This window comes from Bacillus sp. SIMBA_005, assembly GCF_046535585.1.
Taxonomy (GTDB): domain Bacteria; phylum Bacillota; class Bacilli; order Bacillales; family Bacillaceae; genus Bacillus; species Bacillus pumilus.
The window spans coordinates 56,262-113,932 of sequence record NZ_JAWRWI010000001.1; the positions used below are offsets into that span (position 1 = coordinate 56,262).

Consider the following 57,671-nt stretch of genomic DNA (forward strand, 5'->3'; position numbering starts at 1 on the left):
TGACCAAAGTTCGGGTGCTTTAATCTCCTGAATACTTTCCGGCGTCTCTTTCGCTTCCATCACATTGGCTTTTACTTCATACGGAATTAAGCGAATTTCACCTTTCATAAGAAAGCCCTCCTTATTTTGTTTTCAAAGTAGATTCAGGCTGCGTAATGTTATTGTATAAAAGAAACTTTTGATCGGAAAGGGTCAATTGTAATAATTTTTCAAATAATCAATCTATTATCAAAAGTGCAGTTCTTCTCACATCTTGACGAAAGAACTCATCTTTTGAGGAAAACTCTTGATATCATATGAAAAAGAGGGAAATGCTGCATAGTGAGCTTGCACCTGTTTAGAGGAAAATGGGTGAAAAGGACTAAAAGAGGCAAACTACATAACAATGAGATCAAGCAATAAATGCGATGTGAAAAGGATGTGTAATGTTTTTGTTGAAAAATAAATGTTTCCTTCATAAAAAAATAGACGTGAAGATTGTGTCTGTTCCAAATGCAAAAGGCAACATATAATAATGGAAAGACAAGCTTGCCGTTTAGATAGGAGAGATAGAGATGAACAAAGGGAAGATACTCGTAGTTGAAGATGAAAAGAAAATTGCAAGGGTGCTGTCACTAGAGCTTGAGTATGAAGGGTATGAGGTGACGGTCAAAGAGACAGGAATGGATGGACTACAGGCTCTTGAAGAAGAAAGCTTCGATCTGGTGCTGCTTGACGTCATGCTGCCGGAATTAAGCGGTCTTGAGGTGCTGAGAAGAGTTAGAAAGACAAATACAGCGACACCTATTATGTTGATTACAGCAAGAGATAGTGTGCCTGATAAGGTAAGCGGACTTGATCTTGGAGCGAATGATTATATTACAAAGCCTTTTGACATAGAAGAATTATTAGCGCGAATTCGTGCGCAACTCAGATTGAATATAAACGAGCAAGAAGAGAAGGAGACAGAGCTCAGCATAGCAGATTTGACTGTCAACGAGAAAACAAGAGACATACAAAGAGCAGGCCAAATGCTTGAACTCACGCCGAGAGAATATGACCTGCTCGTCCACCTGCTGAAGCATCAGCAGCAAGTGCTCACAAGAGATCAGCTTTTAACAGCTGTTTGGGGTTTTGATTATTTCGGTGATACGAACGTGGTGGATGTCTATATTCGTTATTTAAGGAAAAAAGTCGATTACCCATTCGAAAAACAGCTGATTCACACAGTGAGAGGTGTGGGTTATGTGATGAAAGGATAAAGAATGAGATTAAAAAATAAGATCCAGCTTTATACGTCGTTGTCATTGTTTTTAATGGTGCTCTTATTCCATACAGCCATTTATTTTATTTTTTCAATCACCTTGACGCAAAAAGATATGTCCCGGCTGTCTGAGGTGGCTGAAAATATCGCCATTGCTTTAAAAAAATCAGAAGAAGAAGGTCTTCCATCATCAGAGCTGCTGAAAGCCTACCTGCCCCAAAATGGCATGATCCGTGTCGTGACAGAAACGGGTGAATCAAAGCTGACTGTCACAAAGGAGTCAACGTTTAGTTCACTGCCTTTTACATATGAATCTGGGCAGACAGCAGAAATCAAAGAATACAACAAGCATATGGTTGCGTTCGCTGCGATTCCGGTTATTTGGACAAATGGCGAGATTGTGTCGCTCCAAGTCTATGAAGAAATCGAAAATACGGAAGAGAACTTAGCGTTATTAAAAATGATTTTAGTTGCTGCGGGTGTTTTAATTATTGTGCTTTCTTATTTTGCAGGCCATATTTTAACAAAACAAATCGTTCGGCCGATTAGTCGAATGACGAGTACCATGAAGGCGAGTATGAGGGAGAAGGCGTTTAAACGAATCGAATTAACAGGCGATTCTAAGGATGAATTGTATCAAATGGGCCAAACCTTTAATGAAATGTCAGAAATCCTCGAGAAGCATTATGAAAAAGAGCAGCAATTTCTGCATGATGCCTCACACGAGTTGAAGACGCCGATTACGGTCATTATGAGCTACAGCAATTTACTCAAGCGCTGGGGGCAAACACGTCCAGAGGTTATAGAAGAATCCTCCCAAGCGATACATGATGAAGCGAAAAAAATGAAAAGACTGACAGATCAATTGCTGACACTGGCGAAAAATGGTCAGCCGCTATATGTGGATATGAAGCCAGTTGATCTTGGTCATTTGTGCAAGCAGCTTTGCCATACACTTGAAGTGGCCACTAATCGAACGATTCAATCTCGTGTGCAAACAGATCAGCCGCTTATTGCGGAAGGAGACGAAGAGAAAATCAAACAGCTTTTGACCATCTTGATTGATAATGCGGTCAAATATAGTACAGAGCCAGTTGATGTGACCTGCGGATGGAGAGGAGAGACGCCGTTTATTTCAGTCATTGACCATGGGATTGGCATAAAAGAAGAGGATCTCCCAAAAATCTTTGACCGCTTTTTCCGTGTAGATGAAGCAAGAAACAGTGAGACCGGCGGAACAGGTCTTGGTCTTTCAATTGCGAAGCAAATTGCAGAAGAGCATGGAGCTGAGCTGAAGGTAGACAGCCGAATCGGCAAAGGGACAACCATGACCATTCTTTTTCCAAAATAAATGGGTCTTTTCTCATCAATTTCTCATTTCCTCCTTATAAAATAGGAAATAGGAAGGAGGCGCTGCATGTCTAGAAAAACGAAAATGGTGCTTGCGCTCGCAGGATGTCTCGTCGTTCTTGCGGCCTTTGCAATGCTCATGATTCAAACCATTGATCAAAAAATATTAAGTGAAGCAGAAATCAAAAAAATGATTGCAAAAGACTACAATGGAAACATTACACAGATTGATTTAATCAATCATAAACAGGACTATACATTGACGCTGGAAAATGCAAATGGCATTTATCAAATCATTGCATCTTCTGCAAGCGGTCAAATGAAAGAGATTAGACAAATAAAGAGCTATCAAAAACCAAATGAAAAAAATGCTGAGCTTCAAGCAGAAGAAGCGGCTGTTAAAAAGGTGAGCGGTACGGTCATTCAAAAGAAAGAAAAGTCCGATCGTTATATCTTTACAATCCAATCAAAAAAAGAATTATATCAAGTCGATGTTGACAAGCAAACGTTTAAAGTGCTTGAAGCAGAAAAGAAAAACCCGACCTCTAAAGAAAAGAAAATGACAAAAATCACGGTCGAAGAAGCCATCCGAATTGCAGTAAAAGAAGTCGGAGGGACAGTGGATGATGCTGATCTTGAAACATTTAGCGGTATGCTCGTATTTGAGGTGGAGCTGGATTTGCCTGACGGGCGGGAGGCAGAGGTGCTTGTAAACGCATATACAGGAGATATTGAAGGAATTACGTACGAAAACTAATCCTTTTCTCATGATTTTCTCATGTTTCTTTCCTTCCTTTATCATCTTGTTTCTTTAAGATAAAGGAGAAATCAAATAGAGGAGGATATGAATATGATGAAAAAAGTACTAGTAGCTACAGCATTAACAGGAACTCTTGTCGCAGGTGGTTTCACACTTCAAGCGCAAAATACAAATCAAACAGCACACGCGGAGCAAGTGGTGCAAAAGAAATCTTCGTTTGTCTCTAAGAAACAAGCAGAAAAAGCTGCCCTAAAAGTGGTGAAAGGGTATGTGGACGATGTGGATCTTGAGCGTAAAAAAGGAAAATGGGTGTATGAGGTTGAGATTAAAAAAGGCGGTTTTGAATATAAAGTATATGTCGATGCCAAAACAGGAAAAGCGCTGAACGATCCAGTCAAAGAAAAGAAACAGAATGTGAAAATTACTAAAAAGCAGGCTGAACAAATTGCTCTTGCAAAAGTAAAAGGAACAGTCACAGATTCTGATTTAGATAAAGAAAATGGTGTGTACTTATATGAAGTCGAAATCACCACACCAAAAGGCGAGGAAGTTGATTTTGAGATTTCCGCTAAAACAGGCAAAATCCTAAAGCAAGAATGGGATGATTAAGCCATCACGAAACCTTACACTTTCATGTGTAAGGTTTTTGCATTGGGACAAACTACGGGAAAGGAGGCGAGAGAATATGAAGAAAAAAGAAGAAGAGCAAACAATGGACCATGCGGAATATGTTCCGCATCCTGACGGAGAAGGATATGCTTTGTTTTTGCATGATTCCTTTCATCTCCTCTCCCAAGAGGATATGAATCAGCCAGAAGAGGAATAAAGACATGAAAGGGCGATGGTCTACTTTGTCTATCGCTCTTTTTTTCAAATGTAAGCGAATACATAAGGAAACTTGGCATCTTGCTTATTGACATCACTGCGCTTTTTCTGTAATCTCAGTGTGTCAACAATATGAGACTTCGTTAGGTGAGGCTCCTGTATGGAGATACGCTGCTGCCCAAAAATGTCCAAAGACGCCAATGGGTCAACAGAAATCATCGACATAAGGTGATTTTTAATGCAGCTGGATTTTTCCTATGCCATACAGTGCTAAAGCTCTACGATTGAAGGAGCAAGTGTTTATTTGTCATGCTTACAAAGCGCCTTCATTCGGTTGAAGGTGTTTTTTTATGGGAAAAGGAGGTGTGGGGATGGATCATCCCGATTCGAGACACATAGAGAATATGTCAAAAGATCAGATTGAGACATCAGATAGAGGAGATCCTGACCCCCGCACATTCTAAGGGATTCGGGTATCTCCTGACTTTGGGGAGGTAACAGCGATGATACAAAATATAACGTACGATGAACTCATTTTACGCATCATTATTTTACTAAGGGATGGAAAACGAAAAGAATTTAAAAACATTATGGAAGAACTTCAGCCATATGATATGGCCTACTTATTTAAAGAACTTCCAGAGAAACACCGCAGCCGCTTCCTCAGCTTTTTACCAGTCGATGACGTGACAGAAATGATGGGTGAGCTGGAGCGGGAATATCAAGAAATCGTTCTTGAAAAAGTAGGGAAAGACAAAGCGACCTTCGTCACAAACAAAATGGATAACGATGATCTAGCCAACTTGTTTGATGAGATGGAGGATGAGCTAAAGGATCAGCTATTATCTAACATGGAAGCAGAGGAATCCAAGGCCGTCCAGCTTCTTATGAATTACCCTGCTGAGACAGCGGGACGGATCATGACCAACCGTTACGTTTGGATTCCTCAGCATTTTACAGTACAGGATGCAGTTGTGAAGCTGAAAAGCTTTGCTGAAATCGCGGAATCAATCAACTATTTATATGTGATTAATGACCAAAAACAGCTTGTAGGCGTTCTCTCATACCGGGATCTCATTTTAGGTGAACCGGATGAAAAGGTACAGGATCTCATGTTTACAAGAGTCATTGCCGTTGGAGCCTTTCAGGATCAGGAGGAAATCGCAAAGCTGATTGAACGATATGATTTCCTTGCGATTCCTGTTGTGGAAGAGAACAATGTCCTAGTCGGAATTGTTACAGTTGATGATATCATTGATGTTGTGATTCAAGAGGCAGGCGAAGACTATGAAAAGTTTGCTGCCTCTGGTAAAGATATCACGTTCGACACACCGGCATTTGTGGCGGCATACCGCCGTCTTCCGTGGCTCATTTTGCTCTTGTTCATTGGGCTGATTTCAGGCAGTATTTTAAATTATTTTGAAGATACCCTTCAGCAAGTTGTTGCTTTAGCGTTCTTTATGCCGATGATTGCCGGAATGACAGGTAATACAGGGACACAGTCTCTTGCCGTCGTCATTAGAGGGCTCTCAAAAGAAGAATTAACGAAAAAAACCATTATGCGCCTTATTTTTAGAGAGCTGAGAACGAGTATTTACATTGGGATTGTTTGTTCCATTATTATTACAGTTGTCGCAATGGTGTGGCAGGGCAATATGATTTTAGGTTTTGTTGTCGGTTCCTCGCTGCTTGCAACACTGATTATTGGGACAATGGCAGGTACGGTCGTGCCGATTATTTTACACAGATTAAATGTGGACCCGGCCATTGCATCTGGGCCGCTGATCACAACATTGAATGATATTTTATCCTTACTGATCTATTTTGGAATTGCAACAGCATTCCTTCATACACTGACGTAGCATGAAGACTGTAAAACGTGACGTTTTACAGTCTTTTTTGAATAAAGATTGCATATAGCGCTTCCATCCTTTACATTTTAAGGAGAAGGTGGGAGAGAAAAATGAAGAAGTTTTTATTCATTTTCATGTGCATTGTTTTGCTAGGTGCATGTTCAAGAGAAGACGAGGGGAAAGACAGAAGACTGGTGGCAGCAGAGCATATGATTGAAGCTATTAGCGAAGGAAATAAACGAAAAATAGAAAATATCTATGTTGAAGGCGCTGTCCCAAGTCCGAATGACATTCTAAAAATGAAAAAAGAATGGGGCATAGAGACACTTTCTTATGATGATTTTCAATTGGAAGAAGCCAGCATTCATGTCTTTCATGCGAATTACGAAGATGAAAAAACAGGGGAGAAAAAGGCACTGGCCATGCGGGTCATAGAAGATCCTGAAAAAGGCGGTGTACGGATTGACTTTGTAGGGATCGTTGAAGGAACTGACGCTTCCTCTCAATGAAAGCTAAAATGATTTTATTGAAAAGGATAGAAGAGCTGAAAGAATGTCGCTCTATCTATCCTCTTTTTTACCATAAATGACCCGATCACATATGAGTTATGCCCAATAATTCCATAAACCGTGAGAGGGCACTAGTCATGTACGAATCGCGACGCCTTATAAACACAGTGGGCACGATTCTATGTGGTTCCGGTAAAGGATGACAGGTAAATCTGCCTTGCATCCGAGATTCAACCATAGATTTTGGTAATACGGTAACCCCTAGCCCGTTTTCAACGCATTTAAGCACGCCCTCTAAAGTGCCATATTCCATTACCTTCATCGGAGCAAAGCCATTGCTCTCTAACCATCGTTGCCAACGCCCCAAATAGATGCAATGCGCAAATGACGAAAGCAATGGTTCATGTAAAATTGATTCTACCTGGAATTCCTCCTCAGAGTAGCTTGTAATGAGAACAAGGGATTCTTCTAATACCGGATATTCAATAATGTCGGGATGAAGAATGGGCCCATCAACCAATGCACCGTCTACCTTGTAGTTGAGAATAGCATGAACCTGATCTACAGTAGGTGCCATATACATGCTTAATTCTACTTGTGAAAATGTCTTGTGATATGCTGCGAAAATGCTGGGCAATCTTGTCGAAGCGGTAGACTCTATAGATCCAATGTGCAAAGTTCCTCGCGGAGTAGAGGAAAGCTTTACGGCCTCTATCGCTTCTTCAAAATTGTAGAGTAATTTGTTTGCATATGGCAGCAGTTCTCGCCCTGCAGGCGTTAAGGATATCTTTTTGTGATATCGATAGAAAAGAGGAACACCTAATTCTTGTTCAAGACGCTGGATTCGTGCAGTGACATTCGACTGCACATAATTTAATTTCTCGGCAGCTTTTGTAATGCTTTGTTCAATAGCGACTGCTTTAAATATCTCCAAAGATGTAATATCCAAAATAATGCTCCTTTTTGCATCACAATTTGTGATGAATGATACACTATTTTTTGATTTTACGTGATCCAATAGAATAAGTAAACTTAATCATACAAGAGGTTGATGCTTATTGTGTCCCTTGGTGTCTGATGATAAGGAGGAGAATTACAAGGTAGGGAGTTTTAGTTTAGAAAAGGTAAAAAAGACGTTTCCAAGTAAATGAGGAGGGAATTTATTGATTTCAAAGGTGAATATCCAAGAGAAATTTTCGCAAATAAATGATTATTGGAATCCTAGAATAAGTGGAGAGTTGAACGACTCATACATGAAAATGGTAAAAATTAAGGGTGAATTCATTTGGCATCATCATGATGACGAGGATGAAATGTTCTTTGTATGGAAAGGAAATCTAGTCATCCGTTTTAGGGATAGAGAAATAGCGCTTCATGAAGGGGAGTTTCTTGTGATTCCAAAAGGAATTGAACATCAGCCATTTGCTGAAGAAGAAGTTCATTTGCTCTTGATTGAACCAAAAACGACGCTAAACACGGGGAATGTGGTCAATGAACGAACTGTTTCGATTCCTGAACGAATGGATGAACGCTAGATCGACTGCACTTAACAATATACTAAACGTTATTTGATAGAGTGTTGGTTCTTAGAATGAAATGTTATTGAACGCCGCCTGAAAAAAGTAAATTTAAACTGATTCCTTGCTTATATAGCTAATTTCACTTAATAGGATTTGGCATTGTGCTCAAATTAAGATAATGTTGAAAGTTTGTTGGAATAAGTAATAAATAAGGGGATAAAGCAGTGAATGAATTTTATAACGCGTTAACATATGTCAATAAAATGTTTTATGAACCTAATCGTCTGTCTTTGAAAGCTGTCCGAGAAGAAGTCCAAAATTCGGATTATGGAGCTTGTGTGTTTCAGCTAAATTCAAAGTCGATTCGATTTAGAGTGGCAAAAATAACGCCTACTAAGATAGGACAGTTTGTTGCTTTTTGGGAAAAGGATGAGGAAAATAAAAACCAGCCTTTTTCATATGAAAAAGCTACGGATTTATTGGTGATCAATACCTTTACTAGTGAAAATGATTTTGGTCAATTCGTTTTTCCAAAAGAAGTTCTTGTAAAACAACATATTCTTAAAACAGATACGACAAAAGGAAAAATGGCCATGAGAGTTTACCCTAGCTGGGATAAGCCTGCTAGCAAACAAGCTATCGAAATGCAGAAATGGCAATTAGAATATTTTGTTGGCATGAACAATACAAATAGTTTGCCAGCACAAGAACTATTAAAGCTATACTCTAACTAAAATAGCTCTAAGCCGTAAATGGAACGGAGACAGCAAAAAAGCTGTCTCTTTTTCATGAAGCCATGACCAAAAAGCCTAAAAGAGTCAGCGATACTTTATTTGTTTATCGATTTTTGTAACGGAAGTGTGCGTTAATTTGCCCTTCCAGCATCTTTTTCTTATATTGTCCGCTTTTTAATGCCTGTTCTTTTTTCTTCATGTCTTTCAAAATCTCCGCTGTTTGCACACCGTCTTCTCGTTTGTTGGCGATATCCATTAATCGTTCTACATCAGAAAAAGAATATTTACGCGTGCCTCTTGTAGAGCGCTGGGGGTAGATGAGTCTGCGTTCCTCATAATATCGGATTTGCCTGACGGATAGCCCTGTTAATTCACTGACAATCCCGATTGAAATGACTTTTTTATCTTTATAAGATACATCTTCCTGCGTCATATACTCACCCCTGCAAGTCTTTTCTTCATATTATACAGAATGACAACGAAAAACACCTATCATTTGTTAGAAAATATAACACAAAAACTCAAGAATGAAAAAATGATGGAAGGAAAGTTCACAACATATGTGAAGTGATTGCTGCGCATGCATATAATAATGATGAGTTGAATGAGAAGGAGGAGCATATGATGGAGCAAACACAGATCATCTGTATGGCAAAAGAAATCATCGCATTAGATATAAAGAGGGATGAATTACTGGAGCGATTCATGCAGGCGGCAGGTCAGAATGCACATGCTCTTCTAAGAGCCGTACAAAATGATTTGTATAAAAGGTCTTCATAAGCACCTGGTCCATATCATATTGATAGGAGGGGATAATCGGTGCGGCGTATCTTAACAGAAGCTTTAGCAAAGGAAAGGCATTATTATACGAAACAGCTCTGTTCATTGGGCGTGTACAGTCCTAGTGCGGCCAAGAACATGACAATTAGTGACTTAAAAAAAGAGTATCACTTCTTTTTCAACAAAACAGAGCGTGATTTGTGAAAATCCCTTGAAGTGTGCGCATGTCACATTAAGGGTTCTTTTTTTGTTTAATATTATAGCAATATTGAATTTTGTAGAAATTTGACGAATGCAGTGTAAGAAAACATAGAGTCTTTACAGATTATGTTAAACCTTGTCGTATCTTGATGGTTTGCTAAAAAACCTTTTTTTCGAGATGGTTATGAAAAATAAGAAGGATTTTAAAAGTTTATATCGAAATCTTATACATAACACGAATGGAGTCACTTATGTGGTTGAAAGGGTTTTCAAAAACGTACTTCTATTTTTTACGAAAGGCTCCAACTGCACCGCAAGAAAGCCTTGAAGTTAAAAAAATATTATAAGAGGTAGATATGTGATGAGACTATCGTTTAATGAAGAAGAAGTAGAACGTGCAATGACACTTTACAAGGTATTTGCAAGAGCATTTAAAAGCGTTTCAGAACACAGCATTAGAGACAGCAAAGAGCATGGATTTAATCCAACTGAATTTGCGGTTCTTGAATTGCTGTATACAAGAGGTGCTCAAAAACTTCAGCAAATCGGCTCAAGACTCCTGCTTGTCAGCGGGAATGTGACGTACGTAATTGACAAATTAGAACGAAATGGTTTTATTGAAAGAGAGCAGGACCCAAAGGATAAACGGTCGGTTTATGCCCATTTAACAGATAAAGGGCGCAGTTATCTTGATAAGATTTACCCGATTCATTCTCTGCGGATTGCGCGTGCCTTCTCAGGCCTCTCGCGAGAAGAACAAGAACAATTGATTAGTCTATTGAAAAAAGCAGGTATTCACAGTCAACATTTATTATTTAGATAGAACGAAAAGGTGCCATGATTGGCACCTTTTTTATGTGTCCAGCTGATGCGCTGGATAGGCAATGAATTTTTCGATATCTTTTGCTGGAAGGGGCTTTGCATAATAAAAGCCTTGCAGGTCGTCACATCCTTGCGCAGATAAAAGCTGCGCCTGCGCAAAGGTTTCAACACCTTCTGCTATGACTTCGAGAGAAAGTTGATGTCCCATCGCGATAATGGCACCTGTAATCTGTTCAGATTTCGAATCATGTAAAATATCTTCAATGAAGGATTTGTCGATTTTCAGTCGATGAATGGGCAAATCCTTTAAATAGCTTAAGGAGCTATGTCCTGTACCAAAATCATCAATACTAATGCGGACGCCCAGGTGTTTCAGTGACGTCAGCACCTGTTTTGATTGCTTAATATTGTCCATTGTCATACTTTCTGTGACTTCAAGCTCGAGCAGTGAGGGTGTCAGATCGTATTTTTTTAATGTCAGCTTAATCAAATCAATTAAGTCTTCAGAATTAAATTGTTTCGCAGATAAATTGACAGCCACAGGAATTTTCAGCCCGTTATCATACCACGTCTTAGCCTGCCTGCACGCGGTATCAATGACCCATCTGCCAATATCAATGATCAGCCCTGATTCCTCTGCCAGCTCAATAAAAGCCTCAGGTGATTTTAACGACCCATCTGGTGCTTTCATTCTTAGAAGAGCTTCTACGCCAGTCATCTGTCTTGTTTTCGCACTGACTTGCGGCTGGTAATGAAGCACAAACTGTTCTCTTTGAATGGCATCCCGTAACTCAAGCTCTCGGTTCAACCTGTCTTCACTTGATCTTTCCATTGATTCGGTGAAAAACTCATAACGGCTTTGCTTATGTTTTTTGGATAAATACATCGCCATATCGGCTTTCCTCATTAATTCCATCCCATCTTTGCCATTCTGAGGTGAGATAGCGATTCCAATGCTGATAGATGTAATGAGCTGATGATTCTGGATGAAAAAAGGACGCTCAAATTGACGAATGATATTTTGAGAAAGCTGTTCAATTTTCTGTGTGTCATGCCCCATGTCAGGAAAGATCATTAAAAATTCATCTCCGCCTAGTCTTGCTATAAAGCCGTTGTCTGGTAAACATTGTGTCAGTCTGTTTGCAGCTGCTTTAAGAAGTAAGTCCCCTATGTTATGACCAAGTGCATCATTAATAATTTTAAAACGATTCAAATCAAGAAACAGAACAGCCGTCGATGTTCCTGTCTCTTCTTGAGCCGAGAGAACATCACTTAAATGGTTGATGGCATGGCGCCGATTAGGAAGCTCAGTTAATGCATCATAATGTGCCATGACATGAATTTCTTTTTCTGCAATCCGCTGCTGCGTTAAATCTTTTAAGACAAGATAAATACTGTCAAGCGTATTGTTGACATGAACAGGTATGTAAGTGACATGATAATAATAAAAGCGATCTGCTGCTTTTAGTTCTGCTTCACGTGTGATGGCTTTTTTTGACTCGTAAATAAATTCTTCCCACATGTCAGTTGGCATGACGTATTGGCTGACATCGTCACCAATCCAAGAATTGCACATTTTCAGGATTTGTTTACCTGAGTCGTTCGCAGAAAGCACCTTTCGATTGACCGATAACACGATAATGCCATCGATATTATGTTTGATGAGCGATTGGAACCGCTGTTCATTTTCCTTTAGCTTATCTGCCTGCTTCATGATTCGGTGATCGATATAGGCACCAAAAATCATCAGTGTTTGGACAATCAGTGTCATAAGGCCGATGAAAATCGACAGACTGAATGGTGATAATTCAAGAGAACCACCCCCAGAAGACTGTCCGTCTGAATGAAAAAACATAGTAGAGGCAGCCATACCGGTATAATGCATCCCAGAAACAGCCCCGCCCATCACGAGTGCACCAGCTATTTTTAACAGATGATCCTCCTGTTTTTTCCCGGATCGATGAAGCCGAAAAAAGAGATGAAGCGAAAAGAAAGACGCTATCGCAGCAATGAAAAACGAAAGAAAAAAGAGGACTGGATCATAGCTGATGGAGACATTGGCCATTGATTCCATTCCAAGATAATGCATACTGCAAATAGCTGAGCCCATGGTGATTGAACTAATGAGCAGCCGTCTTGTGGAGAGCTGCTCTTGAATGCATATTGTGAATGCGATCAAGGACCCGGCAAAAGATGCCAAAATCGATAAAATGAGCAAGGGTGTTTCATATGTGATGCCAGCATGCATGTGAAATGCCATCATGCCGATAAAATGCATCGACCATATCCCCATTCCCATGATCATGGCACCAGCGATCAGCCATACCTTTTTCTTTGCACCGCTTGACTGTGCCACTCGGCTGGCTAAACGAAGAGCTGAGTAGGAGGCGACAGCGGCGACAGCGATTGACAGAAAGACAAGCCATCCATTGTAGCTTCCTGTTAAATGGGTCATGTAAGAAAACCTCCAGTATTTTAAAACAGACGTATACTTAATATATCGGATCGAATGGCTTCTGTGTTCACTTTTCCTTCACTTAAATACCACAATCAACGTTTTCTTCACTTTGTCTTTTATAGTAAAATCAAATTTAATGTAAAAAAACGACGAAAAGTGAATCGTTTCTTCGGTTTTATTCGTTTAATATATGTGCGATTCTAAAAGAGATAGAATCAGTTAAACGATTATGTGTGAAAGGGATTGATAAACATCGAAGATTTTATTATTTCTTTAGCTGATGCCTTTAAGAACTTGTCGTACTTTGGCATCTTCCTTGCATTATGTATTGAATTTGTTCCTGCTGAAGTGGTTCTGCCTCTTGCGGGTTACTGGGTCTCAGAAGGGGACATGGCCTTCATCGGTGTTGTGGCAGCCGGCTCTATTGGCGGCGTGGCTGGCCCTTTGACCTTGTACTGGTTAGGACGTTATGGCGGCAGACCTTTTTTAAATAAATATGGGAAGTACTTTTTTGTTAAACCGGAGTCGCTTGATAAATCGGATGCCTTCTTTGAAAAGCATGGTGGATTCGTCGCATTTAGCGGCCGGTTTATTCCAGGGGTCAGAACGCTTATTTCCATCCCGTGCGGTATTGCCAAGATGAATGTGTGGGTCTTTTGCCTGTACACGTTTTTAGCAATTACGCCTATTACATTTGTATATGTGTATCTTGGATTTGTGCTCGGGGAGAACTGGAAAGAGGTTGGCGCAATGTTAGATCCATATCTTCTGCCGATTGGGATCGGGATTGTGTTGCTTTTCGCGATGTATATATGGATGAAACGTAGAAAAAGAAAAGCAGAAACACCAACTGCCTAATCACTGGACCCGAGGTGAAAGTCACCTGTTGACAATACAGTGTCTATTGATTAAAATATAAGTAATCTAAATATTCTTAAATCCCACCAAAGGGGAGTAGCGTCCGGTTTTTACCGGAAACAAAGTCGTCATTACATGGACTTAAGTTCCATCGGCTTTGTTGGCATGATTCTACATATCACATGTCTAGCAAGACCTTTGCCATTACAGGCAAAGGTCTTTTTTGCATTCATAAGCCTTTGTCTGTTGTGGGACAATAGATAAAAACAAGGAGGAATGATGATGGATGCAGCAATTATTTTAGAGTACGGGTGGGTTCTTCTCGTACTGATTGGATTAGAAGGGATTTTAGCCGCTGATAATGCGCTGGTCATGGCTGTGATGGTGAAGCACCTTCCAGAAAAGCAAAGAAAAAAGGCGCTGTTTTACGGACTTGCGGGTGCGTTTGTTATGCGATTTGGCTCCCTGTTTCTTATTTCGTTTTTAGTGGATGTGTGGCAAGTTCAAGCCATTGGTGCAATTTATCTTCTTTATATTTCCATTCACCATATTTTAAAATCGCACGTATTTAAGAAAAAGGAATCAGACACAAACATGAAGCAAAGCGGCTTCTGGGCAACAGTCGTAAAAGTCGAGCTTGCTGACATCGCCTTTGCTGTCGATTCCATCTTAGCGGCGGTCGCATTAGCCGTAACATTGCCGAAAACAAGTCTTCCGCAAATCGGTGGACTTGATGGCGGTCAATTTATTGTCATTCTTTTAGGTGGTATCATCGGTTTGATCATCATGAGATTTGCAGCGACTGTCTTTGTGAAACTGCTTAAAACAAGACCGAGCCTAGAAACAGCAACCTTTGTCATTGTCGGATGGGTTGGTGTGAAGCTCACGCTTTATACACTGTCACATCCAGCCATTGGTATCGTGTCCTCTCATTTTATTCATTCAACATTATGGAAAGTGATTTTCTGGACAGTGCTTCTCGCAATTGCAGCATTTGGCTGGTTTTTATCAAGTCCATCAAGAAAAGGCGGGCAGCAAAACAAGGAAAAACAAGAGGGGCGCCTAGAAGAGTAGATTTTTTGAAAGAAATATCATTTCATTTTCATAACACATATATTACAAATAAGGGGGAGATACCCCCTTATTTCTTTGCTTTTAGACGAAACATTGTAAAGTAGATGATGATATTCATGTCACAATTGAGTAACAGGAAATGAATTCCTCATTTCTTCCTTTGCGCTTCCCTCATAAATTAGCTATCATAAATGAGTAATATAGGGAGAACTGAGGTGAAACCATTGCTTAGCCTTTTGTTTAAAAAAGGAAAGAAAAAGCAAACATTAGAGCAGTCGGCTATTAGTATTCAACAAGGTGATATCGAGCTGCAAAATGCATTAATAGAGCAATACAAACCATTTGTCGCTAAGACGGTTTCATCCGTTTGTAAACGATATATAGATGAAAAAGATGATGAATTCAGCATAGGCTTAATTGCCTTTAATGAAGCGATAGAAAAATACTCTGCCGAAAAAGGAAACTCACTCCTTGCTTTCGCAGAATTAATTATTAAAAGAAAAGTGATCGACTATATTCGAAAAGAAGCGAGAAATGCGCCAACGGTTCAAATGGACCTGCAAGAAAGTGAAAATGGCGAGTACTCTCAAAGCATGATTGAAGCAGAGCTGTCTACAAACGAATATAGACGTTTAATTGAACAAGAACACAGAAGAGAAGAAATTGAACATTTTAAAGAACGATTAAAAGTATACGGTCTCACGTTTCAAGAGCTGCTTGAACATTCACCAAAGCATGCAGATGCCAGGCAAAATGCCATTAAAGTAGCTCACACACTCGTTGAACACGATGAGCTCCGAACCATTTTATTTCAGAAAAAACAATTGCCAGTCAAACAGCTTGAAAAGCTAGTGGAAGTCAGCCGCAAAACGATTGAGAGAAATAGAAAATATATCATTGCGATGGCGATCATTATGACGGGTGATTATGTGTATTTGAAAGATTACCTTAAAGGGGTGCTTAATTCATGAGAAGAGGCATTATAGTAGAGAAAAACAAAAAATATGTCACGCTGCTGACCCCTGATGGACAATTTCTGCGGACAAAATATGAACAGCAAGATTATGAAATCGGTCAAGAAGTGACATTTCCGAATGAATCACGTCTCGAAAGAAAAAAAGCCGGTTTTTTTGACTTGCTTCGTTTACGTCCATTAAATGCAGGAATCCTATCAATCGCAGCGATTATTGTCGTGATTTTTACTATGATGCCATCGTTCTCAAGTCAAAAAGCATATGCATATATGACGATTGACATTAATCCAAGCTTTGAACTAAAGCTTGATCACAATTATCAAGTGATCGGTGTCACGCCACTGAATAAAGATGCGAAACAAGTACTGGCCAGTATGAAGGGGTTAGAAAAAAACGACATGACCAAAGTCGTGCAGGAAATCATAGATGACTGTGACAAAAAAGGTTACGTGAACCACTCTAAGAGCATTTATATTTCAACGGTTTATGAAAATAAGCAGGACCATACATATAAAACCAACGTCAAAAGTAAAATTAACACCATCTCTGGTGAATATCAAAAGCGCGATTACAAGCTAGAAACTGTAGAAAGTGACCTGGAAACAAGAGAAAAAGCTCAAAAGGCAGGCATTTCAACAGGCACATATATCAGAAATCAAGAAATGCAAGACAAAGAACAAGAAGACATTCAACAGGATGAAGACGCAGCAGAGAGTGATGCTGTCAAAGAAGAAGAGCCTAAAAAAGATGATGAAGATCAAGCAGACAAAGACAAACAAGAAGACGTCAAGACAGACGATAGCGAAGAGTTGAAGCCAGATCAAGAGGCTCCTGAAGCTGAAGGCGAAGAGCAGAAGGATCAAGAGAGGGAAGAGCAAGGATCTATTCAAAAGCCTCACCAAGCAAAACCTGATGATAAAAGCAAAGACAATCAAATAAAGGAAGAAAAGGATCGTTCTATCGATAAAGAACAAAAAAAAAATCACTCAACGGAACCTGATGACAAAAGGAATCCAAATGGCGCATCACGTGGTGGTGCTGAAAAGCACGTAAAAAAAAACGACAGGGATCAGAAACAGCCGTCCGCTGAACGAAAAAAAGAACATGTGAAGAAGCAAGGAAAAGGTGCACCGTCTCCGTATCGTGAGAACCGGTATGAGCACACATATGAGCAATAAAAAAACGCCAGAATAGCTCCGGCGTATTTCACTATGTTTTTATTTAGATTGATTGCCCATTTGTGATTGAGCCTGTTGAACGAGTCTTTTTGTAATTTCGCCGCCAACAGAACCGTTTGCACGTGCGACTGTATCTGAACCGAGAGTCACGCCAAATTCTTGAGCGATCTCGTATTTAAATTGATCTAATGCTTGTTCTACTCCAGGAACAAGAAGTTGATTTCGATTTGCCATGTCCGTATTCCTCCTTTCACCTTATGTTTGTTGCGCCTTCTTATTTTGAAGAAAACGACATGTAATTATGCTGGCAATTGCTGTACAAAAAAACCGAGGTGATGATTCACCTCGGTTCTTTTTTAATCCTGATGCTGCAGTGTATGAAACATCATTTCTTGTGCCGTACTTTGCAAGTGTGAAGTAAAGACAGAAAAAACGGTTGAACTGATAATACCTTTGATCAAACGCCATTGGTGCTGCGTTAATTCAGCAAATTCTTCACGGAGCTTATCTGTCTGTTCCTCTGTGATTTCCCGTAAGTTTGTTTCTTTTAACGGAAAAGGAGTATGATGATAAATAAAATCAAGGACATGCGCATATGCTTCATAAAAACGCAGTGGACTAATAATATCATCAGTTCGATCCGTAATCGTGTTAAATAAGGCAGATAAGATGGTGCGGATGGCATCAAAGTCAAAAACTGATTTTAAATCTCTCACAATTAATAAAATAACGACCTGATCAATTGAGTACTTCTTTCCAAGCTCAGGGTGGCCAATCATATCTTTAATATCACGCTTGATCCAGTTTTGAATCGCTGTCGATTTAAGAGAAGTCAGTTCGCATAGATTTCCTAATTCTACAATTTCATTTGTGGAGAGTCCATGCTCTGATTTTTGTTTCCGCCGTTCAAGCCTCTCAAAAAAAGAAGGGATGATGAGCTCGTCAAGTTCGTGATGTTTGTCTTTTTTTACAGATAAATTTAATAGCTGAAGCGGAGTTAGATCTCCCTCTCCTTTTAGAGAATAAAGAAGACTTGTCATGTCAATTCTCGTTAATTTAAAAGCACCCATTGTTCCACCTCGTTTTGTGTGTCAAAAACGTCATATTTGATCTAATTCAACATCATAATCTCTTTTTGATAAAAATGCAAAATAAACTAAAATCCAGAAAGCGGCGTCACAGTTTATTCACTTTTCAGCTGTGGCATATGTCATAAATATTGAAGTGACGGGGCTTAAGACGTTATGATAAATAGAGGAAATAATCCCTTTTTCCTTGCAATTTGAGACGTTTATTTTTATAATTTTATTAATAAGTTCAAATGAACTTAATATGACAGCGGAGGTTATGTATGGGTAAAAGAATATTTCTGTTTATATTAACGAACATTCTTGTTATCACTACGATTGGTATTGTACTATCGGTTATTAGTGCAGCAACTGGTGTTGGTTCTTATATAGGAGCAGACGGTAGAATTAATTTGGTGGCACTGTTAGTATTCAGTGCAGTTGTTGGTTTTGTTGGCTCGTTCATGTCACTTGCGATGTCTCGCTGGATGGCAAAAATGATGATGGGTGTACGTGTGTTAAACCCTGAAAAGGATTCATTAACATATGATGAGCAGCAGCTTGTTGACCGCGTACACAGATTATCAAGAGCAGCAGGTCTTACTAAAATGCCTGAGGTTGGTATTTATCAATCATCTGAAGTAAATGCTTTTGCGACAGGTCCTTCTAAGAGAAGATCACTTGTTGCGGTTTCCACTGGATTACTTCATGAAATGGATGATGCAGCAGTTGAAGGTGTCATCGCTCACGAAGTGGCTCACGTTGCGAACGGAGACATGGTGACAATGACCCTGCTTCAAGGGATTGTCAACACGTTCGTTGTCTTCCTTTCAAGAATTGCGGCATGGATCGCAAGCCGCTTTGTTTCGCGTGAAGAGCTTGTGCCGATTGTTCATTTTATTGCAGTGATTGTTTTCCAAATCATTTTCTCTGTCCTAGGAAGCCTTGTCGTGTTTGCATATTCTAGACACCGTGAATTTCATGCAGACCGCGGCGGAGCTGACCTTGCTGGTAAAGATAAAATGGTTCATGCGCTTCGCTCGCTTGAGGCGTATACGTCAAGAATCAAAGATGATGATCAAACAGCAGTTGCTACGCTTAAAATCAGTGGTAAACGAAAAGCTTCTCTTTTCTCAACACACCCTGATTTAAACGAAAGAATTAGAAGACTAGAAGCAAAATAAGAGAGACGAAAAGACATTCTGTTACAGGATGTCTTTTCTTTTTTGATGAAAAAGTAAATAAAGCATAAAATATCTTTAAAATCATGTCTCTTTTCATTAAAATGATAAGTATTGAAAAATGAAAGTTAAAAGAAGGAATGACAATGAACCCAATTAAAAAGCTAATTGACCGGCTATCGGCTTTCCAGCTGATTGCCCTTTATTATTTTCTCGCTGTAACCGTCTCATTTATTCTTCTCAGTCTGCCAGTCGCTCATCAAGATGGGGTGAAGTGGACATTTATCGATGCTTTATTTACGGCGGTGAGTGCGGTAAGTGTCACAGGACTCACGGTTGTTGATACTTCGCAAACATTTAGTGTCGCAGGTATGTGGATCCTTGCGTTTGTCCTCCAAATCGGAGGTATTGGCATTATGACGCTCGGTACCTTTGTGTGGATTGTTATGCGAAAAAGGATTGGGATTAAAGAAAGAAAGCTCATTATGGCAGATCAAAACCAGAGCAATTTATCAGGAATTGTGAAATTAATGAAGCAGGTCTTATATTTAATTTTGCTCATTGAGTTTGTAGGCGGTCTGATTTTAAGTATGTATTTTCTCAAATATTACGATGTACAGACAGCATTCTTACATGGCTTCTTCTCAAGTATTAGTGCGACCACCAATGGTGGCTTCGATATTACAGGGAACTCGCTCATCCCATACAAAGATGATTATTTCGTCCAATTTATTACGATGCTGCTGATCATCTTTGGAGCTATTGGCTTTCCTGTGCTCGTGGAAGTAAAGGATTACTTATTTAATCAGGACCGAAAGCACGCATCGTTCTCGTTGTTTACAAAAATCACTACGATTACGTTTGGCGGCTTAGTCATTGTTGGCGCTATTGGAATTTATGCTCTTGAAGCCCGGTTTACGTTTTTAGGGAAGAGCTGGCACGAAGTTTTGTTTTATTCATTGTTCCAATCGACGGCCACAAGAAGTGGGGGACTTTCCACATTAGATATTACTCAATTGACAGAACCAACGCTGTTATTTTTATGTCTGCTTATGTTTATCGGGGCATCTCCAAGCTCTGTCGGGGGCGGAATTCGAACAACCACGTTTGCCCTAAATTTACTCGCACTGTTTCATTTTGCCCGGGGAAATAAGTCCATTAAAATTTTCAAAAGAGAGCTGCATCAAGCAGATATTAACAAATCTCTGATGGTGACGATGATGGCCTTTATATTGGTGTTTGGTGCTACATTCTTATTAACCTTATCTGAGCATAATACGCTTCTTCAAAATTTATTTGAAGTCTGTTCTGCTTTCGGAACAACAGGTTTATCACTAGGGATTACCTCTGAGCTCTCTGTTTTCGGAAAGTGCATCATTATGGTGGTCATGTTTATTGGGCGAATCGGCATTCCAAGCTTCTTATATTTAATTGGCCGAAGAGAAAGCGAAGCGAATTATCATTATCCGAAAGAGCGTGTCATCATCGGCTAAACAGCATTCCGAGCGAATGCTGTTTTTTTATTTCCATTATCTAACTGGCTAAATCACATGGGATGTTCGCAATCTATAGGTAAGAGGTGAACGAGACGTGCTGGATGTGTTATGGAAAGCGATTGTTATGCTGCTAGTTGGTACCTTACTGCTGAGAATAGCAGGGCCTAAATCCATTAGTCAATTAACTGTTCAACAAACAGTGATTATGATTTCAATCGGATCGATTATTATCCAACCCTTTATAGAACACAATTTACTTGAAACCATTTATGCAGCCGCTATCTTTATTGTGGCGCTTGTCATAATGGAGAAGCTGTCGATTCAATCTGATTTCTTTGAAAAATTAGTTTCAGGGAAATCGGTGGTGATTCTACAAGACGGAGAACTGCTTGATCACAAGCTGAAGAAAACGAGGCTTACAAGAGATCAATTTAAAATGCGGTTAAAGCAGCAAGGCATTACAGAGATCAGCAGTCTCAAAAAAGCCACCCTAGAAGCCAATGGACAAATCGGCTATGAGTTAAAGCCAGAGGAAAAGCCTGTGACGGTCAAACAAATGAAGGAACTTCTAGACCAATTAAGAGAAGAACTAAATATGTTAAAAAAGGACTGATTTCAGATGAAAAGAAAAGCAGCGAAAAACGAAGCACTGACAAATAATATGACACCGACAGAGAGCATGACACATGATCAAGGACAAACCCAATTTGATGAACAATCAAGAGACCGTCAGGCAAACCGAAATTCTCATAAAGGGAAACAAGGGGGAGGATCTCGTGACTAAGAAACATGTAAAAAGCAAGGACATGAAAGACCATAAAAAGCCAATGGACCCAGATATCTTAGAAGAAGAATTTGGCAGTGAGCTTGGAGATATCAACAGCAGCAAATGGATTGATACTCTTGTAAAACCTAAGAAAGATGATGAATGCCACAATGGACATATGAATGAAAAATAGAAAAAACGATCCGCTCAGGATCGTTTTTTATTTGCTATAACTGCCTTGTCTGCCGGTGATTGTACGCATGAGACTGGTCATTTTGAGCTCAATCACTGGCTGTGCAACGGTTTTAACAAATGTGCTAGACAGGGTGAAGGTAAGCAGAATGGTCAGCAGCAATAACATGAGCACACTTGCTGCATTCAGGGCCCAGTCATCAAACCAAGTCGTTCTAAGAAGCTTGATAACAAAGCCATGTAATAAATACACATATAACGTTCTTGTGCCCCATTTTGTAAAGAAGAAACGGCGTGTTGGCACTAAAGCAAAGAAGCTGAATGTAGCGCCGAATGCAAGCAGATACCATGCCATTCGTTTTATTGCCGCAATCACTCCCTCATCACCAAGAGAAGCATATGACTGTGATCCAAATAAGAAGGAATAATCAAATTCATAAAAATAGCAAAACAAGAATACAGCCATTAATACAAGGAGTGCTGCCAGCTTTCCTTTGCTTGTACGGATGAATTCAAAATGCTGCTTTTTTAAATAGAAGCCAGCTAAAAACATCGGCAAAAAGACAAACGTACGTGATAAGCTCAGCGTATTGCTAATACTGTCCACGTAACCGACAAGTAACGCAATCGACAAACTGACGATCATCGCCCAGTGAAATGGCAGTTTAGAAAAAGGAATGAGCAGCAAATTCCAAAAGAATAAACTAATTAAAAACCATAAAGACCATTGCGGATCAATTGGATTTAAATTGGCCATGCTTTGATCCTGTAAGAGATAATAGTAAACGGAATAGATCACCTGAAAAATGAAATATGGGATGATCAGCTTAACAGCAACTTTTTTCATAAAACCTGGCTTTCTAAACCCTTTTGCAAAGAAGCCGGAAACCAAAATAAAGGCAGGCATGTGAAAAGTATAAATAAACTTGTATAAATAAAGTATCCAATCATTATCATGAATGAATGATCGTAACAAATGACCAAAAACAACTAGAAAAATCAGAAGAAATTTCGCATTATCAAAATAACTATCTCGTGAAGATGCCATAACATCACCTTTCCTGCTTGATTTTAACCATAAATGTTCTAAGTGCACTGTTCCCGTATTTGCCCCATTTTAAAATACATTTTGGCTCATTTCGCTATTTGATGTGAAATTGTAGAACGGTTGTAAAAGAAGCGTAAGAAAAGAGAATCGCGGTTCAATCCTGTCATCCAAATGAAACAAAAGAGACAGTCTTCGTGTAAAAAGTTATCTTTTTTTATGAGTCGAATGAAGGAACAATGAAAATATTGTAGAAATATTGTAGAGGAATGAGGCTGGAAAAGGAGTGTAAGAGAATGACTGAAACGCTCGATGGTGCAGAAGATATCAGAAAATTAGAAAAAGAGAACGAATATTTGCGAACAGAGTTGATGCAGCAAAAAATGCTGTTAAATAAGACGTTAGATGCCATTTTCATATTTGATCAACACCTCAATATTATCCAAGCCAATGAAGCGACATGCAGGCTTGTACAGACATCGAAAGAAGACCTCCTCAATAAATCCGTTCTAGATTTCCTATACGGCATCCCGAAAGACAAAATTGAATGCTCCCTTGATTTATTTTTTCGTAAAGGAACATTAAGAAGAGAAATTTCCATTCAGCTTGAAAACGGTGAAACAAAATACATTGAATTTGTCGCAGAGCATGATGTCTTGAATCAGCAATATATTGTGGTCATGCGAGATATTTCCTCAAAGAAAATATTAGAACGAGAACGATCCATGAATGAGCAGCTGTTCAAAGATTTGTTTGACCGAGCCATTGACGGCATGGTCATTTTTGATCAGGATGGCTGCATAATCGACGCCAATCACTCTTTTTGTCAGAGCTTTGAACTGCAAAAGACGGATTTAACCGATCGTTATTTAAAAGAATTTGTCGAAGATGAAAATCTTCCAGCCTTGCAGCACCTTTTAACGTCACTGAAAGAAACAGGGAAAGCCAAGGGAGAACTTCCCGTTACCCTTCAATCTGGCCAGTACAAATTATTCGAGCTCACCATCACATCAAATGTGATGAGCGGTTTTTATATGTCCATCATGCGGGATATTACAGAAAAAAGGTTAATGGAAGAGAAGCTGTTAAAAAGTGAGGAACGCTTTAGAGAAATTTTTGAAAATGCAATGGATGCGATCATCATATGGGCGGATGATGGAGAGATTGTGAGAGCCAATGAATCAGCTTGCCGCATTTTTGAATTGCCTATGCATTCACTGATTGGCAAAAAACTCACAGACTTTCTTGTGAAATCTGATCGGAGATATAGACCGACTAGAAGACGATATATTCGGAATCATGAAATAAGGGAAGAACTTTTGTTCAGAATGGCAAATGGTCAGTTTAAAGAGCTCGAGTTTACATCAAAGCATGCGGTATTAGAAGGACAGCACTTAACCATTTTACGTAATGTGAGTGATCGAAAAAGGATGGAGGAGGAGCTGCGCGAAAGTGAGCTCAAATTCCGTAAAGTATTTAATGGATCAATGGACGGCATTGTTCTTTTTGATAACCAATACCACATTATCGAAGTCAATCCATCCGCAAGCGAGCTGCTCGGGTTGAAAGATGATCATTTAACGGAAATGAATCTATTCCATATCCTTGCGCCTTATCAAATTGAACATTTGGCACAGCCTGCCCAGACGATGTCATTAGATGAAATGGACAATGAAGTGCCGTTTGTGCTGAACCATCCAGATCAGCGGATATTGGAATTCTCTTTTAAACGTAACATTATTCATAATATGAATTTAGCGATCTTTAGAGATGTGACAGAGCGGAAGGAATTAGAAGAGCGGGTGAGAAAATCAGATACCCTTCATGTGGTCGGAGAGCTTGCCGCTGGAATTGCGCATGAAATTAGAAACCCGATGACAGCATTAAAAGGCTTTATTCAGCTGTTAAAAGGAAATATAGAAGGGGAGTATTCGCTCTATTTCAATGTCATCACATCAGAGCTGAAAAGAATTGAATCGATCATTACCGAATTTTTGATTTTAGCGAAGCCGCAAGCTATCGTATATGAAGAAAAAAATGTCGTGCAAATTGTGAAAGACACGATGGATCTGCTACACGCACAGGCGAACCTTGGCAACGTTCAAATGCATCTCAATGTAATGGATGAGATTCCGCTCATTTATTGTGAACAAAACCAATTAAAACAAGTCTTTATTAACATTTTAAAAAATGCAATTGAAGTCATGCCGAGAAAAGGAAATGTCTATGTGAGCATTCAGCGGAAGGGCGAAGAGCATATTGTCATTTCATTGCGGGATGAAGGCTGTGGAATGGCAGAGGACAAGCTGAAGCGTTTAGGGGAACCATTTTATACGACAAAAGAAAGAGGAACTGGACTTGGCTTAATGGTTAGTTATAAAATTATTGAAGAGCATCAAGGAACCATTGAGGTAGAAAGTGAGGAAGGGGTAGGAACCGTCTTCCATCTCACGCTGCCACTGAGGCAGAAGAAACAAGAAGGAGAGCATTAACGTGTATTATACCGTCTATCACGCACCAATTGGGGCATTATACATACTAGAAAAAGACGATGCCATCATCGAGGTGATGTTTGATGATGAGCCGTTTTTAGAAAAAAAGCAGGAAGCCAATCTAAAAGAAGAAGAAACGTCTGTATTACAAGAAGCGAAAAAGCAGCTGGATGAATATTTCAAGGGGGAGCGCCAAGTATTCGATCTCCCGCTCAAGCAAAAGGGAACTTCGTTTCAAGAGCAAGTGTGGGAAGCACTTTCGACTATTCCGTATGGTGAATCAAAAAGCTATGCAGACATTGCAGAAGCGATTGGTAACCCAAAGGCAGTGAGAGCGATTGGACAAGCCAACAGACGCAATGCATTACCTATTTTTATTCCCTGTCACAGAGTGATTGGAAAAGACCGTTCTCTAACGGGCTATGCAGGAACGAAGACAGACATGAAAGCGGTTCTGCTTGAATTAGAAGGTATCCCATTTGTTCAAAAATAAATCGATTGACCTGTTCCGAATGTTTTCCAAGCGACATATCCTTTTATTAAGCTAAAAAAGTTGGTTGAGGGAAAAAGGAGGGCGCTAGGGAATGTTTTGGGACAAAAAGAATAAAATGTTTGCCATCACATCACTATGTGTCAAAATGAACGTTTTGACAGAAGAACAGAAAAAAGAAATCTTAGCAAAAACGAATGAAATAAAAAAGCGCGGTGCTCTTAAATAATAAGTACACGGCGCTTTTTTTATGATCAGAGTGAGATGCTTTCATTGAACAGAGCATCAATCTCTTCTGTATAGTTCGACGTGATAATCCCTTTCTCTGTAATAATCCCTGAAATGAGATGGTGAGGAGTGACATCAAAGGCGGGATTGAATACCTGAACATCAGGCGGTGCAATTTGGACGCCGTTAAATTCCTTTACTTCCAGCGGGTCGCGCTCTTCAATTGGAATATCTGCCCCGTCTTTGGTTGAGACATCAAAGGTAGAGAGCGGTGCAGCTATAAAAAACGGAATTTGAAAATGCTTGGCTAAAATAGCAAGATTTAACGTGCCAATCTTATTCGCCGCATCTCCATTACGGGCAATACGATCTGCTCCAACTATAACAGCAGAAATTTGCTTTTCTTTCATCGTATGGGCTGCCATATTATCTGTGATGAGCGTCACATCTACGCCGCCTTGCATGAGCTCCCATGTTGTCAGCCTAGCCCCTTGGAGAACAGGGCGTGTTTCACAGGCATAAATGTGAAGATCGAGATTTTTCTTTTTGGCTAAATAGAATGGAGCAAGGGCTGTTCCGTAACGGCTCGTGGCGATAGAGCCTGCATTGCATATGGTCATAATTCGATCACCCGATTTAAAGAGCTGGAGTGCATTTTGACCGATTTGTCTGCATGTTTCTTCATCTTCAATTTGAATTTGAATGGCTTCATGGACAAGGTCTGTTTTGGCTGCATTGACTGAGGCTGCACGCTCAATGCGCTGCAATAATCGCTCTAATGCCCAGGCTAGATTCACAGCGGTTGGACGAGCACTGTTTAAATATTCTTTTATCTGAATGACTTCTTGTTTAAATACATCAATTTCTTCTGTCTCAATGTCTTGGGCACTGAGCGCCAGTCCAAAAGCTGCTGTGATGCCAATGGCAGGTGCTCCCCGCACTTTTAACGTGACAATGGCATCATACACGTCTTCTTTTGTATATAGATGTTCAAATACGGTTTCTGCCGGTAATTTTTGCTGATTCAAAATGTTAATATGGTTTTCTTCCCATTCGACAGAACGGGGGACTTCAAATTCTTTAGACAAAACCCGTCACTCCTTTACAGATTGCTGGAATAATGCGACGAGGTCAGACGCTGTTTCCACTGCATGATATTGTTTGATGAATGTTTTTCCGAGCGTAAGTGCTGCTTTTTTCTGCTGAATCCGTCTAGATGGTGATGGAATTGCATCGAGATCAGCGGCATGAGCAAGGCCGATCGTTCGGCGGACAAGCTCACAGCCCGCAAAGCCTGTCGCTTCTTTTAAAATACGGTCAAAGGTTGTTTCTAAAAAGCTGTCAGATACACTAAATGCTTCAATGCTGTCTTCTTTCCAAGCTTTTGCGAACACTTCTTTGAAGGTCGCCCATACATTGACGACATGGTCAAAAAGGTGCTGTTGATCATGTTCATTCTCACGAGACAAAGCATTTAGGAACAGGTTAGCGATAAAGTGACCGATATCGAATCCGAAGGGACCATAAAAAGCGAATTCTGGATCAATGATTTTTGTTTCCGTCTCACTTGCAAAAATACTGCCTGTATGAAGATCTCCATGAACTAGTGTTTCGGCAGATGTCAGGAAAATACGCTTCAATTCAGCTGCTTTTGCCTGCACTGCAAGATCTGCCCAGAGCGCTTCGGCAGCTTCTCTTAATTCTTCTTCGAAATCATTTGTGCCGCTATCAAAGAAAGGATCTGTGAAGACGAGCTTTTCGGTAATGTCACAAAGGTCCGGATTCGTAAATTGCTTCACAAATTGTTTTTTGATTTTAGGATTTGTGGCAAAGTCAGAAGTGTAAAATAGTGTTTTTCCTAAAAATTCTCCGACATGATCAGATAAATGCGGATATTGTTTTCCGGCAATTAGCCCTTTTCTGACGATTTCTAGGTGTGATAGATCCTCCATTGCCGTCACAGCAAGAGCTGTATCTGAATAATAGACTGCTGGTACGAGGTGCGGCGTATATTCTGACTGCTTGATCAGGGCAGCACTTTCGATTCTCGCACGGTCTAATGTAAGCGGCCAGCTCTCTCCGACCACCTTGGCGTAAGGCAGAGCCTGCTTGATGATCAACCCTTTTTCTTGTTTATGATCAAAAATATGAAAGACATAATTTAAATTCCCGTCACCGATTTCCGTACATGTCAAATGACTGCTTTCTTGGATCAAGCCAAGTCTAATTGCGAGTGCAACTGCCGAGCTTTCTGTTAATTCTTCATATGATGCCGTAAGTGTAACCAATTGCTTCCCCTCCAAATCATATAAAAAAGCCTCTTTCTCCTGAGAGAAAGAGGCTTGATGTTGTGTATACTCAAAGCCTCTCTTATCTCTCAGCACATACGTCTGATGGAATTAGCACCGTGCCCTATAAGACAATTGTCTTGGCGCTTACTTGCTGCGCCCCACTTCACAGTGGTATTAACGGTCGGTTGCTGTTGGGGTCAAAAGGCCAAATCCCTCGCCCAACTCTCGATAAGAGAAATCAATATGTAATTGTTTCGTGTTTGTTTGCATTTCTTAATTCAAGATATTATCAGAGCTGCGCTTCACATGTCAATCCTTTTTCGAAATTGCTTTACAATTCGTAAAACAATCCATTACAGTGTTTGTATTGCTATGTAACTTGAATAGAAGGTGAAGAAAAATGCAATTCCAGCATTCAGATGTATTGAAACAATTACCGACACAATTTTTTGCATCCCTTGTCCAAAAGGTGCAGAAAAAAGTGCAGGAGGGCGCAGATATGATTAATTTAGGGCAGGGAAATCCTGACCAGCCAACGCCCGCGCACATTGTAAAAGCCATGCAGGAAGCGGTATTAAAACCTGAAAATCATCAATACTCGTCATTCCGCGGAACAGCGAAATTAAAAAAGGCTGCTGCTGCCTTTTATGAAAGAGAATATGGTGTCACGCTTGATCCGATGACGGAAATTGCGATTTTATTTGGCGGGAAAGCGGGACTTGTTGAGCTGCCGCAATGCCTGCTGAATCCGGGTGACACACTTCTTGTTCCAGACCCAGGTTATCCTGATTACTGGTCAGGTGCCGTGCTTGCTGGAGCTCAAATGGTGACGATGCCGCTTCTTGAACAAAATGATTTTTTACCTGACTATGACATGTTGCCTGAGGATGTTAAGGAAAAGGCAAAGTTGATGTATTTAAATTATCCCAACAACCCGACAGGTGCCACGGCAAGCCGTTCATTTTTTGAAGAAACCGTTACATTCGCAAAAGATCACAAGCTCTGTGTTGTCCATGATTTTGCTTATGGCGGTATTGGGTTTGATGGGGAAAAGCCGATCAGCTTTTTGCAAACAGATGGAGCGAAAGAGACGGGGATTGAAATTTATACATTGTCTAAAACGTATAATATGGCCGGCTGGAGAGTAGGGTTTGCAGCAGGAAATCCATCTGTTATTGAAGCGATTGAGCTTTATCAGGATCACCTGTTTGTTTCACTGTTCAAAGCCACTCAAGATGCAGCAGCGGAAGCTTTGTTAAGCGACCAAACGTGTGTACAGGTGCAAAATGAACGATATGAGAATCGGCGAAATGTGTGGATTGCTGCCTGCAAGGAGATTGGCTGGGAGGTCACTGCACCAAAGGGGTCGTTTTTTGCTTGGCTAAAGGTGCCAGAAGGGTATACATCTGAATCTTTTGCTGGCGTATTATTAGAGAAAGCGCATGTGGTTGTGGCACCGGGGAATGGGTTTGGTACTCACGGTGAAGGATACGTGAGAGTAGGACTTTTAACAAATGAGGAGCGGTTAAAAGAAGCCGCTCGGCGAATCGATGCCTTGAATCTGTTTAAAAATAAGCCATTGACAACATGAATAAACGGTGCGATAATTCAGACAATATTTAAGAAAATTGAATATTCTTATCAAGAGTAGGCAGAGGGACTAGCCCAATGAAGCCCGGCAACCGACTTCCATGAAGCACGGTGCTAATTCTTGCAGCAAGCGCTGAGAGATAAGATTCGGATGAATGACACGAAACAACCTCTTTCAGGCGCTGATAAAGCACTTGAAGAGGTTTTTTTATTGACCATATGCATGACGCAATCGAAAGGGGATTCCTAGTGAGTGAATTACTGGCAACATACGTATTAACACATCGAGAGGATGAACAAGTGAACCGAAAAGCGGAGCAGATCGCGATTGGTCTAACAGTTGGATCATGGACGGATTTGCCGCAGCTCAAAAAAAAGCAGCTTCAAAAGCATAAAGGCCGGGTAGAAAAGGTATCAGAAAAATTTGCTCCAGCCGAAAATGGCCTATATCAATCTGAGGTGACCATTGCTTATCCTGAGGCTAACTTTTCAGCAGATATACCGGCCGTTTTGACGACGATCTTTGGAAAGCTTTCACTAGATGGAAAAGTGAAGCTAGTCGACATTCAATTTTCAGATAGATTGAAAAGAAATCTGCCAGGACCGGTATTTGGAATTGATGGCATACGAAAAAAAACAGGCGTGTTTGATCGACCTTTGTTGATGAGTATTTTTAAAGGTGTCATTGGCCGTGATATGGCAGATTTAAAAGAACAGCTCCGTTTACAAGCATTAGGCGGCGTTGACTTTATCAAAGACGATGAAATTTTATTTGAGAGCCCGCTAGCCCCTTTTGAAGAGCGAATCAAAGAAGGAAAAAAGATATTAAAAGAAACATATGAAGAGACAGGGCACCGAACGCTATATGCCGTTAATTTAACAGGCAGAACCTTTGAACTGAGGGATCGAGCAAGAAAGGCTGCTGAGCTTGGAGCGGATGCCCTCTTATTCAATGTCTTTGCCTACGGGCTAGATGTCATGCAAAGCTTAGCTGAGGATCCAGATATTCGATTGCCTATTATGGCCCATCCCGCAGTAAGCGGTGCTTTGACATCATCGCCTGAATATGGATTCTCCCATTCTCTTCTTTTAGGTAAATTAAATCGATATGCTGGCGCTGATTTAAGTCTTTTTCCCTCACCGTATGGGTCGGTCGCACTTCCGAAAAAAGATGCCTTTGGAATCTATGAAGCTTGTGTAAAAGAGGATTCGGTTCAAAAAATGTTCCCAGTCCCGTCAGCAGGGATTCATCCTGGAATGGTTCCAGTATTGATCAAAGATTTTGGACTCGATCATGTGATAAATGCTGGCGGAGGAATTCACGGTCATCCGCGTGGAGCCATTGGCGGAGGAAAAGCATTTCGATCGATCATTGATGCGGTGATACATGGAGAGTCGATCCAAGAGAAGGAAACTTCTTGCCAAGACTTAAAAGCAGCACTTGAACTATGGGGAAGGGTAGCAGAATAAATGAAAAAACCAATTGTATGTTGTGATTTTGATGGAACCATTACGAAAAATGATAATATCATTCGCATCATGAAACACTTCGCACCAAGTGAATGGACGAAGCTGAAGGATGATGTTCTCACAAAGGAGATCACCATTCAAGAAGGCGTCGGGCAGATGTTTCAATTACTGACGAGTGATCAAAAAGAAGCCATTCAATCGTTTATTTTAGAAGATACAGAGATTCGAGAAGGATTCAAGCCATTTGTTGATCATGTAAAAAAGGCTGATATTCCCTTCTATGTGCTAAGCGGCGGGATGGACTTTTTTGTTTATCCCATACTCGAGGGCATTGTGGATAGAGACGATATTTATTGCAATCATGCCTCATTTGGGGAAGAGTATATTCAGATTGAATGGCCGCATGCCTGCGATTCGCAGTGTCAAAATGGCTGCGGCTGCTGCAAGCCGTCAATCATTCGAGAGCTGACCAGTGAGAATGACTTCATTATCATGATTGGGGATTCAGTCACCGATGTGGAGGCGGCAAAGCATGCGGATCTCACATTTGCGCGTGACTACTTGCTAAACGAATGTAAAGAGCTCGGGCTTGTTCATGAAGAGTTTGAAACATTTATTGATCTTAAAGCACAATTTGATCAAATAAAGGAAGTGAAGAAATGGCAGACGCAAAGAACAAGCGCTGGCAGGAGCTAGCTGATGTCAAACGTGAACTGGCACAAAGAGATTGGTTTTACGGAACAAGCGGCAATTTATCAATCAAGGTGTCGGATGATCCAATCACGTTTTTGGTGACGGCAAGCGGCAAAGATAAACGAAAAGAAACAGATGAAGACTTTGTTTTAGTAAATGCAGCAGGTAAGCCTGTTGATCCTGACGAGCCGCTTAGACCATCAGCTGAAACACTGCTTCACACGTACGTGTATGAACGGACGAAAGCAGGCTGCTGTCTGCATGTCCATACAATCGATAATAATGTAATCTCTGAGCTGTATGGGGATAAGGGCGAGGTTCGTTTCAAAGGAAACGAAATCATCAAAGCGCTTGGTTTCTGGGAAGAGGATGCAGAAGTATCATTACCGATTATTGAAAATCCAGCCCATATTCCGCAACTTGCAGCACAATTTGCAAAGCATCTCACTGAAGAGTCGGAATCAGGTGCTGTGCTCATTCGAAATCACGGCATCACAGTCTGGGGAAAAACAGCCTCTGAAGCAAAACGAGTATTAGAGGCGTATGAATTTTTGTTTAGCTACTACTTAAAATTAACGCTTTATCAAAAGCAGCTTGTCACATAAAAAGGAGGAAAAGCACATGGCGACGATTTTGATTCATAATGAAGAGAACACATTACTTGAAAGCGAGCAAGAGGTGGCAGCCTATTTAGAAAATCAAGGGGTCATTTATGAACATTGGGATATTGCAAAGCTGCCAAACCGATTAGCAGAAAAGTATGATTTAACAGATGAGGAAAAGGAAGAGATTTTGACTGTTTTCCAAAAGGAAATCGAGAGTATATCTGAAAAACGAGGATACAAAGCGCAGGATGTGATTTCATTATCTGATGCCACACCAAACCTAGATGACTTGCTCCAAAATTTTCAGCGTGAGCATCACCATACAGATGACGAAGTACGCTTTATCGTAAGCGGTCATGGAATCTTTGCCATTCAGGGGAAGGATGGCGTCTTTTTTGATGTGAGACTGAATCCTGGTGATTTAATTTCTGTTCCGCCGCATATTCGTCACTACTTTACACTTCAAGAGGATCGAAAAGTGGTCGCAGTTCGCATATTTGTCACAACTGAGGGCTGGGTGCCAATTTACGAGGAAGAAACGGTTTAATGACAGGAGCTGATCATTCCGCATGAGGCGGAAGATCAGCTTTTTTTTAGGAAAATAGGTATAAAATGAGAAAGAAAATAGTTGATTTTGAGCTTCTGCATAGGATAAAATTCTGTTTAATCCATGTGTCAGTCCTGCCCAAATTTGAAGTTTACCCCCAAATAAGATTGGGTAAGAGGTCTTTAGGCTGTAAAAAATTAAATAAAATAAGCATATTTAATTTAATTTACAAATAAAGTATAATTTTGGTGTCGGATCATTTTGAGCACAGACAGTCGAATTTATTGCGGGAGCTGAGATCATGAATAGTTATGTAAGAAAAGAACAATTGCTAATGTCAATTGATGAGAAGAGAAAACAGATGGTAGAAGCTGCTCAAGCAGAAGGCTACACTGGTGAGACGACAATTAAATATAGTCAAGAACTGGACAACCTGATGAATGAGTATCAGTATCTTCTTTTTCATGAGAAACAATCTGTTGCAACCTTTCATGATCTTGTCTCTCAAATGAGCCTTCTATCTGTGAACCGTCCCTCTTATTGACATGAAAAAACCGGTCTTGCCTAAGCAAAACCGGCTGAATGTTTCAGCTATGCTGAGTGAGCAGAAGGAAGCATGATCATGACGGTTGTTCCTTTATTCACTTCGCTCTCGATATCAATTGTTCCGCCATACATCGAAATGATTCGTTTACACACGACTAGTCCAAGACCTGTCCCTTTTTCCTTCGACGTAATAAAAGGGAGGAAGATATGTTTTAACATTTCTTCTGGTATGCCCTCGCCTGTATCTTTCACTTTAATAATGACATGTTCTTTTTCAGCCTCAATCAAAATCTTCAAATGACCGCCATTTGGCATCGCTTCTAACGAGTTCTTCGCTACATTTAATACGACTTGTTTAATGTGATCCTTTGTGCAATATACCCCAACATCTTGAATCGTATTAATTTGCAAATCAACCTCAACATTATAAAGGTTCGCCTCAGAGAAAACGATCGGCATGATCTCACTTACAATTTCTTTTACAGAGTTATTCTGCCATTTTTCTGCCGTTGGTTTCCCTAATACAAGAAACTCACTGACGATTTGGTTGATTCGTTTAATTTCTTCTTCAATGACAGAAAAATAGAGCTGATCTTCTTCAGAGTGATACTTCTTTTGCAAAAGCTGTATAAATCCACTAATCCCTGTTAATGGGTTGCGAATTTCGTGTGCCGTACTTGCTGCGAGGGTCCCGATTAATTCAAGCTTTTGCGCTTCATTTTGGTGACGCTCCTGCTGGGTTTGCCGCCTTAAAATGATATATTGAACAAGTGTGAATAAAATATTTAATAAAATAAAAGCACTGGATAAGGGGATCAGCATAACAGACAGCACTTCACCTGTAGAAGCACGCTGCGGATAGACCTCCAGCTTCCAGCTGTTTTCATCTAAATATGTAGACACGGTACTGCCATTTTCTGATGCTGGCTGTGGACCACTTGTAAACACGACATGTCCATTTTGATTCAGCATCTTAAAATGAAGATCAGGGTTCAATACATTCATAATATTTCTTAAATAATCAATTTGAATGGCGGCGACTAGCACATTGGTGACTTCTTCGTTTTCATCCAGCACAGGCACACAAATGGAAAGAATCCGCTGTTTTGTAATTCGGCTCACATAATTATCTGTGATCACCGTCTGCTTGGTCACTTGAATGCGCTTAAAGTAATCTCTGAATGATAGGTTGATTTTTTCCTTTAACGGTGTGGTGCTTACTGTTACATTTCCTTTTTTGTCTAGGAGATACAGACCCGAAAAACGAGGTTCTTGTTTATAGATTTTCTCTAGGATGTTTTGTACCTTTTTCGTCTCGAGAGGCTGGTCAAATCCCATGGCAAGTGAAGTTAATCTCGCTTCTGTTTCACTAATTAAATAATTCATTTGGTTTTTGTGAATATTTAACATAAGTGTAGCAGTTTGTTTGTTTTTTAAGTCGATTTTTTCCGTTTCTTTTTCGTAGATAAAATAACTAATGATTAGGGTTGGAATCATGACCAAAATAAGGTACAGCCTGATCTTCTTCCAAAACCCTTTCAATATACTCATCATTCATCGCTCCAACGTATTACCTAATAGACTTATTATAGCATTGAACCTATCTTTATTACGATGACTTGTGTGATTTTTAAAAAATTAGGTGATTCGTTCTGGTCTCATTTTCATGCTAAAGATAGATCAAGATGTTGACATTTTACTTATTGTTTATTAATGTCACATTAGTGGGTTGCATTTCATAAAGGATGATAAAAAAATGGAAAATCATAATGTTGAAAAATCTTTGAAATTATTTATTGTATTATCACGTGCCTATCGCTCAATTAATCATCACATGAACAAACATATTGTGAAGCACGGGCTGAATCCGACTGAATTTGCAGTATTAGAATTACTGTATCATAAAGGGGATCAGCCGCTTCAGCAAATCGGTGATAAGATTTTACTTGCAAGCGGCAGCATCACGTATGTGGTCGATAAATTGGAGAAGAAAGAACTCCTCAGTCGTAAGGCCTGTGCAGAAGACCGGAGGGTCACATTTGCACATATTACCGAGCAGGGACGAGCTTTGCTTGATGATATCTTCCCAGATCATGCGAAAGAAATTCATGAGATGATCAGTGTCCTGAGCGAAGAAGAGAAGGATGCCTGCATTGACATGCTTAAACATGTGGGACTGCGTGCAAAACATTTATATGATCATAAAGAATAAATAAAAAAGGAAGCCGAGGGCTTCCTTTTTTATTTTGCTTTTTTCTCGATCGGTAAAATAAGTACTTCTACGCGCCGGTTTTTACTTCTGCCTTCTGCTGTATCATTTGAAGCGATGGGCTTAAATTCACCGAAACCTTTTGTACTAAAGTTCTCTTGGTTTAAATTGCTGTTCTCAAGAAGAATACTCAAAAAGTTTACAGCACGTATGGCACTTAAATACCAGTTGGATTCAAAATCTGAATTTCTGATCGGTACATTATCAGTATGTCCGCTAATGACGATGTCACGAGCGGGGTTAATGACGAGTAGTTTTGAGATTTCCTTTGCCAAAGGGACATCTTGAGGACGAATAACCGCCCGGCCAGAATCAAAGAAGATACTGTCTTCTATCGTAATGAGCAAACCTTCGTCCGTGAGCTTTGTTTCGAGCTTAGCTCCAAGTTTCTTATTGGCAATGAAGGAATCCACTTGCTTTTTGACCTTTGTGAGAACGGCATGATCTCGAGCTTTTGCTTTCGCTTCTTCATCTTCTTCTTCAGCTGCTTTTTTGGTCTGGTTGCTATTTTCAGTTTCTTCAGTACTTTGCATGCTGGTTTGATCCATGACACCAGTACCGCCCGTAAAGACGACATTAAAAGACTTGGCCATCTGTTCATACTTTGCCGCATCAATCGAACTAGATGCAAAAAGCACAATGAAGAGAGCGAGCAGAAGCGTCAGAAGATCGGCATAAGGGATCAGCCAAGATTCATCTACATGGTCATCGTGATCATGTTTTTTACGTTTCCTAGCCATTTTGTTTTTCTCCTTCTTCAATGACAAGATTTGCACGTTCTTTCGCTGGTAAGTACATGAGAAGTTTTTGTTCAATCACTTTTGGAGATTGACCTTCAAGAACAGAAAGAATTCCTTCGATCATAATCAGACGAAGTTTTACTTCTTCCTTTGATTTACGCTTTAGCTTGTTGGCAAATGGATGCCATAACACATACCCAGTAAAAATCCCAAGAAGTGTGGCAACGAAGGCTGCACTGATTGCATGTCCAAGTGCTTCAATATCTCCCATGTTGGCAAGTGCAGCAATAAGTCCGACAACGGCGCCAAGTACACCAAGCGTCGGAGCGTATGTACCGGCTTGTGTAAAGATTAATGCACCTGACTGATGTCTTTCTGACATGGCGTCAACTTCTTCTGTTAAGACGTCGCGAATAAATTCTGCACTTTGACCGTCAACCGCCATGCTTAAGCCGTTCTTAAGAAAATCGTCATCTACTTCCTCAATGCTAGCTTCTAATGCCAAAAGACCTTCACGACGCGCAATTTGTGCCCAGTTTGAAAAAAGAGGGATCATTTCTTGAATCGTTGGAAGCTTGTTGTCTTTGAAAATTTTGCCGAACAATTTTGGTGTTTTCTTAATTTCACTAGATGGGAATGCGATGACAACAGCTGCAATCGTCCCAACCACAATGATCAATATAGCCGCTGGGTTGATAAGAGCGGTTAGACTTACACCTTTCAAAACCATACCGACACTCAGTGCAATAAATGCTAAAATAATACCAATTAACGATGTTTTATCCATTATCTCACCAAATCCTTTAACTATCTTTTTCTATAGTTAATATCGGTGTCTTCTAGAAGGGTTTTAGTCTGAATATCAAATTAAGGCAGTTTCTGTGAAGAAATTTTGACGAAAGCGCTTTCTATTACCTTGAAAAAGAAACTCCCTCTGATATAAAGGGAGTTTCTTTTTTAATTTCTTTGAGCAGTTTCAATTAAAAGCAGCTCTTTTAATTTTTCCTCATACATGATTTTGACAAGATCATAGCTGCAATTCATCATGTGATCCACCTCTTTTTCTTTTATCTTAAAGGAAAAGAGGCGGGGGAGCGTCGGCGTGCGGATGGAACTTAGACACCGCAACATGATGGAGCTGTAGATCCTTCTTAAGATGTACTTATCCTTTTTTTACGACAATTTCGTTATCTTCAACTTCTACAGTAAATCCTGAAAGCTGTTCTTCTTCAAGCAATATTTCCGTCATTTGATCTTCAACGTGCTCTTGAATGGTTCTTCGCAGTGGACGAGCACCAAATGCAGGATGGTATCCAAGTTCTGCAATTTTTTCTTTCGCTTCATTTGTCACATGGACTGTTAAATTTTGCTCTTTTAATTGTTCTGACAGCTCATTGAGCAGAAGGTCCACAATCTTCACTAAATCATCTCGATCTAATGAGTCAAACTGAATGATGCTGTCAAAACGGTTCAAGAATTCTGGCTTGAAATAAGTGCTGAGTGAATCAATGAGTGATTGCTCCTCAATTGCTTCTTCCTGATCAGACTGGAAGCCGACTTTGACCGTTTTATCTGTGCTGCCTGCGTTACTTGTCATGATGATGACCGTATCTTTAAAGCTGACGGTTCTGCCTTGGCTGTCTGTTAACCGGCCATCTTCCATGATTTGCAGGAACATGTGCTGCACATCAGGGTGTGCTTTTTCGATTTCATCCAGCAAAATGATGCTGTATGGTTTTCTGCGCACTTTTTCCGTTAGTTGACCCGCTTCATCATGTCCAACATAACCAGGAGGAGAACCGATGAGCTTAGATACTGAGTGTTTCTCCATGTACTCACTCATATCTAAACGGATAATCGCATCTCTTGAACCAAATAATTCTTCAGCTAGCGTTTTTGACAATTCGGTTTTTCCGACACCTGTTGGCCCAACGAATAGGAAGGAGCCAGTTGGTCTATGTTTCGATTTTAAGCCGGCTCTGCTTCTTTTCACAGCTTTCGCTACTTTTTCAACCGCATGTTCCTGGCCGATCACTCGTGCTTTTAAGCGGACGTCAATTTCTTTCATTTTGGTTTGTTCGTCTGCTTGCAGTTTGCCGACAGGGATGCCTGTTTTTTGTTCGACAATGGCCTGAATGTCTTCTGCTGTGACGACATGTTCTTTGTCATTTGTTTTCTTTTGAAGTCTAGCTTCAATGGCTTCTTCTTCATCTCGAAGCTTCGCTGCTTTTTCGTACTGTTCTTCTTTTAAAGCGGCTTGTTTTTCAGCAGCAATTTCTCTCAGACGATTTGTTAGTTCATCTTCACTTGCGGCATCAATGGAGAGGTTCGCTTTTGAACCTGCTTCATCCATTAAATCAATCGCTTTATCCGGCAAATGACGGTCCTGGATATATCGTGAAGATAATTGAACACATGCTTGAATGGCTTCGTCTGAATAGGTGATGCCATGGTAGCTTTCGTACTTATCTTGAATGCCTTTTAAAATTTCAATCGCTTCATCTTGTGTTGGCTCATCTACAATAACGGGCTGAAAGCGTCGTTCAAGTGCGGCATCTTTTTCAATTTGACGATATTCTTTTAATGTTGTCGCACCTACTAGCTGGAGCTCGCCTCGTGCAAGGGCTGGTTTTAAGATGTTTCCAGCATCCATTGACCCTTCGGCAGATCCTGCGCCAACAAGAAGATGGATTTCATCTACAAATAAGATAATATTTTTACGGCTTTGCAGTTCTTTGATTAACTGCTTCATTCTTTCCTCAAATTGACCACGTATCCCTGTATTCGCTACAAGGGAGGAGACATCTAATAAATAGATTTGTTTGTTCTTTAATTTATTTGGTACATCGCCACTTGCAATTTTCAGTGCAAGTCCTTCAGCGATCGCTGTTTTCCCAACACCTGGTTCACCAATGAGGACAGGATTATTTTTATTTCTTCTATTTAAAATCTCAATGACTCTTGCGACTTCTTCATCACGGCCGATGACTGGATCAATTAAACCAGCATTTGCGCCATCTGTTAAATTGCGGCCAAGTTCATCGAGTAAGCCTTTTTGTTTTGGCTGCTCTACGTTTTGCGTATGTCCTGCTTGCTCAGAGAAGAATGAGCTTCCTCCGAACAATTGAGGTCCCATTTTCATTTTTGATTGCTCCATCAAAGAGGTGTAGCAGTCTTCACATAAAACCATTTGGCTCCGGGATGAATTCACTTGCATATTCAGGCGAATAGTTGCTTCATTCACTTGACAATGTTGACAACGCATTTGCCATGACCTCCTTATGATAAAAGTTTGACTTTATTTGACCAATGAATGTTAAAGAAAATGGTCAGTTGTTTGACCATCTTTGACTATAGTATACTCTGACCTATTTTGACTTTCAACTGTTTTGCTCAAAGGCGGGTAAAATCCTTTTTTTGCATTTAATCATGGTTTGTCCTTCTTTTCAAGGAACTTGTCTCATAGGATAAAAAAAGACAATCGAAAGTGATGGGTGCGGAGGGGTCACATGAAACGTTCAAATGAATCCGCTTTTCAGCTTGCCTTTGTATATGTAGGAACAGTGGTTGGAGCTGGGTTTGCGACAGGGAAAGAAATCGTAGAATTTTTTGTTCGTTTTGGCTGGATTGGACTATTCGGAATCTTGATTAGCGGCGCTATTTTTACTGGACTTGGAGCAAAAATGATGCTCATTTCTAAACGAATTGAAGCAGAGTCATATCAAGATATGAACCGTTTTCTATTTGGCGCAGCTGCCAGTCGATATATTAATGTTGTCATGTTTTTTATTTTACTAGGCGTCACTTCAGTGATGATTTCTGGCGCAGGTGCTATATTTGAAGAGCAGCTTGGCATATCGAAGGAATATGGGATTTTTTTAACGATCATTCTGAGCGTTATTGTGCTTTTGAAAGGCTCAAAAGGATTATTTGGTGTCAATGTTCTCGTCGTCCCAATGCTTATTTTCTTTTCATTGATTGTGTTTCTTGATTCATTCGTTTTTAGCAGTAGTGAAAGTTATGTTCTTGCACTGCAAATGGGTGAGGGAGAGTGGATTTTATCAGCTATCTCATATGGTGCTTTTAATTTGGCACTTTCTCAAGCGGTATTAGTGCCTGTCGCAAATGAAATGACCTCTGAAGCGGTGATCAAAAAGGGAGCTGTGATTGGGGGCGTCATGCTGACAATTATTTTATTTGTATGCTTTTTATCTCTTTCTTCATTAGATATGCTGGAGGCGTTTGATATTCCAATGGCTCAGGTCGTGTATCAAGTAGCAAATTCCATTCATCTCATTTATTTATTTGTGATCTTCGGAGAAGTCTTTACATCCGTCATAGGGAATTTATATGGGCTGGAGAGACAAGTGAGGGCGTATATACGAATGAACAGTGTCTTGACGATATCCCTTATTCTCTTATGCTGCTATGTGATTAGTAAAATTGGTTACGGCACATTGATATCAACGGTTTATCCTATTTTTGGCTATGTGAGCATCTTTTTTATCCTCTTTCTTTTTCTAAAGAAAGTGCCTGCATCATTTGATAAGTAAAGAAGGGATAGCCTGCATGAAAAATATATGGTACACTATCTTCTGTGAAAATTGAACAAAAATCCGTTTAAACGGGAGAGGTTCTAGCAAAACCCTCTATAAAAAACTAAGGACTTGCCGTATCCTTGGATGTGGCATTTTTTATTTTTTATGGCTGGGACACCTCATACACATGTAAAGGTGTCTTTTCTTTTGAGAAAAACAGGGGTTTTCAAGAGCCTTTCAGATGCAGTTTTGTACGAGGGTATAGATCTGCAAAAGGAGGAGAACAGAAATTGAAAAATGAAAAAGCAGTCGTTGTCTTTAGCGGGGGACAAGACAGTACGACATGTTTATTATGGGCACTTCAACAATTCGAAGAGGTAGAAACCGTGACCTTTCATTATAATCAGCGTCATCAAGAAGAAATTGATGTCGCTAAAAGAATTGCTGACAAGTTAGGTGTGAAGAACCATCTATTAGATATGTCTCTTTTGAATCAGCTGGCACCAAATGCCTTAACAAGAGATGACATTGATATTGAAGAAAAAGAAGGAGAGCTGCCTTCCACATTTGTACCAGGAAGAAACTTAGTGTTCCTATCCTTTGCTTCTATTCTTGCGTATCAAATCGGAGCAAGACATATTATCACAGGTGTATGCGAAACAGACTTTAGCGGCTATCCAGATTGCCGTGACGAGTTTGTCAAGTCTTGTAATGTCACAGTGAATTTGGCGATGGAAAAACCATTTGTCATCCATACACCGCTCATGTGGCTTAATAAAGCAGAAACATGGAAGCTAGCAGACGAGCTGAGTGCGTTAGATTTTGTGAAAAATGAAACGCTCACTTGCTATAATGGCATCATTTCTGATGGCTGCGGGGAATGCCCTGCGTGTAAGCTTCGGAAAAATGGCTATGAGACGTATATGGAAATGAAGGAGGCAAAATAAATGCTTTCTCAGATCTATCCACAAACGAATCATCCATACTCATTTGAATTGAACAAAGATATGCATATATCAGCTGCCCATTTTATCCCGAGAGAAGATGCAGGTGCTTGCAGCCGTGTACATGGTCATACGTACACCATCAATATAACCATTGCTGGAGATGACCTAGATGAATCGGGCTTCCTTGTCAATTTTAGTACATTGAAAAAACTTATTCATGGTAAATATGATCACACGCTGCTCAATGATCATGAGGAATTCTCCTCAACCGATCCATACGCGATGCCTACTACAGAGGTTGTGGCAAAGACAGTCCATGACAAAGTCGCAGCATATTTATCGACTTTAGCAAATGAACCAGTATGTGTTCAGGTCTTTGTGAGGGAGACACCAACAAGCTACTGCATTTACCGGCCGAAACGAGTTGAACACAATGGCTAAGGCAATTCCTGTATTAGAAATCTTTGGTCCGACCATTCAAGGAGAAGGGATGGTGATTGGACAAAAAACCATGTTTGTCAGAACGGCTGGCTGTGACTACTCTTGCAGCTGGTGTGATTCCGCCTTTACTTGGGATGGATCAGCAAAGCATGACATTCAGTGGCTTCACGCAGAAGACATTGTCAAAGAATTAAAAAGAATAGGTGGACAGGCTTTTTCTCATGTCACCATTTCAGGGGGAAACCCTGCGCTTTTAAAACAAATGGAGTCACTCATTGATTTGCTTCACGAAGAAGGAATTGAAACAGCGCTTGAAACACAAGGGACAATGTATCAGGACTGGTTTTTGAAAATTGATGATTTAACGATTTCTCCGAAGCCGCCAAGCTCAAATATGAAAACAGATTTCGCGAAACTCACACGTATCATAGATGAGCTGAAAAACGGAAATAGATTAGAGCATGCAAGCCTGAAGGTCGTGATTTTTGACGATCATGATCTAGCCTATGCAAAGGATGTTCATGCAAAATATCCAGAGCTTCCTTTTTATTTGCAGGTAGGAAATGATGACACGACAACAGGTGATGATGCGTACTTATTGACGCATTTATTAAAGAAATATGAAGCGCTTGTTGATCAAGTTGCGCAAGACCCAGACTTAAATCGCGTAAGAGTGCTGCCGCAGCTGCACACATTATTGTGGGGAAATAAACGAGGCGTATAGAAAGGAAGAGAAGACATGACGACAAGAAAACCAGAAGAATTAGAAGGTGTCACTTTACTAGGAAATCAAGGCACCAATTATTTGTTTGATTATGCACCACAAGTGCTTGAAACATTTCCGAATAAACATACAAATAGAGATTATTTTGTGAAATTCAACTGCCCAGAATTCACGTCACTTTGTCCGCAAACAGGTCAGCCGGATTTTGCGACAGTTTATATCAGCTATATCCCAAATGACATCATGGTCGAAAGTAAATCATTAAAATTGTATTTGTTCAGCTTCCGTAACCATGGTGATTTCCATGAGGATTGTATGAATATTATTATGAATGATCTTATTGAATTGATGGACCCAAGATACATTGAAGTATGGGGCAAATTTACACCAAGAGGCGGTATTTCAATTGACCCGTACACGAACTACGGAAAACCTGGTACCAAATATGAAGAAATGGCATCGTATCGTATGATGAACCATGATATGTATCCAGAAACGATTGATAATCGCTAATAAAGGAAAAGACATGCCTAATGACATGTCTTTTTTTATGGGTTTGAAAGGGATGATTCAGACTGAAGTGATAAAAAAAGAGAAGAGTCATGTCGCTCTCCTCATACAAATGGGAATAGAACTTGCTAGGACGGCTGGGGGCTACCAGCTCGTAAAATTATTATACATGACAGAACGTATGTTTGTAAAGAGGAATTGTGTTTTTTGCTTATCTTATTTGCTTTAAGATAAAATAGAGGCAATGAACGACTAATGGAGGCGTTTGAGTTGGTAAACAAAGAAGAAAAGACAGAGAAGCTGCTGAGTGAGATAAAAGAAGAACTTCAAATGCTTGAACATCAAAACAAAGAACGATATAAATGGAGTGCCTCTACATTGCTTGGAGTGATTGCACTTTTGATTGATAAAGGCGTTATCACCCCCGAGGAAGTGGACATGTACAAAACGAAAGCAGAAATGCAAACCTTTCATACGCAAAAAGACTGACACTTCTTCATATGGTGTCAGTCTTTTTCATATGTGATTGTCAAAGAGAGCTAAACTGTCAGAAAGCAGCTTTGCTTCGTATTTACGTATGTATCGATAATCTGAATTGAGGATTGCAAATTAATGTACGGAGTCTTTGATGATTTTATAGTTTTTATGATTAACGACTGTTAGTGAATCCAGTTCTAAATCTCTATAGTTGTCCATGATGGTGACATCCACAATGACAGAGTTTTCATTCACTTTTTCAACTACACCTGTTAAACCATTTCTAAATTCGATCACATTTCCAATTTTTGCAATCTTCAACCGATCCCTCTCCTTTAAAAACAGATTTCATTCCCTATTAAAAAGTATTTTGCAATATTTTCATACCAATGTAAAGGATAAAGACGTTTTTGTTTTGTTTTCGTTGTATGCTTTCCTAACGGATGGTATATTTAATATTTGATAATGGCTGTAAAGGAGAGGTTTTTTTGACGGAAGAACAAATCCTCACAATACTTGAATCGTTACGAAATGGGACAGAAAAGCAAGTAACCATCAAGAAAGATGATTTCTTAACGTTTCGTTCGATCTTGGTAAATCAAGATGATTTTAAGCATTTTCGCGGGATTGCGAAACATGGTGGAGATGTTATTTTTGAATATCTTACAGAAGCAAGAAGCTAAAGCTTTTTCTCATGAATGAGAGAAAGCTTTTTTATTTTAGTTCTTTTGTCACACTTCAAACGAGCTTGATACATCTGAAAAGAAAATGTAATAACCCATAATCAGGAGCATAAGGATGATTATAGGCGGAAAAGGGACCTTTTTAAGCGCTAACAATTCCAGTTGATACGTAAATCAACTAGGACATGCCAATTAATGACGGAATTTGGACAGGCATGCAAATCTTTGTGCGTGAAAATAGAAGGAGGTCTTGTTAGAGTGGACAAGTATCTTACCGCCTACTTTAATTAAAGGAGGAATGAGGCGAATGATGAAAATTCATACCGCTCTTTTTGTCATCCTTATGCTGATTGCAGCCATGAAGATGGACAACATACAAGAGCAGCAAGGGACATTAAGTCACGAACTTTCACAAGCACCTGTTAAGCATGAGCTTTCATATATAGATCGAGATGATCACGATCAAGTCATCCCAGCATTTTCAGAGGAAAAGCGTCAGCCGAAAGTCAAAATGCTAAGTACGTCTACAGAAGAGAAGTCTTCAAAACCGAAGCAAAAGAAAAGAGTAAAATCAGAAACAACGAATGAGGAAAGCGCCAAACGCTATTCTAATGAAGAAATGGAACTGCTCTCACGATTGGTGCATGCTGAAGCAAAAGGTGAATCTTACGCAGGTAAAAAAGCTGTGGCAAGCGTCGTCTTAAACAGGGTGGAGCATCGCTCTTTTCCTAACAGTGTCAAAGGTGTTATTTATCAGCGAAATGCTTTCCAGCCAGTATCAAATGGAAGTATTCATGATAAAGCAGATCAAGATTCTGTTAAAGCTGTGAAGCAAGTAGTGAAAGAACATGACAGAACAACAAAGGCCATTTATTTTTATAATCCCAAAACGGCAACAGATAACTGGATTCGTTCTCGCAAAATTGTAGAACGTATCGGTCGTCACGTATTTGCTGTATAAAGAATTGAAGCGATCAATCAGATCGCTCCAGCGTGTAGACAAACCCTCGCATTCTTTGTCAGGACTGTGCTCCTGTGCTCGTCCTTCCTAGACTGCAAAGGTTTTCTATCACGCTGAAAGGAAGACAAAGAACTAAAATAAAAACATTTTTAGCCCTTTGTCAATGTTCTAAAGCGATCAATCAGATCGCTCTTTTTTTTGTCTTCATTTATCAAAATATTTTCAGGACTTGTCTCATAGAATGTGAAAAGAATTTGCTTTAGATAAAGGGGAGGCTACATGAATCGATTTGTAAAAGGGGTCATTCTGCTATCTGTCGCAGCTTTCATTGCGGAGTGTATAGAGTTTTTAGTCAATATGATTTTAGCGAGAGAGCTTGGAGAGCATGGAATGGGTCTATATATGAGTATCCTTCCAATCATCATGCTTGTCCTTGTGATTGCCAGCTTAGAGCTGCCAGTCTCCATTTCTAAATTCATTGCAGAATCGCATGAGCGGCTCCATAAAAGTATGCTCCGCCATGCGTTTAAAATGACTCTTGTGGTGACGTGTACAACAACGGGGATTGCTGCGATTGTTCTACCGTTCATTCCTGTATTTCAGTCGTATCATCCGCTCATGAAAGGGCTTGTGCTGTCTCTTATTCCAATTATTGCGTTTACCTCGATTGCACGCGGCTATTTTATGGGAAAGCAGCAAATGGGCAGGATCGCTCTTGCCAATATGCTGAAGAAAACGATCCAGCTTATTTGCTTGTTTTTGTTCTTTCATTGGTATTCGTTTGATATTGAAACAGCGGTACTCATTGCCATCGGTGTCATTGTTGCGAGTGATCTCGTCGTCTTTATTTATTTATACTCCCAATACGTCATGGCAAAAAATGCTGTCCATGTCAGGTCTGTTGAATTAAGAGGGATTGACGTGAGAAAGCGGCTATTAGCCGTCTCTATTCCAACAACGGGCATGCGGATTTTTCATGCAATCGCAAATGCTATAGAACCATTTTTAATCAAAGGGGCACTTATTGCTGCAGGCATCTCTGGCACACTAGCTGTTGATCATTACGGCATGCTGGCTGGTGTCGCGATGTCGATTGGTTTTTTCCCAGCGTTTATCGCTCATTCCATCATGATTGTGATGATTCCGAGTGTATCTGAAGCCTATGCTTTAGGTCAGTATGATCTTGTGAAAAAACGTGTCAGGCAGGCGATTCTCATTACATTTGGGTACGGGGTACCGGCAGTGATGGTGATGTATTATTTTGCTTATCCGCTCACACAGCTCTTTTTTGATTCACCGCAAGCTGCTGTCTACTTACAGCTGCTTTGGCCGTACTTTTTATGCCACCTGTTTGTGATGCCGTTTCAAGCGTGTTTAATCGGTATGGGGCTCATTAAAGATGTGTTCCTACATAATATATGGGTGCATGTCGTCTCGTTTTCAATGGTGTATTTTCTCGGATCAATTGAAAGCTTAAATATGATGGGGGTTATATTAGGGATGAATACGGGCATGCTCCTCTTGACTGCACTGCATTATGCGACGATTTGTAAGGAGCTCGGTGTTTCCATGTTTCTTAGAATGAAAAAAGCATGAATGCCCTCTTCGGCGAGCGGGCAAGCTATAAGAAAACTGGGAAGGAAGATCCTGATGAATCTTAAATATCTACCCGCCAGTCTTCTTATGATGATCATGCTTCTATTACTCATAGGCAGCGAGGCTGAAGCGAAAGAGCCCGTTATGGCGCCAAAGATAGAGGCTCCTACATTAACTGGTGAGACGCAGATGATTCCGATGAAAGGAAAAAAGACCATTTTGCATTTTTGGACAACATGGTGCCCGTCCTGCAAAATGGAGCTGCCTGTATTTGACCAGATCGTGAAAGAAAATCAGAGTGATGTTGATATCTTAACGGTGAATTTACTAGGTGCTGAACAAAGTAAACATGCGGTTGCCCAATTTGTGAAAGACAGAAAGTTTACATTCCCGGTCATACTAGATGAGGGAGGGCACATGATGAAGGAATACCAAATCATCACCATTCCAACCAGCTTTTTGATAAATGAAAAAGGAGAAATAGTGAAAAATCATGTAGGTCCACTGACGAAAAAACAAATCAAAGAGTGGACGAATTTTTAGAACAAAACCTTATTTCAAGAACCAAGGGTCATTCCTTTGGTTCTTTTTTGTGTTCAATTTCTTTTCATCTGAATAAACTGTGCTCAGAACATGGAATGGTCCCTATCAATAATGATAATTATTATCAAAAAGAAATTATAATAATTATTAATTGAAAATCAGTCAGAACCTGTTATAATGAATAACAGACCAATAAAAAGCTTGAAATAGCAGAAAATATAGATGGAAAAAGGAAACGGGCAACAATTGATGATGTGAAAACCATTATCAATTAGAGAGGAGAAAACAATCATGAATGAGAATACAGCACTTTATCAAACAACAAATCAAAAGGAATCTAAATGGTCCTTGCATAAATGGGCACAGCACGGAGAATTAATGGCAGCAGGTATCTCGGGGATTCTCATTTTAATTGGATGGATTTTAAAGGATCAGAGCATGTGGAGCATTCCTCTTTTCATCCTAGCATTTGTCATTGGAGGTTTTGCAAAGGCGAAGGAAGGAATTGAAGAAACCATTTCGTCTAAAAGCTTGAATGTTGAACTTTTAATGATTTTCGCAGGCATTGGCTCAGCGATCATTGGATATTGGGCAGAGGGCGCGATCTTAATTTTTATTTTCTCGCTTAGTGGTGCGCTTGAAACGTATACATCAAATAAAAGCAAGAAGGATTTAACAGCTTTAATGAGCATCGCGCCAAATGAAGCGACTTTAATTGAAGAAGATGGCACGACCATTCAAGTCGCTGCTTCATCATTAACACCAGGTGACCGTATCATAATCAAAGCTGGGGAACGTATTGCAGCAGATGGTGTGATTTTAAGCGGAAGAACAAGTGTAGATGAATCTGCACTCACGGGCGAGTCTGTGCCTCAGGAAAAAGGGCAAGGTGAAGACGTGTTTGCAGGAACAGTGAACTTAAATGGCTCCTTAACAGTAGAAGTGACCAAACATAATGAAGAAACGCTTTTCCATAAAATTATTAAACTTGTCGAATCGGCTCAAGAAAGTGTGTCGCCAAGCCAGGCATTTATTGAAAAATTCGAAGGTGCTTATGTAAAAGGTGTACTGATCACCGTCTCGATTTTATTGGTTCTGCCTCATTTTGTACTAGGCTGGAGTATGAGTGAAACCTTCTACCGGGCTATGGTGTTTATGGTTGTAGCATCACCTTGTGCGCTTGTAGCATCCATTATGCCAGCTGCTTTGTCACTGATCTCAAACGGCGCAAGAAACGGAATGCTTGTCAAAGGGAGCGTCTTTTTAGAAAAGCTAGGCACTAGCAGTATGATTGCTTTTGACAAAACGGGGACAATTACAAGCGGAAAGCCAGCTGTAGAGCAGGTGGTGATCGCTAAAGGACAAGAGGAAGCGGCCTTTTATCAGGCGCTTTATCAAATTGAAAGTCAATCAAACCATCCATTAGCGAAAGCGATCTCTGATATGGCACAAGAGCAACAAATAGAAAGATCAGCTCTTGTCACCATTGAAGAAACCTCTGGTATTGGTGTAAAGGCACAATTGAATGGAGAAACGTGGCGAATTGGGAAGAAAGACTTTGCTGGCAAGGCTTCAATGGACCGTGAGATTGAGGAGACAGGAGAGCATCTTTCTGAAAAAGGATATACAGTGGTGTATGTTCAAAAGGATCAAGTAGTCGTTGGGTGCCTTGGCCTTAAAGATCAAATGAGACCTGAAGCGAAGAAAATGATTCAAGAGCTGAATGATTTAGGCATCCAAACTGTCATGCTGACAGGAGATCAGCAAAAAACGGCTGAAGTCATTGCACAGGAAGCTGGCATCCAAACGGTTGTCGCTGAGTGTCTGCCAGATGAAAAGGTCCATGAGGTCAATCAACTAAAAAAACAAGGAAACTCAATCATCATGGTAGGTGACGGAATCAATGATGCACCTGCACTCGCCACAGCAGATGTGGGGGTTGCGATGGGCGGAGGAACAGACGTAGCCTTAGAAACAGCAGATTTGATCTTAATGAAAAACAATTTAAATAACTTAACAAAGATGATCCGTCTTTCAAGAAAGATGAATCGAATCATTAAGCAAAATATTATTTTCTCATTAACGGTGATTTGCTTGTTAATTTGTGCGAATTTCTTACAAGTGCTTGATTTGCCTTTTGGCGTAATCGGGCATGAAGGAAGTACGATTTTGGTCATTTTAAATGGACTGCGTCTGCTTCGTGCATCTTAAGCAAATCATCATAGCGCACTTGGCTTCTGCCAGTGCGCTTTTGTGCGAAATATAACAAAAACTGATACAATAGATCAGTAGTAAAACGTGTGAGGAGGATCACGATGAACCGAATGAAAAGCTTGTCTTCTTGGCTAAAGGAAAAAGACATTCAAGGTGCATTTATACATACAAAGGAAAATGTGTTTTATCTATCTGGATACTTCACAGAGCCGCATGAAAGAGTAATGGGGCTGTTTGTGTTTCAAGAGGCAGATCCATTTTTTATTTTGCCTAAAATGGAAGTCGAGCAGGCGAAAAATGCTGGGTGGTCAGGCGATATTATTGGCTATGAAGACCATGAGAATCCATTTGATTTCATTCAGTCAGCAGTAGAAAAACGCGGTGTAAGAGCAACTCGGCTTGCAATTGAAAAAGAGTCAATTCCGCTTCAAAGAGCAGAACAGCTTCAAGCTGCTACTGGGGCAGAAACTTTTGTCCGGGCAGAAGAAGAGCTCAATCAGCTAAGACTCATTAAAGATGAATCTGAAATTGCTACACTGAAAAAAGCCGCTCAATTGGCAGATGAAGGGGTAAAAATTGGGGTGAACGCCTTAGAAGAAGGAGTCACCGAAACAGAAGTGCTCGCTGTCATTGAATATGAGCTAAAGAAAAAAGGCATTCAAGGCATGTCCTTTTCGACGATGGTTCTCTTTGGCGAAAAATCAGGAGAGCCTCACGGAAATCCAGGACAGGCAGTCTTAAAAAAAGGCGACTTTGTGTTATTTGACCTTGGTGTCATTGTTGATGGATATTGCTCAGACATTACAAGAACATTTATTTATCAGGAAGCTTCTGATCAGCAAAAGGACATCTATCAAACCGTCCTAAACGCAGAAATAGCGGCACTTGAAATGAGTAAACCGGGCGTGAGAATTGGGGACCTGGACTTAAAAGCACGCGGGCTGATCGCAGATGCTGGATATGGAGACTATTTCCCTCACCGCCTTGGACACGGTCTAGGGGTGTCTGTTCATGAGTTTCCTTCGATGAGCCAGGCAAATGATGATCTTCTCCAAGAGGGCATGGTGTATACGATCGAACCGGGAATCTATGTTCCAGGAGTCGGCGGCGTCAGAATTGAAGATGATGTACTGATCACAGCGGATGGTCCAGTTACTTTAACCAATTATCCGAAAGAGCTGACGATCATCGAGTAATAAAAAAATCACGATGAACGCCCATGTCCTGGAAGTGTCATCGTGATTTTTTGTCACTCTTTTCGATCCTTATCAACAAAAAAATCATCAATTGATTGAAACGGTTTGATTTTATGTTCTTTTCCTAAAGGATGTAGTGCAAAACGAGCAGAAAACAAAACAGTCATACATAATATAATCCATATGATGAAACCCATCTTGAATTCCCCTTTCCACCCAGTGATTTGTTCAGCTCACATACATCTTAAAGTATGAAACGCTTACCATATCAAGAGAAAGTAGGAGAAAAATTGGCAAACATAAGGGAAATTGCAAAAAGAGCGGGCGTATCTGTGACAACTGTATCACGTGTGTTGAATCATCATCCTTATGTCAAAGAAGATAAACGAGAACGTGTTCTTGATGCGATGAAAGAGCTCAAATATACGAGAAACATTCAGGCTGTCCATTTAGCCAAGGGTTATTCAAATATGCTTGGCATCGTTCTTCCAACAATTGATCATTCTTATTTCAGCAGACTTGTCACAGGGATTGCAGAAAAAGCTCAGGCGCACGGCATGCATTTTGCTTTGTTTCAAACAGGATATGATCCTTTAAAAGAAAAAGAAGCCTTGATGAGTTTAAAAGAGCGCCGCGTGGATGGATTAATCTTTTGCTCAAATGCGTTAAGTGATCGAGACATTTTAAGGTGGCAGGAATCCGGGCCTATCATTTTTTGCCATCCGGCGCCAATTGAAGACTGTTCAACGGTGTCGATTGCTCATGATCAAGCTTTTAAAGAAGGGCTGCATCATTTAGCAGCATGCGGGCATCAGCGAATCGCAATTGTTCTAGCCAGAATAGAAGGCGCAAACAGCCAGTCACGCCTTCAAGCTTATCAAGATATGATGAAAGCGCTCGGGCAGGAGATTGATGAAGAATGGGTCATCGAAGGGAAGCTAACACTTTTTGATGGAAAACAATTATTTACAGAGTGGCAAGAAATGAAGAATCGCCCCACAGCATTATTCATCACAAATGATGACGTATCAGCAGGCTTTTTATTAGAGGCGCAGCGTCACGATATAAAAGTAGGAGAATCTCCAGCCATACTCGGCTTTCAAAATGATCAATTAAGTGAGGCCTTGGGGATTTCCAGCTTTGATATTCCGCTGAAACGAATGGGGCAGGAAGCGTTTGACTTGTTCGACCGAGCTATAAAAGGAGAGGTGCCAGAGAAAAGAATGCTGCCATTTCGCCTGATCGAGCGATCAACCACCGTTTTCAAAAACAATCGTTGACGCACGTTTCATCTGTTTTGTACGATAAGAGGGATTGAATAAGAAGGAGGTGGGGATGTTCATGGAATCCTTCACCGTTGATAAAGCGTTAAATAATAATGTCATCATCGCAAGACACCCTTCTTTGGGCGAAGTAGTTCTGATTGGGAAAGGAATCGGCTTCGGGAAAAAATCGGGTGATGTTCTCGATCAAGATACATTTGAAAAAATGTTTGTTCTTAAAAATACAAAGGAACAAACAGAATATAAACAGCTGCTTCACCACATTGATGAGAACATGATCGAGCTTGCCAATGACGTCATTTATCATATACGAGAAAAAATGGGACACCGTTTGAATGAGCATATTCATATTGCCCTGACTGACCATATTGCGTTTAGTTTTAAGCGGGTGCAGCAAGGATATGATATCACCAATCCCTTTATGCTTGAGACAAAATCGCTGTATCCGAAAGAATACGAGGTCGCAAAGGAAGTCGTTGAGCTCATTAACGAGCGTCCTGATGTCGAAACAAAGCTGCCAGAAGGAGAGATTGGTTTTATTGCGCTCCATATTCACTCAGCTTTAACGAATCGGCCATTATCTGAGGTGAACCGTCATTCGCAGCTCATCACGCAAATGGTCCAAGTCATAGAAGATTCATTTCATATGAAAGTCGACAGAGAAAGTATTCATTATTTACGCTTATTGCGCCATATTACGTTTTCGATTGAGCGTATTAAACGGGAAGAATCTTTAGAGGAGCCAGAAAAATTGCTTCATCTATTGAAAAATGAATATCCTTTATGCTACAATACTGCTTGGAAAATGATCAAAATATTACAACATGCATTGAAAAAGCCTGTACAGGATGCCGAGGCTGTCTACCTGACACTTCATCTGTACAGATTGACAAATAAAATTTCATAGTTTCCTAGAAACGTGTAACTGATTCGATCAGGCATGAGTGACTTAAGGTAAATACAGGATAAGATCCTGTTATTTGCGCAACCTTATATCACCATGCCTTTTTTTGTGTTTGAAAGTGAAATGTAAACGGTTAACTATGAAATGGATGTCAGGGAGCGTCCCGCATGTGCGTTGTAAGCGAAAATAAAAGGAGGTTCAACTAGTGTTTAAATCACTTTTTGGTGTGTTGCAAAAAATTGGACGAGCACTTATGCTTCCAGTTGCGATCCTTCCTGCTGCTGGTATTTTACTAGCACTTGGGAATGCGATGCAAAATCCGCAGCTGATTGATGTAGCTCAATTTTTAAGCAATGATACAATTCAGCTTGTTGCAAGCGTCATGGAAAATGCAGGGAACATTGTCTTCTCGAATCTTCCGCTCTTATTTGCTGTAGGGGTTGCCATCGGTCTAGCTAATGGAGACGGTGTGGCAGGGATTGCCGCAATTATTGGTTATCTTGTCATGAACGTGACAATGAGCGCCGTATTAATGGCCAATGGATCAATTCCATCTGATTCCATCAAATTGGCTAAGTTCTTTAAGGAAAGCCATCCAGCGTATATTAATATGCTTGGCATTCCGACCTTGTCTACCGGCGTCTTTGGCGGGATAATTGTCGGGGTATTAGCAGCTTATATGTATAATAAATTTTATAAAATTGAGCTTCCGCAATATCTCGGTTTCTTTGCTGGAAAACGCTTTGTTCCAATTGTTACATCTATTTCAGCACTTATTTTAGGGCTTTTGATGCTAGTCATTTGGCCGCCAATCCAAGGTGCACTGAACTCGTTCTCAACGGGACTGCTCGCAGCGAATGAGCCGCTTGCTGCCTTTGTATTCGGTGTTATTGAACGCTCATTAATTCCATTTGGTCTGCACCACATTTTCTACTCGCCATTCTGGTATGAGTTCTTTAGTTATAAGAGCTTATCAGGTGAGCTTGTCCGTGGTGATCAGCGTATCTTCATGGCACAAATCAAAGATGGTGTTCAGCTGACAGCTGGTACATTCATGACAGGGAAATATCCGTTCATGATGTTTGGTCTCCCAGCAGCAGCACTTGCGATTTACCATGAAGCAAAACCAAAGAATAAAAAGCTTGTCGCTGGAATTATGGGATCCGCAGCCCTGACTTCTTTCCTAACAGGGATTACTGAACCGCTTGAATTCTCATTCTTATTTGTTGCACCAGTGTTATTTGCAATCCACTGTGTATTTGCTGGATTATCCTTTATGATAATGGATATTCTAAACGTGAAAATCGGTATGACCTTCTCAGGAGGATTAATCGACTTCTTCTTATTCGGAATCTTGCCAAACAGAACTGCTTGGTGGCTTGTGATTCCAGTTGGTCTTGTACTTGCCGTTATTTATTACTTCGGATTTAGATTCGCTATTCGCAAATTTAATCTGAAAACGCCAGGCCGTGAGGATGAAGCAGCTGACGGTGCAAGTAGTGCTAAGTCTGAAAAGGGTAATGACTTACCTTATGAAATTCTTGAAGCAATGGGTGACCAAGAAAACATTAAACACCTTGATGCTTGTATTACGCGTTTACGTGTTACTGTAAATGATCAGAAGAAAGTGGACAAAGACCGCTTGAAAAAGCTTGGTGCTTCAGGAGTTCTTGAAGTAGGAAACAACATTCAGGCTATCTTCGGACCACGCTCTGATAATTTAAAAACACAAATGCAGGACATCATTGCAGGCCGCACGCCTCGTCCAGCGAAAGACCCTTCTGCAAAAGAAGAAGTCAGCCAGCAGGTCGAAGAAGTCATTGCAAAACCGCTTCAAAACGAGCAAGGTGAAGAAATCTTTGCTTCACCAATTACAGGGGAGCTTCATCCGATTACAGATGTACCAGATCAAGTATTCTCAGGGAAAATGATGGGTGACGGTTTCGCCATCTTGCCAACAGATGGAACGGTGGTTTCACCGGTGAAAGGGAAGATCTTAAATGTATTCCCAACGAAACACGCAATTGGCCTGCAATCTGATGGTGGACTTGAAATTTTAATCCACTTCGGTATTGATACGGTCAGCCTCAAAGGAGAAGGGTTTGAAGCATTTGTACAAGAGGGAGATCAAGTAGAAATCGGTCAAAAACTCTTAGAGGTTGATATTGATAAAATTAAGTCTGAAGTACCATCTTTAATGACACCAATTGTATTTACCAACTTAAGTGAAGGACAATTTATTGACCTTCAAAAATCCGGTGAAATCAACGCTGGTCAAGAAAACATCATGAAAATTTCAAAATAATTTTCATAACTGCCGTTCTTGTTAGATGACAAGCTCGGCAGTATGATATAATATTGTGGATGTATTAATTGTATAAAAAGGAGATTGATAAAAATGGCTCAACAAACATTCAAAGTAACTGCAGATTCTGGAATTCACGCACGTCCTGCAACAGTTCTTGTACAAACTGCTAGTAAATATGATGCTGATATCAACTTAGAATATAATGGTAAAACAGTGAACCTGAAATCTATTATGGGTGTAATGTCTCTAGGAATTGCGAAAGGTGCTACAATCACTATCTCTGCTTCTGGTTCTGATGAAAATGATGCACTTGCTGCACTTAAAGACACAATGAAAAGTGAAGGCCTAGGCGAGTAATGCAACAACTGAAAGGAATCGGTGCTTCAGCAGGCGTTGCGATTGCAAAAGCATATCGTCTGGAAGAACCAGATTTAACAGTTCACCAAAAAGACATCAACGATCCAGAGACAGAAGTGAAGCGTTTTGAAGAAGCAATTCATGTTTCTAAACAAGAACTTGAAGCAATTAAAGAACATGCGCTAAAAGAGCTTGGCCAAGACAAAGCAGATATCTTTTCTGCACACCTTCTTGTGTTAAGTGATCCAGAGCTGCTAAACCCAGTAAAGGATAAAATCAACTCTGATAAAGTAAATGCTGAATTTGCTTTAAAAGAAACAGCGACAATGTTTGTCACAATGTTCGAAGCAATGGACAATGAATACATGAAGGAACGTGCAGCGGATATTCGCGACGTAACAAAACGTGTAACTGGACATTTGCTAGGCGTTGACATTCCGAATCCAAGCATGATTTCTGAAGAAGTCATCATCATTGCTGAAGATTTAACTCCTTCTGATACAGCTCAGCTGAACAGACAATTTGTCAAAGGTTTTGCGACAGATATCGGTGGTCGTACTTCTCACTCAGCGATTATGGCAAGATCAATGGAGATTCCAGCTGTTGTTGGAACAAAAGAAGCAACAAAAACGGTGAAAAACAATGATCTGATCATTGTTGATGGTATTAGCGGAGACGTCATCATTCAGCCTTCTGAAGATGAAGTGAAAGCGTATCAAAAAAAGCATGAAGACTACTTAGCTCAAAAAGCGGAATGGGCGAAACTTGTTGATCAGCCAACGGTCACAAAAGACGGCGTTCACGTAGAGCTAGCTGCAAATATCGGAACACCTGAAGATGTAAAAGGTGTACTTGAAAATGGCGGCGAAGCAGTCGGATTGTACCGTACTGAATTTTTATACATGGGCAGAGATCAGCTTCCTACAGAAGAAGAGCAGTTCAATGCATATAAAACTGTTTTAGAGAGAATGGAAGGCAAAGCAGTGGTTGTCCGCACACTAGATATTGGTGGCGATAAAGAACTTCCTTACTTGCAGCTTCCAAAAGAAATGAACCCGTTTCTTGGCTTTAGAGCGATCCGCCTTTGCCTCGAAGAACAGGAGATTTTCAGAACACAACTACGCGCCTTACTTCGTGCAAGT

The 57,671-nt window shown here is 40.2% G+C and carries 63 protein-coding genes and 5 riboswitches (2 of these 68 cut by a window edge); of the genes, 48 read left to right on the plus strand and 15 right to left on the minus strand.

Annotated features, from left to right (window positions below):
* Positions 1-108, minus strand: the start of a protein-coding gene (locus tag SB660_RS00310; RefSeq protein ID WP_012009704.1) for a S8 family peptidase. 852 nt of this gene lie to the left of the window's left edge; only the first 108 of its 960 coding nucleotides appear in the window; the start codon lies at positions 106-108; its stop codon lies beyond the left edge, outside the window.
* Between the two features lie 446 nt (positions 109-554).
* On the opposite strand from SB660_RS00310, the gene SB660_RS00315 reads away from it, so the two are divergent.
* From SB660_RS00315 to SB660_RS00345, 7 genes are all read left to right on the plus strand, one after another.
* Positions 555-1,241: a response regulator transcription factor gene (locus SB660_RS00315; RefSeq protein ID WP_058014183.1), complete on the plus strand. Its 687-nt coding sequence runs from the start codon at positions 555-557 to the stop codon at positions 1,239-1,241.
* Positions 1,242-1,244: 3 nt separating this feature from the next.
* Positions 1,245-2,594 carry a sensor histidine kinase gene (locus SB660_RS00320; protein WP_180309116.1) on the plus strand — a complete coding sequence of 450 codons (1,350 nt, stop codon included), beginning with the start codon at positions 1,245-1,247 and terminating at the stop codon, positions 2,592-2,594.
* A 66-nt stretch (positions 2,595-2,660) separates the two neighbouring features.
* Positions 2,661-3,350: a PepSY domain-containing protein gene (locus tag SB660_RS00325; protein WP_058014181.1), complete on the plus strand. Its 690-nt coding sequence runs from the start codon at positions 2,661-2,663 to the stop codon at positions 3,348-3,350.
* A gap of 93 nt (positions 3,351-3,443) precedes the next feature.
* Complete coding sequence (locus SB660_RS00330; RefSeq protein WP_058014180.1) at positions 3,444-3,962, plus strand: PepSY domain-containing protein; 519 nt, start codon at positions 3,444-3,446, stop codon at positions 3,960-3,962.
* A gap of 76 nt (positions 3,963-4,038) precedes the next feature.
* Entirely contained in the window at positions 4,039-4,179 is a 141-nt protein-coding gene (locus tag SB660_RS00335) for a hypothetical protein (RefSeq protein WP_003212346.1), read from the plus strand.
* Positions 4,180-4,310: 131 nt separating this feature from the next.
* A riboswitch (M-box (ykoK) riboswitch) is annotated at positions 4,311-4,474 on the plus strand.
* Positions 4,475-4,681: 207 nt separating this feature from the next.
* Entirely contained in the window at positions 4,682-6,040 is a 1,359-nt protein-coding gene (mgtE, locus tag SB660_RS00340) for a magnesium transporter (RefSeq protein WP_061407521.1), read from the plus strand.
* A gap of 101 nt (positions 6,041-6,141) precedes the next feature.
* Positions 6,142-6,540, plus strand: coding sequence for a hypothetical protein (locus SB660_RS00345; protein ID WP_410580850.1), 399 nt, complete (start codon positions 6,142-6,144; stop codon positions 6,538-6,540).
* An 85-nt stretch (positions 6,541-6,625) separates the two neighbouring features.
* Here the strand turns inward: SB660_RS00345 and SB660_RS00350 are convergent, their stop codons facing one another.
* Positions 6,626-7,489 carry a LysR family transcriptional regulator gene (locus SB660_RS00350; protein WP_061407528.1) on the minus strand — a complete coding sequence of 288 codons (864 nt, stop codon included), beginning with the start codon at positions 7,487-7,489 and terminating at the stop codon, positions 6,626-6,628.
* A gap of 214 nt (positions 7,490-7,703) precedes the next feature.
* On the opposite strand from SB660_RS00350, the gene SB660_RS00355 reads away from it, so the two are divergent.
* Both SB660_RS00355 and SB660_RS00360 read left to right on the plus strand, forming a co-directional pair.
* Positions 7,704-8,075, plus strand: coding sequence for a cupin domain-containing protein (locus SB660_RS00355; RefSeq protein ID WP_081042290.1), 372 nt, complete (start codon positions 7,704-7,706; stop codon positions 8,073-8,075).
* 209 nt (positions 8,076-8,284) lie between these two features.
* Positions 8,285-8,794: a MepB family protein gene (locus SB660_RS00360; protein WP_180309114.1), complete on the plus strand. Its 510-nt coding sequence runs from the start codon at positions 8,285-8,287 to the stop codon at positions 8,792-8,794.
* A gap of 103 nt (positions 8,795-8,897) precedes the next feature.
* On the opposite strand, the gene SB660_RS00365 is transcribed toward SB660_RS00360, so the two are convergent.
* Positions 8,898-9,227: a MerR family transcriptional regulator gene (locus tag SB660_RS00365; RefSeq protein ID WP_012009715.1), complete on the minus strand. Its 330-nt coding sequence runs from the start codon at positions 9,225-9,227 to the stop codon at positions 8,898-8,900.
* A 191-nt stretch (positions 9,228-9,418) separates the two neighbouring features.
* Here SB660_RS00365 and SB660_RS00370 point away from each other — a divergent pair, with 191 nt between their 5' ends.
* The 3 genes from SB660_RS00370 to SB660_RS00380 all read left to right on the plus strand — a co-directional run bounded on the left by SB660_RS00370 (position 9,419) and on the right by SB660_RS00380 (position 10,598).
* A complete protein-coding gene (locus tag SB660_RS00370) occupies positions 9,419-9,574 on the plus strand; it encodes a hypothetical protein (protein WP_088004413.1) in 156 nt (51 codons plus the stop codon).
* A 39-nt stretch (positions 9,575-9,613) separates the two neighbouring features.
* Complete coding sequence (locus tag SB660_RS00375; protein ID WP_061407531.1) at positions 9,614-9,778, plus strand: hypothetical protein; 165 nt, start codon at positions 9,614-9,616, stop codon at positions 9,776-9,778.
* 355 nt (positions 9,779-10,133) lie between these two features.
* Entirely contained in the window at positions 10,134-10,598 is a 465-nt protein-coding gene (locus SB660_RS00380) for a MarR family winged helix-turn-helix transcriptional regulator (protein ID WP_144462220.1), read from the plus strand.
* A gap of 30 nt (positions 10,599-10,628) precedes the next feature.
* On the opposite strand, the gene SB660_RS00385 is transcribed toward SB660_RS00380, so the two are convergent.
* Complete coding sequence (locus tag SB660_RS00385; protein WP_410580854.1) at positions 10,629-13,052, minus strand: bifunctional diguanylate cyclase/phosphodiesterase; 2,424 nt, start codon at positions 13,050-13,052, stop codon at positions 10,629-10,631.
* 246 nt (positions 13,053-13,298) lie between these two features.
* On the opposite strand from SB660_RS00385, the gene SB660_RS00390 reads away from it, so the two are divergent.
* The 4 genes from SB660_RS00390 (at position 13,299) to SB660_RS00405 (ending at position 17,139) form a co-directional block, all read left to right on the plus strand.
* Positions 13,299-13,913, plus strand: coding sequence for a DedA family protein (locus SB660_RS00390; RefSeq protein ID WP_058014171.1), 615 nt, complete (start codon positions 13,299-13,301; stop codon positions 13,911-13,913).
* Positions 13,914-13,992: 79 nt separating this feature from the next.
* Positions 13,993-14,164: riboswitch (yybP-ykoY riboswitch) on the plus strand.
* 31 nt (positions 14,165-14,195) lie between these two features.
* Positions 14,196-14,987 carry a TerC family protein gene (locus SB660_RS00395; RefSeq protein ID WP_410580857.1) on the plus strand — a complete coding sequence of 264 codons (792 nt, stop codon included), beginning with the start codon at positions 14,196-14,198 and terminating at the stop codon, positions 14,985-14,987.
* Positions 14,988-15,202: 215 nt separating this feature from the next.
* Positions 15,203-15,958: an RNA polymerase sigma factor SigI gene (gene sigI / locus SB660_RS00400; protein WP_034662939.1), complete on the plus strand. Its 756-nt coding sequence runs from the start codon at positions 15,203-15,205 to the stop codon at positions 15,956-15,958.
* Entirely contained in the window at positions 15,955-17,139 is a 1,185-nt protein-coding gene (locus SB660_RS00405) for an anti-sigma factor domain-containing protein (RefSeq protein WP_410580859.1), read from the plus strand. The genes sigI and SB660_RS00405 overlap by 4 nt, the downstream gene beginning before the upstream one ends.
* 39 nt (positions 17,140-17,178) lie before the next feature.
* Here the strand turns inward: SB660_RS00405 and SB660_RS00410 are convergent, their stop codons facing one another.
* Together SB660_RS00410 and SB660_RS00415 are read right to left on the minus strand one after the other, a co-directional pair.
* The gene (locus SB660_RS00410) at positions 17,179-17,373 is read right to left on the minus strand and encodes an alpha/beta-type small acid-soluble spore protein (RefSeq protein WP_003211343.1); all 195 of its coding nucleotides are present in this window, start codon (positions 17,371-17,373) and stop codon (positions 17,179-17,181) included.
* 122 nt (positions 17,374-17,495) lie between these two features.
* Positions 17,496-18,209 carry a DUF1836 domain-containing protein gene (locus SB660_RS00415; RefSeq protein WP_410580862.1) on the minus strand — a complete coding sequence of 238 codons (714 nt, stop codon included), beginning with the start codon at positions 18,207-18,209 and terminating at the stop codon, positions 17,496-17,498.
* A 281-nt stretch (positions 18,210-18,490) separates the two neighbouring features.
* Here SB660_RS00415 and htpX point away from each other — a divergent pair, with 281 nt between their 5' ends.
* The 5 genes from htpX (at position 18,491) to SB660_RS00440 (ending at position 21,842) form a co-directional block, all read left to right on the plus strand.
* A complete protein-coding gene (htpX, locus tag SB660_RS00420; RefSeq protein ID WP_144462210.1) occupies positions 18,491-19,390 on the plus strand; it encodes a protease HtpX in 900 nt (299 codons plus the stop codon).
* Between the two features lie 143 nt (positions 19,391-19,533).
* The gene (locus SB660_RS00425) at positions 19,534-20,880 is read left to right on the plus strand and encodes a TrkH family potassium uptake protein (RefSeq protein ID WP_081106439.1); all 1,347 of its coding nucleotides are present in this window, start codon (positions 19,534-19,536) and stop codon (positions 20,878-20,880) included.
* A 97-nt stretch (positions 20,881-20,977) separates the two neighbouring features.
* Complete coding sequence (locus SB660_RS00430; RefSeq protein WP_169056384.1) at positions 20,978-21,496, plus strand: DUF421 domain-containing protein; 519 nt, start codon at positions 20,978-20,980, stop codon at positions 21,494-21,496.
* 6 nt (positions 21,497-21,502) lie between these two features.
* Positions 21,503-21,667: a hypothetical protein gene (locus SB660_RS00435; RefSeq protein ID WP_180309108.1), complete on the plus strand. Its 165-nt coding sequence runs from the start codon at positions 21,503-21,505 to the stop codon at positions 21,665-21,667.
* The gene (locus SB660_RS00440) at positions 21,660-21,842 is read left to right on the plus strand and encodes a hypothetical protein (protein WP_058014164.1); all 183 of its coding nucleotides are present in this window, start codon (positions 21,660-21,662) and stop codon (positions 21,840-21,842) included. The genes SB660_RS00435 and SB660_RS00440 overlap by 8 nt, the downstream gene beginning before the upstream one ends.
* A gap of 27 nt (positions 21,843-21,869) precedes the next feature.
* On the opposite strand, the gene SB660_RS00445 is transcribed toward SB660_RS00440, so the two are convergent.
* The gene (locus tag SB660_RS00445) at positions 21,870-22,889 is read right to left on the minus strand and encodes an acyltransferase family protein (protein ID WP_410580865.1); all 1,020 of its coding nucleotides are present in this window, start codon (positions 22,887-22,889) and stop codon (positions 21,870-21,872) included.
* Between the two features lie 293 nt (positions 22,890-23,182).
* On the opposite strand from SB660_RS00445, the gene SB660_RS00450 reads away from it, so the two are divergent.
* From SB660_RS00450 to SB660_RS00460, 3 genes are all read left to right on the plus strand, one after another.
* Complete coding sequence (locus SB660_RS00450) at positions 23,183-25,378, plus strand: PAS domain-containing sensor histidine kinase (protein ID WP_058014162.1); 2,196 nt, start codon at positions 23,183-23,185, stop codon at positions 25,376-25,378.
* Position 25,379: 1 nt separating this feature from the next.
* Positions 25,380-25,871: a methylated-DNA--[protein]-cysteine S-methyltransferase gene (locus SB660_RS00455; protein WP_144462200.1), complete on the plus strand. Its 492-nt coding sequence runs from the start codon at positions 25,380-25,382 to the stop codon at positions 25,869-25,871.
* A gap of 91 nt (positions 25,872-25,962) precedes the next feature.
* Positions 25,963-26,097, plus strand: a complete 135-nt coding sequence (locus SB660_RS00460; protein WP_267903484.1) for a hypothetical protein — start codon at positions 25,963-25,965, stop codon at positions 26,095-26,097.
* A 25-nt stretch (positions 26,098-26,122) separates the two neighbouring features.
* Here the strand turns inward: SB660_RS00460 and mtnA are convergent, their stop codons facing one another.
* Both mtnA and mtnK read right to left on the minus strand, forming a co-directional pair.
* The gene (mtnA, locus tag SB660_RS00465; RefSeq protein WP_323640280.1) at positions 26,123-27,184 is read right to left on the minus strand and encodes an S-methyl-5-thioribose-1-phosphate isomerase; all 1,062 of its coding nucleotides are present in this window, start codon (positions 27,182-27,184) and stop codon (positions 26,123-26,125) included.
* Between the two features lie 6 nt (positions 27,185-27,190).
* The gene (gene mtnK / locus SB660_RS00470) at positions 27,191-28,384 is read right to left on the minus strand and encodes an S-methyl-5-thioribose kinase (protein ID WP_058014159.1); all 1,194 of its coding nucleotides are present in this window, start codon (positions 28,382-28,384) and stop codon (positions 27,191-27,193) included.
* Positions 28,385-28,463: 79 nt separating this feature from the next.
* Positions 28,464-28,622, minus strand: a riboswitch (SAM riboswitch).
* Positions 28,623-28,787: 165 nt separating this feature from the next.
* Between mtnK and SB660_RS00475 the strand changes: the two genes are divergently transcribed.
* The 6 genes from SB660_RS00475 to SB660_RS00500 all read left to right on the plus strand — a co-directional run bounded on the left by SB660_RS00475 (position 28,788) and on the right by SB660_RS00500 (position 33,836).
* Entirely contained in the window at positions 28,788-29,978 is a 1,191-nt protein-coding gene (locus tag SB660_RS00475) for a pyridoxal phosphate-dependent aminotransferase (protein ID WP_410580869.1), read from the plus strand.
* Between the two features lie 44 nt (positions 29,979-30,022).
* A riboswitch (SAM riboswitch) is annotated at positions 30,023-30,124 on the plus strand.
* 102 nt (positions 30,125-30,226) lie between these two features.
* Entirely contained in the window at positions 30,227-31,447 is a 1,221-nt protein-coding gene (gene mtnW / locus SB660_RS00480; RefSeq protein WP_410580871.1) for a 2,3-diketo-5-methylthiopentyl-1-phosphate enolase, read from the plus strand.
* Entirely contained in the window at positions 31,448-32,143 is a 696-nt protein-coding gene (locus SB660_RS00485) for a 2-hydroxy-3-keto-5-methylthiopentenyl-1-phosphate phosphatase (protein WP_058014156.1), read from the plus strand.
* On the plus strand, positions 32,107-32,745 hold the full coding sequence (locus SB660_RS00490) for a methylthioribulose 1-phosphate dehydratase (protein WP_144462188.1): 639 nt from the start codon (positions 32,107-32,109) through the stop codon (positions 32,743-32,745). Before SB660_RS00485 ends, SB660_RS00490 begins: the two co-directional genes overlap by 37 nt.
* Positions 32,746-32,761: 16 nt before the next feature.
* The gene (locus SB660_RS00495; protein WP_061407554.1) at positions 32,762-33,292 is read left to right on the plus strand and encodes a 1,2-dihydroxy-3-keto-5-methylthiopentene dioxygenase; all 531 of its coding nucleotides are present in this window, start codon (positions 32,762-32,764) and stop codon (positions 33,290-33,292) included.
* A gap of 301 nt (positions 33,293-33,593) precedes the next feature.
* Entirely contained in the window at positions 33,594-33,836 is a 243-nt protein-coding gene (locus tag SB660_RS00500; RefSeq protein ID WP_058014153.1) for an aspartyl-phosphate phosphatase Spo0E family protein, read from the plus strand.
* Between the two features lie 47 nt (positions 33,837-33,883).
* Here the strand turns inward: SB660_RS00500 and kinD are convergent, their stop codons facing one another.
* The gene (gene kinD, locus SB660_RS00505; protein ID WP_058014152.1) at positions 33,884-35,389 is read right to left on the minus strand and encodes a sporulation kinase KinD; all 1,506 of its coding nucleotides are present in this window, start codon (positions 35,387-35,389) and stop codon (positions 33,884-33,886) included.
* A 205-nt stretch (positions 35,390-35,594) separates the two neighbouring features.
* Here kinD and mhqR point away from each other — a divergent pair, with 205 nt between their 5' ends.
* Positions 35,595-36,050: a MarR family transcriptional regulator MhqR gene (mhqR, locus tag SB660_RS00510; RefSeq protein ID WP_003211701.1), complete on the plus strand. Its 456-nt coding sequence runs from the start codon at positions 35,595-35,597 to the stop codon at positions 36,048-36,050.
* Positions 36,051-36,079: 29 nt separating this feature from the next.
* On the opposite strand, the gene motB is transcribed toward mhqR, so the two are convergent.
* From motB to SB660_RS00525, 3 genes are all read right to left on the minus strand, one after another.
* Complete coding sequence (gene motB, locus SB660_RS00515; RefSeq protein WP_058014151.1) at positions 36,080-36,847, minus strand: flagellar motor protein MotB; 768 nt, start codon at positions 36,845-36,847, stop codon at positions 36,080-36,082.
* Positions 36,840-37,634, minus strand: coding sequence for a flagellar motor stator protein MotA (motA, locus tag SB660_RS00520; protein ID WP_003212085.1), 795 nt, complete (start codon positions 37,632-37,634; stop codon positions 36,840-36,842). Before motA ends, motB begins: the two co-directional genes overlap by 8 nt.
* A 375-nt stretch (positions 37,635-38,009) precedes the next feature.
* Positions 38,010-40,112: an ATP-dependent Clp protease ATP-binding subunit gene (locus tag SB660_RS00525; RefSeq protein ID WP_410580876.1), complete on the minus strand. Its 2,103-nt coding sequence runs from the start codon at positions 40,110-40,112 to the stop codon at positions 38,010-38,012.
* A gap of 244 nt (positions 40,113-40,356) precedes the next feature.
* Here SB660_RS00525 and SB660_RS00530 point away from each other — a divergent pair, with 244 nt between their 5' ends.
* The 6 genes from SB660_RS00530 (at position 40,357) to SB660_RS00555 (ending at position 44,496) form a co-directional block, all read left to right on the plus strand.
* Positions 40,357-41,400, plus strand: coding sequence for a YkvI family membrane protein (locus SB660_RS00530; protein WP_058014149.1), 1,044 nt, complete (start codon positions 40,357-40,359; stop codon positions 41,398-41,400).
* A 71-nt stretch (positions 41,401-41,471) separates the two neighbouring features.
* Positions 41,472-41,516: riboswitch (PreQ1 riboswitch) on the plus strand.
* A gap of 159 nt (positions 41,517-41,675) precedes the next feature.
* Complete coding sequence (queC, locus tag SB660_RS00535; RefSeq protein WP_180309102.1) at positions 41,676-42,332, plus strand: 7-cyano-7-deazaguanine synthase QueC; 657 nt, start codon at positions 41,676-41,678, stop codon at positions 42,330-42,332.
* Entirely contained in the window at positions 42,333-42,773 is a 441-nt protein-coding gene (gene queD, locus SB660_RS00540) for a 6-carboxytetrahydropterin synthase QueD (protein WP_058014147.1), read from the plus strand.
* Entirely contained in the window at positions 42,766-43,497 is a 732-nt protein-coding gene (gene queE / locus SB660_RS00545; protein ID WP_180309101.1) for a 7-carboxy-7-deazaguanine synthase QueE, read from the plus strand. Before queD ends, queE begins: the two co-directional genes overlap by 8 nt.
* Positions 43,498-43,512: 15 nt before the next feature.
* The gene (gene queF / locus SB660_RS00550) at positions 43,513-44,010 is read left to right on the plus strand and encodes a preQ(1) synthase (protein ID WP_058014145.1); all 498 of its coding nucleotides are present in this window, start codon (positions 43,513-43,515) and stop codon (positions 44,008-44,010) included.
* A gap of 267 nt (positions 44,011-44,277) precedes the next feature.
* A complete protein-coding gene (locus SB660_RS00555) occupies positions 44,278-44,496 on the plus strand; it encodes a nitrile hydratase subunit beta (RefSeq protein WP_144462184.1) in 219 nt (72 codons plus the stop codon).
* Positions 44,497-44,616: 120 nt separating this feature from the next.
* Here SB660_RS00555 and SB660_RS00560 read toward each other — a convergent pair whose 3' ends face one another.
* Entirely contained in the window at positions 44,617-44,805 is a 189-nt protein-coding gene (locus SB660_RS00560) for a YkvS family protein (protein ID WP_003211747.1), read from the minus strand.
* 167 nt (positions 44,806-44,972) lie between these two features.
* On the opposite strand from SB660_RS00560, the gene SB660_RS00565 reads away from it, so the two are divergent.
* The 6 genes from SB660_RS00565 (at position 44,973) to SB660_RS00590 (ending at position 51,677) form a co-directional block, all read left to right on the plus strand.
* The gene (locus tag SB660_RS00565; protein WP_061407562.1) at positions 44,973-45,167 is read left to right on the plus strand and encodes a hypothetical protein; all 195 of its coding nucleotides are present in this window, start codon (positions 44,973-44,975) and stop codon (positions 45,165-45,167) included.
* 307 nt (positions 45,168-45,474) lie between these two features.
* Entirely contained in the window at positions 45,475-46,128 is a 654-nt protein-coding gene (locus tag SB660_RS00570) for a cell wall hydrolase (RefSeq protein WP_058014142.1), read from the plus strand.
* A 279-nt stretch (positions 46,129-46,407) separates the two neighbouring features.
* The gene (locus SB660_RS00575; protein ID WP_410580881.1) at positions 46,408-47,724 is read left to right on the plus strand and encodes a polysaccharide biosynthesis protein; all 1,317 of its coding nucleotides are present in this window, start codon (positions 46,408-46,410) and stop codon (positions 47,722-47,724) included.
* 54 nt (positions 47,725-47,778) lie between these two features.
* On the plus strand, positions 47,779-48,267 hold the full coding sequence (gene stoA, locus SB660_RS00580) for an endospore biogenesis thiol-disulfide oxidoreductase StoA (protein WP_061407568.1): 489 nt from the start codon (positions 47,779-47,781) through the stop codon (positions 48,265-48,267).
* Positions 48,268-48,558: 291 nt separating this feature from the next.
* On the plus strand, positions 48,559-50,478 hold the full coding sequence (locus SB660_RS00585; RefSeq protein WP_410580883.1) for a heavy metal translocating P-type ATPase: 1,920 nt from the start codon (positions 48,559-48,561) through the stop codon (positions 50,476-50,478).
* Between the two features lie 104 nt (positions 50,479-50,582).
* A complete protein-coding gene (locus tag SB660_RS00590) occupies positions 50,583-51,677 on the plus strand; it encodes a M24 family metallopeptidase (RefSeq protein WP_180309097.1) in 1,095 nt (364 codons plus the stop codon).
* A gap of 53 nt (positions 51,678-51,730) precedes the next feature.
* On the opposite strand, the gene SB660_RS00595 is transcribed toward SB660_RS00590, so the two are convergent.
* Positions 51,731-51,874, minus strand: a complete 144-nt coding sequence (locus SB660_RS00595; protein ID WP_162900848.1) for a hypothetical protein — start codon at positions 51,872-51,874, stop codon at positions 51,731-51,733.
* Between the two features lie 93 nt (positions 51,875-51,967).
* Between SB660_RS00595 and SB660_RS00600 the strand changes: the two genes are divergently transcribed.
* From SB660_RS00600 to ptsP, 5 genes are all read left to right on the plus strand, one after another.
* Positions 51,968-52,957, plus strand: a complete 990-nt coding sequence (locus SB660_RS00600; protein ID WP_180309096.1) for a LacI family DNA-binding transcriptional regulator — start codon at positions 51,968-51,970, stop codon at positions 52,955-52,957.
* 55 nt (positions 52,958-53,012) lie between these two features.
* Positions 53,013-53,867: a glucose PTS transporter transcription antiterminator GlcT gene (glcT, locus tag SB660_RS00605; protein WP_003212366.1), complete on the plus strand. Its 855-nt coding sequence runs from the start codon at positions 53,013-53,015 to the stop codon at positions 53,865-53,867.
* Between the two features lie 202 nt (positions 53,868-54,069).
* On the plus strand, positions 54,070-56,169 hold the full coding sequence (ptsG, locus tag SB660_RS00610) for a glucose-specific PTS transporter subunit IIBC (RefSeq protein ID WP_058014136.1): 2,100 nt from the start codon (positions 54,070-54,072) through the stop codon (positions 56,167-56,169).
* 93 nt (positions 56,170-56,262) lie between these two features.
* On the plus strand, positions 56,263-56,529 hold the full coding sequence (locus SB660_RS00615; RefSeq protein WP_003211078.1) for a phosphocarrier protein HPr: 267 nt from the start codon (positions 56,263-56,265) through the stop codon (positions 56,527-56,529).
* Positions 56,529-57,671: the 5' portion of a phosphoenolpyruvate--protein phosphotransferase gene (ptsP, locus tag SB660_RS00620; RefSeq protein WP_306012073.1), read on the plus strand. It continues 576 nt past the right edge of the window; only the first 1,143 of its 1,719 coding nucleotides appear in the window; it begins with the start codon at positions 56,529-56,531; its stop codon lies beyond the right edge, outside the window. Before SB660_RS00615 ends, ptsP begins: the two co-directional genes overlap by 1 nt.

Excerpts from the sequence above, each read along its gene's own strand:
- SB660_RS00325 (WP_058014181.1), top strand. The coding sequence starts at position 2,661 with ATGTCTAGAAAAACGAAAATGGTGCTTGCGCTCGCAGGATGTCTCGTC.
- SB660_RS00485 (WP_058014156.1), top strand. The coding sequence starts at position 31,448 with ATGAAAAAACCAATTGTATGTTGTGATTTTGATGGAACCATTACGAAA.
- mgtE (WP_061407521.1), top strand. The coding sequence starts at position 4,682 with ATGATACAAAATATAACGTACGATGAACTCATTTTACGCATCATTATT.
- htpX (WP_144462210.1), top strand. The coding sequence starts at position 18,491 with ATGGGTAAAAGAATATTTCTGTTTATATTAACGAACATTCTTGTTATC.
- SB660_RS00415 (WP_410580862.1), bottom strand. The coding sequence starts at position 18,209 with ATGGGTGCTTTTAAATTAACGAGAATTGACATGACAAGTCTTCTTTAT.
- SB660_RS00315 (WP_058014183.1), top strand. The coding sequence starts at position 555 with ATGAACAAAGGGAAGATACTCGTAGTTGAAGATGAAAAGAAAATTGCA.
- SB660_RS00530 (WP_058014149.1), top strand. The coding sequence starts at position 40,357 with ATGAAACGTTCAAATGAATCCGCTTTTCAGCTTGCCTTTGTATATGTA.
- motB (WP_058014151.1), bottom strand. The coding sequence starts at position 36,847 with ATGGCTAGGAAACGTAAAAAACATGATCACGATGACCATGTAGATGAA.
- SB660_RS00445 (WP_410580865.1), bottom strand. The coding sequence starts at position 22,889 with ATGGCATCTTCACGAGATAGTTATTTTGATAATGCGAAATTTCTTCTG.
- mhqR (WP_003211701.1), top strand. The coding sequence starts at position 35,595 with ATGGAAAATCATAATGTTGAAAAATCTTTGAAATTATTTATTGTATTA.
- kinD (WP_058014152.1), bottom strand. The coding sequence starts at position 35,389 with ATGAGTATATTGAAAGGGTTTTGGAAGAAGATCAGGCTGTACCTTATT.
- motA (WP_003212085.1), bottom strand. The coding sequence starts at position 37,634 with ATGGATAAAACATCGTTAATTGGTATTATTTTAGCATTTATTGCACTG.
- SB660_RS00410 (WP_003211343.1), bottom strand. The coding sequence starts at position 17,373 with ATGGCAAATCGAAATCAACTTCTTGTTCCTGGAGTAGAACAAGCATTA.
- SB660_RS00490 (WP_144462188.1), top strand. The coding sequence starts at position 32,107 with ATGGCAGACGCAAAGAACAAGCGCTGGCAGGAGCTAGCTGATGTCAAA.
- SB660_RS00425 (WP_081106439.1), top strand. The coding sequence starts at position 19,534 with ATGAACCCAATTAAAAAGCTAATTGACCGGCTATCGGCTTTCCAGCTG.
- SB660_RS00460 (WP_267903484.1), top strand. The coding sequence starts at position 25,963 with ATGTTTTGGGACAAAAAGAATAAAATGTTTGCCATCACATCACTATGT.
- SB660_RS00575 (WP_410580881.1), top strand. The coding sequence starts at position 46,408 with ATGAATCGATTTGTAAAAGGGGTCATTCTGCTATCTGTCGCAGCTTTC.
- SB660_RS00500 (WP_058014153.1), top strand. The coding sequence starts at position 33,594 with ATGAATAGTTATGTAAGAAAAGAACAATTGCTAATGTCAATTGATGAG.
- SB660_RS00405 (WP_410580859.1), top strand. The coding sequence starts at position 15,955 with ATGAGAAGAGGCATTATAGTAGAGAAAAACAAAAAATATGTCACGCTG.
- SB660_RS00495 (WP_061407554.1), top strand. The coding sequence starts at position 32,762 with ATGGCGACGATTTTGATTCATAATGAAGAGAACACATTACTTGAAAGC.
- SB660_RS00385 (WP_410580854.1), bottom strand. The coding sequence starts at position 13,052 with ATGACCCATTTAACAGGAAGCTACAATGGATGGCTTGTCTTTCTGTCA.
- SB660_RS00345 (WP_410580850.1), top strand. The coding sequence starts at position 6,142 with ATGAAGAAGTTTTTATTCATTTTCATGTGCATTGTTTTGCTAGGTGCA.
- queE (WP_180309101.1), top strand. The coding sequence starts at position 42,766 with ATGGCTAAGGCAATTCCTGTATTAGAAATCTTTGGTCCGACCATTCAA.
- SB660_RS00590 (WP_180309097.1), top strand. The coding sequence starts at position 50,583 with ATGAACCGAATGAAAAGCTTGTCTTCTTGGCTAAAGGAAAAAGACATT.
- SB660_RS00365 (WP_012009715.1), bottom strand. The coding sequence starts at position 9,227 with ATGACGCAGGAAGATGTATCTTATAAAGATAAAAAAGTCATTTCAATC.
- SB660_RS00395 (WP_410580857.1), top strand. The coding sequence starts at position 14,196 with ATGGATGCAGCAATTATTTTAGAGTACGGGTGGGTTCTTCTCGTACTG.
- SB660_RS00475 (WP_410580869.1), top strand. The coding sequence starts at position 28,788 with ATGCAATTCCAGCATTCAGATGTATTGAAACAATTACCGACACAATTT.
- SB660_RS00320 (WP_180309116.1), top strand. The coding sequence starts at position 1,245 with ATGAGATTAAAAAATAAGATCCAGCTTTATACGTCGTTGTCATTGTTT.
- SB660_RS00595 (WP_162900848.1), bottom strand. The coding sequence starts at position 51,874 with ATGGGTTTCATCATATGGATTATATTATGTATGACTGTTTTGTTTTCT.
- SB660_RS00335 (WP_003212346.1), top strand. The coding sequence starts at position 4,039 with ATGAAGAAAAAAGAAGAAGAGCAAACAATGGACCATGCGGAATATGTT.
- glcT (WP_003212366.1), top strand. The coding sequence starts at position 53,013 with ATGTTCATGGAATCCTTCACCGTTGATAAAGCGTTAAATAATAATGTC.
- SB660_RS00435 (WP_180309108.1), top strand. The coding sequence starts at position 21,503 with ATGAAAAGAAAAGCAGCGAAAAACGAAGCACTGACAAATAATATGACA.
- SB660_RS00370 (WP_088004413.1), top strand. The coding sequence starts at position 9,419 with ATGGAGCAAACACAGATCATCTGTATGGCAAAAGAAATCATCGCATTA.
- queF (WP_058014145.1), top strand. The coding sequence starts at position 43,513 with ATGACGACAAGAAAACCAGAAGAATTAGAAGGTGTCACTTTACTAGGA.
- SB660_RS00570 (WP_058014142.1), top strand. The coding sequence starts at position 45,475 with ATGATGAAAATTCATACCGCTCTTTTTGTCATCCTTATGCTGATTGCA.
- SB660_RS00585 (WP_410580883.1), top strand. The coding sequence starts at position 48,559 with ATGAATGAGAATACAGCACTTTATCAAACAACAAATCAAAAGGAATCT.
- SB660_RS00330 (WP_058014180.1), top strand. The coding sequence starts at position 3,444 with ATGATGAAAAAAGTACTAGTAGCTACAGCATTAACAGGAACTCTTGTC.
- queD (WP_058014147.1), top strand. The coding sequence starts at position 42,333 with ATGCTTTCTCAGATCTATCCACAAACGAATCATCCATACTCATTTGAA.
- SB660_RS00450 (WP_058014162.1), top strand. The coding sequence starts at position 23,183 with ATGACTGAAACGCTCGATGGTGCAGAAGATATCAGAAAATTAGAAAAA.
- stoA (WP_061407568.1), top strand. The coding sequence starts at position 47,779 with ATGAATCTTAAATATCTACCCGCCAGTCTTCTTATGATGATCATGCTT.
- SB660_RS00615 (WP_003211078.1), top strand. The coding sequence starts at position 56,263 with ATGGCTCAACAAACATTCAAAGTAACTGCAGATTCTGGAATTCACGCA.
- SB660_RS00525 (WP_410580876.1), bottom strand. The coding sequence starts at position 40,112 with ATGCGTTGTCAACATTGTCAAGTGAATGAAGCAACTATTCGCCTGAAT.